General features: G+C 63.1%; 49 protein-coding genes, 1 tRNA gene, 1 pseudogene and 1 riboswitch (2 of these 52 only partly in view). Of the genes and pseudogenes, 21 read left to right on the top strand and 30 right to left on the bottom strand.

The window, feature by feature from the left end:
* The 3 genes from FJ426_RS00790 to FJ426_RS00780 form a co-directional block, all read left to right on the top strand.
* Positions 1-341, top strand: the final stretch of a protein-coding gene (locus tag FJ426_RS00790; RefSeq protein ID WP_140523959.1) for an aspartate aminotransferase family protein. Its footprint begins 859 nt before the window's first position; only the last 341 of its 1,200 coding nucleotides appear in the window; its start codon lies beyond the left edge, outside the window; the stop codon is at positions 339-341.
* Between the two features lie 15 nt (positions 342-356).
* A complete protein-coding gene (gene argF, locus FJ426_RS00785) occupies positions 357-1,268 on the top strand; it encodes an ornithine carbamoyltransferase (RefSeq protein ID WP_140496638.1) in 912 nt (303 codons plus the stop codon).
* A 123-nt stretch (positions 1,269-1,391) separates the two neighbouring features.
* Positions 1,392-2,423 carry an Hsp33 family molecular chaperone gene (locus FJ426_RS00780; RefSeq protein WP_140513251.1) on the top strand — a complete coding sequence of 344 codons (1,032 nt, stop codon included), beginning with the start codon at positions 1,392-1,394 and terminating at the stop codon, positions 2,421-2,423.
* 136 nt (positions 2,424-2,559) lie between these two features.
* Here FJ426_RS00780 and apaG read toward each other — a convergent pair whose 3' ends face one another.
* Complete coding sequence (apaG, locus tag FJ426_RS00775; protein WP_140496634.1) at positions 2,560-2,952, bottom strand: Co2+/Mg2+ efflux protein ApaG; 393 nt, start codon at positions 2,950-2,952, stop codon at positions 2,560-2,562.
* A gap of 231 nt (positions 2,953-3,183) precedes the next feature.
* Here apaG and FJ426_RS00770 point away from each other — a divergent pair.
* From FJ426_RS00770 to FJ426_RS00760, 3 genes and pseudogenes are all read left to right on the top strand, one after another.
* Positions 3,184-4,336, top strand: a pseudogene (locus FJ426_RS00770) (ceramide glucosyltransferase).
* Positions 4,337-4,496: 160 nt separating this feature from the next.
* The gene (locus FJ426_RS00765; RefSeq protein ID WP_140496630.1) at positions 4,497-4,712 is read left to right on the top strand and encodes a BrnT family toxin; all 216 of its coding nucleotides are present in this window, start codon (positions 4,497-4,499) and stop codon (positions 4,710-4,712) included.
* Complete coding sequence (locus FJ426_RS00760) at positions 4,696-5,022, top strand: BrnA antitoxin family protein (RefSeq protein ID WP_140496628.1); 327 nt, start codon at positions 4,696-4,698, stop codon at positions 5,020-5,022. Before FJ426_RS00765 ends, FJ426_RS00760 begins: the two co-directional genes overlap by 17 nt.
* Before the next feature lie 21 nt (positions 5,023-5,043).
* On the opposite strand, the gene FJ426_RS00755 is transcribed toward FJ426_RS00760, so the two are convergent.
* Positions 5,044-6,231 carry an O-succinylhomoserine sulfhydrylase gene (locus FJ426_RS00755; RefSeq protein WP_140824711.1) on the bottom strand — a complete coding sequence of 396 codons (1,188 nt, stop codon included), beginning with the start codon at positions 6,229-6,231 and terminating at the stop codon, positions 5,044-5,046.
* A 58-nt stretch (positions 6,232-6,289) separates the two neighbouring features.
* Positions 6,290-6,367, bottom strand: a riboswitch (SAM riboswitch).
* Between the two features lie 77 nt (positions 6,368-6,444).
* On the opposite strand from FJ426_RS00755, the gene FJ426_RS00750 reads away from it, so the two are divergent.
* The gene (locus FJ426_RS00750) at positions 6,445-7,539 is read left to right on the top strand and encodes a 2'-deoxycytidine 5'-triphosphate deaminase (RefSeq protein WP_140496624.1); all 1,095 of its coding nucleotides are present in this window, start codon (positions 6,445-6,447) and stop codon (positions 7,537-7,539) included.
* Between the two features lie 98 nt (positions 7,540-7,637).
* Positions 7,638-8,411: an ABC transporter substrate-binding protein gene (locus FJ426_RS00745; RefSeq protein WP_140523972.1), complete on the top strand. Its 774-nt coding sequence runs from the start codon at positions 7,638-7,640 to the stop codon at positions 8,409-8,411.
* A gap of 215 nt (positions 8,412-8,626) precedes the next feature.
* Here FJ426_RS00745 and araD1 read toward each other — a convergent pair whose 3' ends face one another.
* The 4 genes from araD1 to chvE all read right to left on the bottom strand — a co-directional run bounded on the left by araD1 (position 8,627) and on the right by chvE (position 13,809).
* Positions 8,627-9,619 carry an AraD1 family protein gene (gene araD1 / locus FJ426_RS00740; RefSeq protein ID WP_140496620.1) on the bottom strand — a complete coding sequence of 331 codons (993 nt, stop codon included), beginning with the start codon at positions 9,617-9,619 and terminating at the stop codon, positions 8,627-8,629.
* Between the two features lie 199 nt (positions 9,620-9,818).
* Positions 9,819-11,111: a multiple monosaccharide ABC transporter permease gene (gene mmsB, locus FJ426_RS00735; RefSeq protein WP_140496616.1), complete on the bottom strand. Its 1,293-nt coding sequence runs from the start codon at positions 11,109-11,111 to the stop codon at positions 9,819-9,821.
* Positions 11,108-12,640: a multiple monosaccharide ABC transporter ATP-binding protein gene (gene mmsA / locus FJ426_RS00730; RefSeq protein WP_140496613.1), complete on the bottom strand. Its 1,533-nt coding sequence runs from the start codon at positions 12,638-12,640 to the stop codon at positions 11,108-11,110. The genes mmsB and mmsA overlap by 4 nt, the downstream gene beginning before the upstream one ends.
* 98 nt (positions 12,641-12,738) lie before the next feature.
* A complete protein-coding gene (gene chvE, locus FJ426_RS00725; protein WP_140496611.1) occupies positions 12,739-13,809 on the bottom strand; it encodes a multiple monosaccharide ABC transporter substrate-binding protein in 1,071 nt (356 codons plus the stop codon).
* A 287-nt stretch (positions 13,810-14,096) separates the two neighbouring features.
* On the opposite strand from chvE, the gene FJ426_RS00720 reads away from it, so the two are divergent.
* Positions 14,097-15,086 (top strand): LysR family transcriptional regulator, encoded by a 990-nt coding sequence (locus tag FJ426_RS00720; protein WP_140513261.1) that lies wholly within the window; start codon positions 14,097-14,099, stop codon positions 15,084-15,086.
* Here FJ426_RS00720 and FJ426_RS31205 read toward each other — a convergent pair.
* The 5 genes from FJ426_RS31205 to FJ426_RS00695 form a co-directional block, all read right to left on the bottom strand.
* Positions 15,064-15,429 carry a hypothetical protein gene (locus tag FJ426_RS31205; RefSeq protein ID WP_140649375.1) on the bottom strand — a complete coding sequence of 122 codons (366 nt, stop codon included), beginning with the start codon at positions 15,427-15,429 and terminating at the stop codon, positions 15,064-15,066. The genes FJ426_RS00720 and FJ426_RS31205 overlap by 23 nt on opposite strands.
* Positions 15,430-15,632: 203 nt before the next feature.
* Positions 15,633-15,706 (bottom strand) — tRNA-Gly (locus FJ426_RS00710).
* A 108-nt stretch (positions 15,707-15,814) separates the two neighbouring features.
* A complete protein-coding gene (locus tag FJ426_RS00705; RefSeq protein ID WP_140560863.1) occupies positions 15,815-17,707 on the bottom strand; it encodes an acyltransferase family protein in 1,893 nt (630 codons plus the stop codon).
* A 202-nt stretch (positions 17,708-17,909) separates the two neighbouring features.
* Positions 17,910-19,400, bottom strand: a complete 1,491-nt coding sequence (locus tag FJ426_RS00700) for a hypothetical protein (RefSeq protein WP_140560862.1) — start codon at positions 19,398-19,400, stop codon at positions 17,910-17,912.
* Between the two features lie 69 nt (positions 19,401-19,469).
* Positions 19,470-20,498, bottom strand: coding sequence for a glycosyltransferase family 2 protein (locus FJ426_RS00695; RefSeq protein WP_140513269.1), 1,029 nt, complete (start codon positions 20,496-20,498; stop codon positions 19,470-19,472).
* A 440-nt stretch (positions 20,499-20,938) separates the two neighbouring features.
* Here FJ426_RS00695 and FJ426_RS00690 point away from each other — a divergent pair, with 440 nt between their 5' ends.
* A complete protein-coding gene (locus FJ426_RS00690) occupies positions 20,939-21,202 on the top strand; it encodes a DUF6460 domain-containing protein (protein WP_140496599.1) in 264 nt (87 codons plus the stop codon).
* 3 nt (positions 21,203-21,205) lie between these two features.
* Here FJ426_RS00690 and FJ426_RS00685 read toward each other — a convergent pair whose 3' ends face one another.
* Entirely contained in the window at positions 21,206-22,108 is a 903-nt protein-coding gene (locus FJ426_RS00685) for a histone deacetylase (RefSeq protein ID WP_140523989.1), read from the bottom strand.
* A gap of 228 nt (positions 22,109-22,336) precedes the next feature.
* On the opposite strand from FJ426_RS00685, the gene FJ426_RS00680 reads away from it, so the two are divergent.
* Positions 22,337-23,599: an MATE family efflux transporter gene (locus FJ426_RS00680; RefSeq protein WP_246675462.1), complete on the top strand. Its 1,263-nt coding sequence runs from the start codon at positions 22,337-22,339 to the stop codon at positions 23,597-23,599.
* Here the strand turns inward: FJ426_RS00680 and FJ426_RS00675 are convergent.
* Both FJ426_RS00675 and FJ426_RS00670 read right to left on the bottom strand, forming a co-directional pair.
* Positions 23,592-24,671: a quinone-dependent dihydroorotate dehydrogenase gene (locus FJ426_RS00675; protein WP_140560860.1), complete on the bottom strand. Its 1,080-nt coding sequence runs from the start codon at positions 24,669-24,671 to the stop codon at positions 23,592-23,594. The two genes, FJ426_RS00680 and FJ426_RS00675, sit on opposite strands and share 8 nt — an antisense overlap.
* On the bottom strand, positions 24,668-25,018 hold the full coding sequence (locus tag FJ426_RS00670) for a DUF952 domain-containing protein (RefSeq protein WP_140496591.1): 351 nt from the start codon (positions 25,016-25,018) through the stop codon (positions 24,668-24,670). The genes FJ426_RS00675 and FJ426_RS00670 overlap by 4 nt, the downstream gene beginning before the upstream one ends.
* Before the next feature lie 107 nt (positions 25,019-25,125).
* Between FJ426_RS00670 and FJ426_RS00665 the strand changes: the two genes are divergently transcribed.
* Positions 25,126-25,560 carry a hypothetical protein gene (locus FJ426_RS00665; protein WP_140496589.1) on the top strand — a complete coding sequence of 145 codons (435 nt, stop codon included), beginning with the start codon at positions 25,126-25,128 and terminating at the stop codon, positions 25,558-25,560.
* Between the two features lie 126 nt (positions 25,561-25,686).
* Entirely contained in the window at positions 25,687-26,346 is a 660-nt protein-coding gene (locus FJ426_RS00660) for a response regulator transcription factor (RefSeq protein ID WP_140513279.1), read from the top strand.
* A 173-nt stretch (positions 26,347-26,519) separates the two neighbouring features.
* On the opposite strand, the gene FJ426_RS00655 is transcribed toward FJ426_RS00660, so the two are convergent.
* Positions 26,520-30,026, bottom strand: coding sequence for a PAS domain-containing hybrid sensor histidine kinase/response regulator (locus tag FJ426_RS00655; protein ID WP_140560859.1), 3,507 nt, complete (start codon positions 30,024-30,026; stop codon positions 26,520-26,522).
* Positions 30,027-30,239: 213 nt separating this feature from the next.
* Between FJ426_RS00655 and mscL the strand changes: the two genes are divergently transcribed.
* Together mscL and FJ426_RS00645 are read left to right on the top strand one after the other, a co-directional pair.
* Positions 30,240-30,662 (top strand): large conductance mechanosensitive channel protein MscL, encoded by a 423-nt coding sequence (gene mscL / locus FJ426_RS00650; protein ID WP_140496583.1) that lies wholly within the window; start codon positions 30,240-30,242, stop codon positions 30,660-30,662.
* 110 nt (positions 30,663-30,772) lie between these two features.
* On the top strand, positions 30,773-31,939 hold the full coding sequence (locus tag FJ426_RS00645) for a pyridoxal phosphate-dependent aminotransferase (protein ID WP_140560858.1): 1,167 nt from the start codon (positions 30,773-30,775) through the stop codon (positions 31,937-31,939).
* Between the two features lie 73 nt (positions 31,940-32,012).
* Here FJ426_RS00645 and hemA read toward each other — a convergent pair whose 3' ends face one another.
* A complete protein-coding gene (hemA, locus tag FJ426_RS00640) occupies positions 32,013-33,290 on the bottom strand; it encodes a 5-aminolevulinate synthase (RefSeq protein ID WP_140560857.1) in 1,278 nt (425 codons plus the stop codon).
* Between the two features lie 276 nt (positions 33,291-33,566).
* Here hemA and galE point away from each other — a divergent pair, with 276 nt between their 5' ends.
* Together galE and FJ426_RS00630 are read left to right on the top strand one after the other, a co-directional pair.
* A complete protein-coding gene (gene galE, locus FJ426_RS00635) occupies positions 33,567-34,562 on the top strand; it encodes a UDP-glucose 4-epimerase GalE (RefSeq protein WP_140496575.1) in 996 nt (331 codons plus the stop codon).
* Between the two features lie 106 nt (positions 34,563-34,668).
* The gene (locus FJ426_RS00630) at positions 34,669-35,919 is read left to right on the top strand and encodes a D-amino acid dehydrogenase (protein ID WP_140496573.1); all 1,251 of its coding nucleotides are present in this window, start codon (positions 34,669-34,671) and stop codon (positions 35,917-35,919) included.
* A gap of 16 nt (positions 35,920-35,935) precedes the next feature.
* Here FJ426_RS00630 and FJ426_RS00625 read toward each other — a convergent pair whose 3' ends face one another.
* The 7 genes from FJ426_RS00625 to FJ426_RS00595 form a co-directional block, all read right to left on the bottom strand.
* The gene (locus FJ426_RS00625) at positions 35,936-37,312 is read right to left on the bottom strand and encodes an FGGY-family carbohydrate kinase (RefSeq protein WP_140560855.1); all 1,377 of its coding nucleotides are present in this window, start codon (positions 37,310-37,312) and stop codon (positions 35,936-35,938) included.
* The gene (gene rhaM / locus FJ426_RS00620) at positions 37,309-37,626 is read right to left on the bottom strand and encodes an L-rhamnose mutarotase (RefSeq protein WP_140560854.1); all 318 of its coding nucleotides are present in this window, start codon (positions 37,624-37,626) and stop codon (positions 37,309-37,311) included. The genes FJ426_RS00625 and rhaM overlap by 4 nt, the downstream gene beginning before the upstream one ends.
* Complete coding sequence (locus FJ426_RS00615) at positions 37,626-38,621, bottom strand: ABC transporter permease (RefSeq protein WP_140560853.1); 996 nt, start codon at positions 38,619-38,621, stop codon at positions 37,626-37,628. The genes rhaM and FJ426_RS00615 overlap by 1 nt, the downstream gene beginning before the upstream one ends.
* Positions 38,618-39,595 (bottom strand): ABC transporter permease, encoded by a 978-nt coding sequence (locus FJ426_RS00610; protein WP_140560852.1) that lies wholly within the window; start codon positions 39,593-39,595, stop codon positions 38,618-38,620. Before FJ426_RS00610 ends, FJ426_RS00615 begins: the two co-directional genes overlap by 4 nt.
* Entirely contained in the window at positions 39,592-41,133 is a 1,542-nt protein-coding gene (locus FJ426_RS00605) for a sugar ABC transporter ATP-binding protein (RefSeq protein ID WP_140560851.1), read from the bottom strand. Before FJ426_RS00605 ends, FJ426_RS00610 begins: the two co-directional genes overlap by 4 nt.
* Before the next feature lie 81 nt (positions 41,134-41,214).
* Positions 41,215-42,210: a rhamnose ABC transporter substrate-binding protein gene (gene rhaS, locus FJ426_RS00600; RefSeq protein WP_140496561.1), complete on the bottom strand. Its 996-nt coding sequence runs from the start codon at positions 42,208-42,210 to the stop codon at positions 41,215-41,217.
* Between the two features lie 56 nt (positions 42,211-42,266).
* Positions 42,267-43,070, bottom strand: a complete 804-nt coding sequence (locus FJ426_RS00595; protein ID WP_140496559.1) for a DeoR/GlpR family DNA-binding transcription regulator — start codon at positions 43,068-43,070, stop codon at positions 42,267-42,269.
* Between the two features lie 187 nt (positions 43,071-43,257).
* Here FJ426_RS00595 and FJ426_RS00590 point away from each other — a divergent pair, with 187 nt between their 5' ends.
* The 3 genes from FJ426_RS00590 (at position 43,258) to ggt (ending at position 48,694) form a co-directional block, all read left to right on the top strand.
* Positions 43,258-45,360: a bifunctional rhamnulose-1-phosphate aldolase/short-chain dehydrogenase gene (locus FJ426_RS00590; protein WP_140560850.1), complete on the top strand. Its 2,103-nt coding sequence runs from the start codon at positions 43,258-43,260 to the stop codon at positions 45,358-45,360.
* A gap of 87 nt (positions 45,361-45,447) precedes the next feature.
* Positions 45,448-46,740 (top strand): L-rhamnose catabolism isomerase, encoded by a 1,293-nt coding sequence (gene rhaI / locus FJ426_RS00585; protein WP_140560849.1) that lies wholly within the window; start codon positions 45,448-45,450, stop codon positions 46,738-46,740.
* 214 nt (positions 46,741-46,954) lie between these two features.
* Positions 46,955-48,694: a gamma-glutamyltransferase gene (ggt, locus tag FJ426_RS00580; protein ID WP_140560848.1), complete on the top strand. Its 1,740-nt coding sequence runs from the start codon at positions 46,955-46,957 to the stop codon at positions 48,692-48,694.
* Positions 48,695-48,809: 115 nt separating this feature from the next.
* Here the strand turns inward: ggt and FJ426_RS00575 are convergent, their stop codons facing one another.
* The 7 genes from FJ426_RS00575 to FJ426_RS00545 all read right to left on the bottom strand — a co-directional run bounded on the left by FJ426_RS00575 (position 48,810) and on the right by FJ426_RS00545 (position 56,775).
* Positions 48,810-49,154 (bottom strand): hypothetical protein, encoded by a 345-nt coding sequence (locus FJ426_RS00575; RefSeq protein ID WP_140496551.1) that lies wholly within the window; start codon positions 49,152-49,154, stop codon positions 48,810-48,812.
* A gap of 1,149 nt (positions 49,155-50,303) precedes the next feature.
* Entirely contained in the window at positions 50,304-51,044 is a 741-nt protein-coding gene (locus FJ426_RS00570) for a ribonuclease activity regulator RraA (RefSeq protein WP_140496549.1), read from the bottom strand.
* A 24-nt stretch (positions 51,045-51,068) separates the two neighbouring features.
* Complete coding sequence (locus FJ426_RS00565; RefSeq protein ID WP_140496547.1) at positions 51,069-52,232, bottom strand: mandelate racemase/muconate lactonizing enzyme family protein; 1,164 nt, start codon at positions 52,230-52,232, stop codon at positions 51,069-51,071.
* A gap of 31 nt (positions 52,233-52,263) precedes the next feature.
* Positions 52,264-53,361 (bottom strand): ABC transporter ATP-binding protein, encoded by a 1,098-nt coding sequence (locus FJ426_RS00560; RefSeq protein WP_140560847.1) that lies wholly within the window; start codon positions 53,359-53,361, stop codon positions 52,264-52,266.
* Between the two features lie 10 nt (positions 53,362-53,371).
* Positions 53,372-54,262, bottom strand: coding sequence for a carbohydrate ABC transporter permease (locus tag FJ426_RS00555; RefSeq protein ID WP_140560846.1), 891 nt, complete (start codon positions 54,260-54,262; stop codon positions 53,372-53,374).
* The gene (locus FJ426_RS00550; RefSeq protein WP_140496541.1) at positions 54,259-55,218 is read right to left on the bottom strand and encodes a sugar ABC transporter permease; all 960 of its coding nucleotides are present in this window, start codon (positions 55,216-55,218) and stop codon (positions 54,259-54,261) included. Before FJ426_RS00550 ends, FJ426_RS00555 begins: the two co-directional genes overlap by 4 nt.
* A 78-nt stretch (positions 55,219-55,296) precedes the next feature.
* Positions 55,297-56,775 carry a sugar ABC transporter substrate-binding protein gene (locus FJ426_RS00545; RefSeq protein WP_140496539.1) on the bottom strand — a complete coding sequence of 493 codons (1,479 nt, stop codon included), beginning with the start codon at positions 56,773-56,775 and terminating at the stop codon, positions 55,297-55,299.
* 214 nt (positions 56,776-56,989) lie between these two features.
* On the opposite strand from FJ426_RS00545, the gene FJ426_RS00540 reads away from it, so the two are divergent.
* Positions 56,990-57,324: the 5' end (the start) of a GntR family transcriptional regulator gene (locus tag FJ426_RS00540; RefSeq protein WP_140560845.1), read on the top strand. It continues 376 nt past the right edge of the window; 335 of the gene's 711 nt are visible here — the first part of the coding sequence; its start codon is at positions 56,990-56,992; the stop codon falls past the right edge of the window.

Raw genomic sequence — 57,324 nt, 5'->3', positions numbered from 1 at the left:
TGCTCGACGTGGTGCTGGAGGAGGGCTTCCTGGCGGATGTGCAGCGCAAGGCGCTGTTGTTGAAGCAAGGGCTGGCAGGGGTGGCCGACGAATTCCCCGAGGTCATCGAGGACATCAGGGGCACGGGGCTGATGCTGGGCCTCAAATGCGCCATGCCCAACGGCAAGGTGAACATGGCGCTGCGCGACCAGCATCTGCTCGCGGTTCCGGCCGGCGACAACGTCATTCGCCTGCTGCCGCCGCTCACCGTCACGGACAGCGAGATCCATGAAGCGCTGGAGCGCATTCGCGCCGGCGCCAAGGCCCTGTCCGAGGCCATCGCCGCTGAAGCCGCGAAGTAAATTCGAAAGCTCCTGATGTCACTTCGTCATTTCACCGACCTCTCCGCCGTTTCCGAAGGCGACCTGCGCTCCATGCTGACCGACGCAGTGGAGCGCAAGGCGCGCCTCAAGGCGGGCGAGCGCTCGAAACCGCTCGAAGGCAAGGTGCTGGCGATGATCTTCGACAAGCCGTCGACGCGCACGCGCGTCTCCTTCGATGTCGGCATGCGTCAGCTTGGCGGCGAGACCATCATGCTGACCGGCACCGAGATGCAGCTCGGCCGCTCCGAGACCATCGCCGACACCGCCAAGGTTCTGTCGCGCTATGTCGATGCCATCATGATCCGCACCACGTCGCATGAGCGGCTGCTGGAGCTGACCGAGAATGCGACCATCCCGGTGATCAACGGGCTCACCGACGATACCCATCCTTGCCAGCTGATGGCCGACATCATGACCTTCGAGGAGCATCGCGGTCCGGTCGCCGGCAAGACCATCGCCTGGACCGGCGACGGCAACAACGTGCTGCATTCGCTGCTGGAAGCCTCGGCGCGGTTCCGCTTCAACCTCAACGTCGCCGTGCCTGAAGGCAGCGAGCCGGCGCAGAAGCATGTCGACTGGTCAAAGGCGCATGGCGGCAAGCTCTCCTTTACCCGCTCGCCAGAGGAAGCCGTCGACCAGGCCGACTGCATCGTCACCGACTGCTGGGTGTCGATGGGCCAGGAGCACCGCGCCCGCGGCCACAACGTGTTTTCGCCCTACCAGGTCAACGCCAAGCTGATGGCCAAGGCAAAGCCCGACGCGCTGTTCATGCATTGCCTGCCGGCGCATCGCGGCGAGGAAGTGACGGACGAGGTCATCGACGGTCCGCATTCGGTGGTCTTCGACGAGGCCGAGAACCGGCTCCACGCCCAGAAGGCCGTGCTTGCCTGGTGTCTTGGGGCCTGAAGTGGACTTGAAGTGTCTTGGCGCTTGACGTGCCGGGGAACTTGATCTCCGGAGGCGCGATGCCTATCTGCGCGGCATCACGCAAATCAAGCGCGTTTAGACGCATGCTCCCCAAAGGGCGGCATGGCCGCGCCCTGGAGCTTTGTCATGCTGGAAACCCATCAAGTGGCTGAACATCACCCCAAACTCGGCGAATTCGGTTACGCCGGCGATGATCACGTCGTGCCTTTCGAGGTCGGCCCGCTCGATGTGCGCGGCCGCACCGTGCAGCTCGGGCCGATGCTCGATGCGATCCTTGGCCGCCATGATTATCCCGAGCCGGTCGCCCGGTTGCTGGCGGAAGCCTGTGTGCTGACGGTGCTGCTAGGCACCTCGCTCAAGTTCGAGGGCAAGTTCATCCTGCAGACCCGCACCGACGGCCCTGTCGACATGCTGGTCGCGGATTTTTCCACGCCCTCGGCGCTGCGCGCCTATGCGCGCTTCGATGCCGACCGGCTGGAGGCGCTGATTGCGGCCGGCGAGACCTCGCAGCAAACGCTGCTCGGCAATGGTGTGCTGGCGCTGACCATCGACCAAGGTGCTCACACGCAGCGCTACCAAGGCATCGTCCAGCTCGACGGCGAGACCCTGGAAGAGGCCGCGCGCACCTATTTCCGCCAGTCGGAGCAGATCCCGACCGATCTCCGGCTTTCGGTCGCCAAGCTTTTGACGCCCGGCCCCGGCGGCGCGCGCGAGCAGTGGCGGGCGGGCGGCATCCTGGCGCAGTTCCTGCCGCAGGCCTCCGAGCGCATGCGCGTTCCTGACCTGCCCGGCGGGGATGGCGATCCGCGCGAGGAGATCCACGATCCCACAGACAATTCCTGGCAGGAATTGCTGGCGCTGCTCGGCACCATCGAGCCGACCGAACTGATCGATCCGACCATCGGCGCCGAGCGGCTGCTCTATCGTCTGTTCCACGAGCATGGCGTGCGCGTCTTCGGCGGCGTTCCCGTCGCCGATCAGTGCTCATGCTCCCGCGACAAGATCCGCGGCATCCTCGAGGGCTTCTCCGCGCAGGAGATCAAGGACAGCACCGAGGACGGTGGGATCCACGTCGCCTGCGAGTTCTGCTCGACGCAATATGACTTCGACCCGGCGGAATTTACGACGCAGTAGGGTTCCACCTTCTCCCCGTTCTACGGGGAGAAGGTGCCCGAAGGGCGGATGAGGGACGGCGCTGCCCCTCATTCCTGCCGGACATTTCTCGCCGCATAGTGACGGGGGAACGACGCTGTCGCCGATTTCGCCTGGCCTAGTTCACCGTCCGCCTTGTCCCCGGCAGGTCGAGTGAGAAGGCGGGGATGGCGATGTCGAATGTCTCGCCCCGCTCGTTGCGCATGGTGTAGTGGCCGACCATGATCCCCGACGGCGTCGAGAGCGGACAGCCCGACGTGTATTGGTAGCTGTCGCCGGGATTGAGTTCGGGCTGATCGCCGACCACGCCGGCGCCTCGCACTTCCTCGACCCGGCCGGCGCCGTCGGTTATGTGCCAATAGCGCGACAACAGCTGCACGAATTCGTCGGACTGGTTGTCGATCGTTATCTGGTAGCCCCAGACATAGCGGTTTTCCGAAGGATCCGAGCGGTCCTCGAGATAGAACGGCCTGACCTGCACTTCGATGTTGCGCGTGACGGCGCGGTACATGAGCGGCTCCAAAACAAATCCGGTGTGGAACATTCGGCGCTCTTTGCGGTTCGATCAACCGTGCGCGTCCGAGTTGCTGTCCCTGAAGGGCAGGTGCCGACAAACAATGTCATTTGAGTGACACATGACAATGATGGTGTGCACCAGCAATGCCGGGCGACTCGGGCGCTCTGTCGAACTGTCGAAAACGGCCGCCAAGCGGGCCGGGTTTTCTGGAGTGACCGGATATCGATGGAACTCGCTCTCATAACCGGCTCGCTTTCGATCGCTCTCATCGCCTCAAATCTCGCCAGCATCCTGCTCGCCTGCTCGCGCCTGAAACGGCGCGCCGCCATCGCGCCGCCGGCCGGCAAGCCGCTGCCTGTCTCGATCGTCATCCCGGCGCGCGGCGTCGAGCTGTTTACCCATGAGACGCTTGAGCGCGCTTTCTCGCTCGACTGGCCGCGCTACGAACTGATCTTCTGTGTCGCCCATGCCGACGACCCCCGCGGTCAAGCCGATCCGCGCCGCGATTGCCCGCTTTCCAGCCGTGCCGGCCCGCCTGCTCACCGGCGACGACCGCGTCAGCGCCAACCCGAAACTGAACAACTGCGTCAAGGGCTGGGAGGCAGCGCGCCACGACTGGGTCATTCTCGCCGATTCCAACGTGCTGATGCCGAAAGACTACGTCCAGCACCTGATGGCGGCATGGCGGCGGGACACCGGCCTGGTTTGCTCGACGCCGATCGGTTCGCGGCCCGACGGCTTCTGGGCAGAAGTCGAATGCGCTTTCCTCAACACGCTGCAGGCGCGCTGGCAATATGCCGGCGAGGCGCTTGGCCTCGGCTTTGCCCAGGGCAAGAGCATGTTGTGGAACAAGCAGATGCTCGACGCCAATGGCGGCATCCGTGCGCTCGCCGCCGAGATCGCGGAGGATGCCGCGTCGACCAAACTGGTCAACAGGCTCGGCCTGCGCGTCAATCTCGTCGCTTCGCCCTTCGAGCAGCCGCTCGGGCAGCGCATGCCGGGCGAGATCTGGTCGCGCCAGGCCCGCTGGGCGCGCCTGCGCCGCGTCACCTTTCCGCTGTTCTTCGCACCCGAGATCCTGACCGGCGTGGCGGCTCCGCTCGTGCTGGCATTGATCGCCGCGGCCAGCGCCGGCGTCAGCCTGCCCATGACAGCGCTTTGCGTGCTGGCGCTCGCCTACCTGCCGGAATGCATGCTCGCCTCGGCAAAGGGCTGGTATCTGTCGCCGCGCATCGTCACCGCGATGATCGCACGCGACCTGATTTTGCCCGCGATCTGGATGCGCGGTTGGCTGGGCGGGGCCGTCGACTGGCGCGGCAACGCCATGACCATCGGCACCCAGGCGGCCGAGCTCGAAGAGACGCCCTCCCGCGCTTGATGTCGGCGGTTCAGCTTGATGTCGAGGAAGGTTATCGTATATACAAAAATTGTTGAACTAGGCTCTATTTTTGTGTATACAATAACCTATGGAGCGCCCCGACGGCGATGCTGTTCGAGTGGGATGAAACAAGGCAAAGACAAACAGGGCCAAGCATGGCGTGGATTTCGCGATCGCTCCGTCCTTCGATTTCGCCAATGCCGTTATCCGGCTCGATGACAGCGAGGATTTTGGCGAGGATCGTCTTGTTGCCATCGGTCTGATCGAGGCTGGCGTTTATGTGATGGTCTATGTCGAGCGAAGCCATGCGATCCGCGTAATTTCGCTACGCAAGGCAACGAGACAGGAGATTACGGACTATGTCGAAAACCTCTAAGACGATCGTGCGCCGCGAGGCTACTCCCCCAAAGCAGTCGCGCGCTGATGCTTTGGGGCTCGCCAGAAAGGCGCTTGGCGCGAGGACCGACGAGGAAGATGCTGCGATCACTGCCGCCGCCGAGGCCGATCCGGATGCGCAGCCGACCGATGCCGCTTCGCGCCGCAAAGTTGGCCGACCGCCGCTTGCGCGACCCAAACGTGCGGTACAGTTGCGCCTCGACGCCGATGTTGTCGACCGTTTCAGGGCCGGTGGTGATGGCTGGCAGACGCGCATGAACGAAGCATTGCGCAAAGCGGCAGGCCTGTAATCCTCGGTCTGCCACCAGTCCTCATCGGGCCTTCAACGCCTGCGCGATGTCGTCCAGCAAATCGTCGGTATCTTCCAGCCCGACCGACAGCCTGAGCGTGCCGGGTCCGATGCCGAGCTCGGCGCGCGCTTCATCGCTGAGGTTCTTGTGCGTCGTCGTCGCCGGATGGGTGATCAGGCTTTTGGCGTCGCCGAGATTGTTCGAGATCAGCACGATGTCGAGCGCGTTCTGCAAGGCGAAGGCACCCTGCTTGCCGCCCTTGACGTCAAAGCAGATCAGGGTGGAGCCGCCCGACATCTGCTTCTTCACGATATCGGCCTGCGGATGGTCGGCGCGGCCGGGATAGATGACGCGGGCGATCTCCGGCTGCTCGGCCAGGAAATCGGCGATCTTGCCGGCGCTCTCCGTCTGCTGGTGCACGCGCAGCGGCAGCGTTTCCAGGCCCTTCAGCAGCGTCCAGGCATTGAACGGCGACAGGCTGGGGCCCGTATGGCGGAAATAATCGTGCAGGTTCTCGTCGATCCACTTCTTGTCCGACAGGATGACGCCGCCGAGACAGCGGCCCTGGCCATCGATGTGCTTGGTCGCAGAGTAGACCACGATATGCGCACCGAGCTGCAACGGCTTCTGCTGGAGCGGCGTGGCGAAGACATTGTCCACAACCAGCCGCGCGCCGATCGAATTGGCAAGCGAAGCGACGGCGGCGATGTCCACCACCTCAAGCGTCGGGTTGGTCGGGCTTTCCAGGAAAAACAGCTTGGTGTTGGGCCGAACCGCCTTTTCCCAATTGGCGATGTCGGTGCCGTCGACCAGCGTCGCCTCGATGCCGTAACGCGGCGCCAGCGTCTCGACCACCCAGCGGCAGGAGCCGAACAGGGCGCGCGCCGCAACGATATGATCGCCGGCCTTGACGCTGCACAGGAGTGCTGCCGTCACCGCCGCCATGCCGGACGCGGTGGCGCGCGCGTCCTCGGCGCCTTCGAGCGCGCACATGCGCTTCTCGAACATGTCGACGGTCGGATTGGCGTAGCGCGAATAGATGAAGCCCGGTTCCTCGCCCTTGAAGCGGGCTTCGGCGGCTTGGGCCGTTTCATAGACATAGCCCTGGGTCAGGTACATCGCCTCGGAAGTTTCACCGAAGCCGGAACGCAGGGTCCCGCCATGCACGAGTGCGGTCTGAGGCTTCCAGTTGCGCGTCTTGCTCGTCATCGTCCTATCCAAACACAAAAAAAACCGGCCGCGAAAAAGTCGCAACCGGTCCATGCGGCCTTGCGGCCCGACGGTCCTTTAGCGACTTGTTTAACGTGGCTGCAAGCCGACCGGCCAAATCACCACGGGATAACGACCCTTTAGACCCGCGCCACGCTTGCGTCAATTGCCGGCTTCATTAAGAGACTTGTACCAGCAGAGCGGAGCCAGACTTTGCGGCAGACAGGAATTCTTCCCGATCAGGACATTGCGGCGCTGTTCCAGTCCGGCGCGCTGAAGTCGTCGCGTGCGCTCGACGCCGACCAGATCCAGCCGGCCAGCCTTGATCTGAGGCTCGGCGACAAGGCGTGGCGGGTGCGCGCGTCCTTCCTGCCGGGTCCCAACCATAAGGTCAGTGAAAAACTCGACCGGTTGAAGCTGCACGAGATCAGCCTGGCCGACGGCGCTGTTCTGGAAACCGGCTGCGTCTACATCGTGCCCCTGCTCGAAAGCCTGGCGCTGCCGGCGGAAATTTCGGCGTCCGCCAATCCCAAGAGCTCGACCGGGCGGCTCGATATCTTCACCCGCGTGATGACCGATCGCGGCCACGAGTTCGACAAGATCGCCGCCGGCTATCATGGTCCGCTCTATCTCGAAGTCAGCCCACGGACCTTCCCGATCGTCGTGCGCGCCGGCTCGCGCCTTTCGCAGATACGCTTCCGCACCGGCAATGCGCTGCTCTCGGAAGCAGAGTTGCATCAATTGCACCGGGCCGAAATGCTGGTCGCCACCGAACCGCCAAACATCTCCGGCGGCGGCATCGCATTGTCGATCGATCTCAACGGCGACAGTGACGGGCTGGTCGGCTATCGCGGCAAGCACCATACCGGCCTGGTCGATGTCGACAAACGCGCGGCGCAGGAGATCGTCGACTTCTGGGAGCCGATCCACAAGAGCGGCGCCGGCGAGCTGGTGCTCGATCCGGACGAGTTCTACATCCTCGTCAGCCAGGAAGCGGTGCATGTGCCGCCGCTCTACGCGGCCGAAATGACGCCCTTCGATCCGCTGGTGGGCGAGTTCCGTGTCCACTATGCCGGCTTCTTCGATCCGGGTTTCGGCCATTCGGCGGCCGGCGGCACCGGCAGCCGCGCCGTGCTCGAAGTGCGCAGCCATGAGGTGCCGTTCATCCTCGATCATGGCCAGATCGTCGGCCGGCTGGTCTACGAGCATATGCTGAAGCGGCCGCAGGCGCTTTACGGCACCGAGCTCGGCTCGAACTACCAGGCGCAGGGCCTGAAGCTGTCCAAGCACTTTCGCGCCGCGCCCTGAACGCTCATCACCGTCAGGCAAGATACTTGCCTGCGCCGGCTCGCCATGCTTGGCTGCCTCGCCGGCCGCCGACGTGGCGGCGCTCAAGGGGAATGAAAATGCAGATTTCGAAATGGATCATATCGGCGGCGGCCGCCGCCATGCTGACGCTTGGTGCCGGCGCCCTGTCGGCGCATGCGGCGGAGAAAATCAAGATCGGCACCGAGGGAGCCTATCCGCCGTTCAACACCATCACGCCCGACGGCAAGGTCGAGGGCTTCGACATCGACATCGCCAACGCCTTGTGCGCGCAGATGAAGGTCGAATGCGAGATCGTCACCCAGGACTGGGACGGCATCATCCCGGCGCTGCAGGCCAAGAAATTCGACGCCATCATCGCTTCGATGAGCATCACCGAGGAGCGCAAGAAGCAGGTCGCGTTCACCCACAAATACTATACGACGCCGCTGTCGCTCGTCGCCCTGAAGGACAGCGACATCGCCTCGACCGAACCGGCGGCACTCGCCGGCAAGACGGTCGGCGCCCAGGCGGCGACCACGCAGGCCAACTACGCCCAGGACGTCTATGGCAAGGCCGGCGCCGAAGCGAAGCTCTATCCGACCCAGGAAGAGGCAATCACCGATCTCCAGAACGGCCGCCTCGATGCCGTCCTTTCCGACAAGTTCGTGCTGATGGACTGGATGAAGAAGGCGAGCGACGGTTGCTGCAAGATGGTCGGCGACGTCAAGGGCACCGAGACCGAAGCCGGCATTGCCGTGCGCCTCGAGGATACGGCGCTGCGCGACAAGCTCAACGCAGCCATTGACGCCATCGTCGCCGACGGCACCTACAAGAAGATCCAGGACAAGTATTTCGATTTCGATATTTATTGAGATCTGAGACGCTTCTTACCTTCTCCCCTTGTGGGAGAAGGTGGCCTCGCGAAGCGAGGTCGGATGAGGGGTGTTCCAGGGAACGCCAACGCCTCACTCCGGCCAGCACCCCTCAACCGTCTCGGCGCTGCGCGCTGATCCACTGCCCTGGGGCGAGCCACGGGTCTCGCCCCGTCCTTCGGATCCCACAGGGGAGAAGGAAATGATGGCCACCCTCAGAGCGCCTTCACCGCCACCTTCACCGGCTGTTCGATTTCGAGCGGATTGCGCAGCGGCAGGCCGAAATCGCCGGCCTCGATCTCGAACACGTCGCCGGCCTCGGTCTTGATGCCGTCGGCGAAGGACAGGGTCGCGGTGCCGAACATGTGCACATGCACGTCGCCCGGCTGGCGGAAAGCCGAATATTTGAAATGGTGGTGTTCGAGATTGGCGATGGTGTGCGACATGTTCGCTTCGCCCGACAGGAACGGCTTTTCCCACATCAACTTGCTGTCGCGCCAGATGCGTGAGGAGCCCCTGATGTCGGCGGGCAGGTCGCCGACCAGGATCTCCGGTCCGAAGGAAGCGTTGCGCAGCTTGGAATGGGCGAGAAAGAGGTAGTTCACGCGTTCGGTCACATGGTCGGAAAATTCGTTGGACAGCGTGAAGCCGACCCGGAACGGCGCGCCGTCGTCGCCGATGACATAGATGCCGGCAACCTCGGGCTCCTCGCCGGCATCCTTGGCGAAGGCCGGCGACAGGAGCGCGGCACCCGGCGCCACGGCCATCGTGCCATTGCCCTTGTAGAACCATTCCGGCTGCACCCCGATCTGGCCTTTCGCGGGTTTGCCGCCTTCCAGCCCCATGCGGAACATCTTCATGGAATCGGTGAGCTGCTCCTCGCCATCGGTGCTGAGCTTCTTGTGCATGGAATCGCGCGTCGCCGCCGAGCCGAGATGCGTTAGCCCCGTGCCGGTCAGATGCAGATGCGCCGGATCGGGATGATTGATCGGCGACAGCAGCCGCCCCTTCTTGTAGGCGGCGTCGAGATCGACGGTCTCGCCGAGCCCCTTGCGTTCGATCAACGCGGCAAGGCCGACGCCGGTACGAGCGGCTTCCATCGCCAGCGAATAGACGCTGCGTGCGCCGTTGATGATCCGGGTCTTGCCGCCCGTGCGTGCAACGACACGGATGGTCTCGGCGTCGTCGAGAATCTGCGAGATCAGCATGATCAGTCCTCTCTCATATCTTGGCATGGCTGCCTTCTGGCAAACCCTGACCTGCGCGGCTCGGACTGGCCGTGCCACGGGTTGAACTCGTCGTCCGGATTGCGCTCGCGAGCCCGGTCCCTGAAGGACTTCTTCAAGCCGGCGAATTGCCGGCAGCGCCGCGACCGTATGCCTCCTGCTTGCCTCGCCTGAAACCTGTTCAGGCCTTGTTCTTGTTGTAGACGTCGAAGATCACGGCGCCGAGCAGCACCAGGCCCTTGACCACTTGCTGCCAGTCGACATTGACGCCCATGATCGACATGCCGTTGTTCATCACGCCCATGATGAAGCCGCCGACCACCGCGCCGATGACCTGACCGACGCCGCCCATCGCCGAGGCGCCGCCGATGAACACCGCGGCGATGACGTCGAGCTCGCTGCCGAGGCCTGCCGCCGGCACGGCCTGGCCAAGGCGCGCCGCGATGATCAGGCCGCCAAGCGCCGACAGCACGCCCATATTGACGAACACGTAAAGCGTCAGCCGCTCGGTCTTGATGCCCGACAGCTGCGCGGCCTTGGCGTTGCCGCCCATCGCATAGATGCGGCGGCCGATCGTCATGCGCTTGGTGACGAAGACGAACAGCGAGATCAGCAGGCCCATGACGAGCAGCACCACCGGCAGGCCCCGATAGCTGGCGAACTGGTAGACCAGGAACAGCGCCAGCGCGCTGCCGACCAGCGTCTTGATGACGAACAGGGTAAAGGGCTCGGCCTCATAGCCGTGGCGTTCGCGTTTGCGTCGCGTCCGTAGCCCGAAATAGGCATAGGCCAGCACGGCGATCAGGCCCAGCACGATCGTCGTCATGTGCAGCGTCAGACCGCTGCCCATAATCGTCTTGCCGGCTGCATTCACCGTTGGCGGGATCAGCGTCAGCGGTCCGATGACATCTGGAATGAAGCCGGAGCTGAGCGCCTTGAACTCGGGCGGCAGCGGTCCGACCGAAGATCCGCCGCCGAGCAGCGCCTGGCATATGCCGCGGAAGATCAGCATGCCGGCCAGCGTCACGATGAAGCTCGGTATTCGATGGTAGGCGATCCAGTAGCCTTGCGCCGCGCCGATCAGGCCGCCAACGATCAGGCAGACGATGGAAACCACCAGCGGGTTGCTGAATATGCCGAGAGGCCAGATCACCATCATCATCGCCGCCAGCGCGCCGATGAAGCCGGCCACGGACCCCACGCTGAGGTCGATATGGCCCGATACGATGACCAGCAGCATGCCGAGCGCCATCACGATGATGAAGGAGTTCTGCTGCACCAGATTGCTCAGGTTCACCGGCTTGAACAGCGTTCCCGAGGTGGTGAACTGGAAGAACACCATGATGGCGATCAGCGCCAGGATCAGGCCGTATTCGCGCAGGTTCGTCGCCAGCGCCGATACGGCGATGCGTGGACGCTGCCCTACATCTTCGGCGACGTTGCTTTGCGGGGCGGGGGCGCTTTCCGTGCTCATGCTGCTTTTCCTTCTCCCCGAACGATGGCGCGCATTATTCTTTCTTGGCTTGCGTCCGCCGCGGGCATTTCGCCGACGATGCGGCCTTCGTTCATGACATAGATGCGGTCGGTGATGCCGAGCAGTTCTGGCATTTCCGACGAGATGACCACGATCGCCTTACCTTCGGCCGCAAGGCGCGCGATGATCGTATAGATTTCATATTTGGCGCCGACATCGATGCCGCGCGTCGGCTCGTCCAGGATCAGCACTTCCGGGTCGGCGAACAGCCATTTCGACAGCACCACCTTCTGCTGGTTGCCGCCGGAAAGATTGCCGGTCATCTGATAGACGCTGGAGGCGCGGATGTTGGTCTGCTTGCGATAGTCGTTGGCGACGGCAAGCTCGCGCAAATCGTCGATCACGCTGTGGCGCGACACGCCGCCGAGATTGGCCAGCGTAATGTTGTGCTTGATATGGTCGATGAGATTGAGGCCGTAGGTCTTGCGATCCTCGGTCACATAGGCAATGCCGTGTTCGACCGCCCTGCTCACAGAGGAGACGTCGATCGGCTTGCCCTTGAGCAGCACCTCGCCGGTGATGCGGCGCCCATAGGAGCGGCCGAACAGGCTCATGGCGAATTCGGTTCGCCCGGCGCCCATCAGCCCGGCAATGCCGACCACCTCGCCCTTGCGCACATTGATGTCGATGCCCTTGATCACCTGCCGCTCGGCATGGAGCGGGTGATAGACCGACCAGTTCTTCACCTCGAACACGACCTCGCCGATATCGGGCTCGCGCGGCGGATAGCGATCGTCGAGCGAACGGCCGACCATCGAGGTGATGATGCGGTCTTCCGAGATGTCCTTCCTGGACAGCGTCTCGATGGTTCGCCCGTCGCGGATGACGGTCACCTTGTCGGCGACCCGGTTCACCTCGTTGAGCTTGTGCGAGATCAGGATCGAGGTCATGCCTTGCCGCTTGAATTCGAGCAGAAGGTCGAGCAGCGCCTGGCTGTCCTTTTCGCTGAGCGACGCCGTCGGCTCGTCGAGGATCAGGAGCTTGACCTCCTTGCTCAGCGCCTTGGCGATCTCGACCAGCTGCTGCTTGCCGACACCGATATTGGTGATCAGCGTCTTGGGGTCCTCCTTGAGGCCCACCTTCTTCAGCAGGGCGCTGGTGCGCGCCTCGTTGGCATTCCAGTCGATGACGCCGTATCGGGCGTGTTCGTTGCCGAGGAAGATGTTTTCGGCGATCGACAGCATCGGCACCAGCGCAAGCTCCTGGTGGATGATGACGATGCCCTTGCGTTCGCTGTCATGAATGCCTTTGAACTGGCATTCCTGGCCCTGAAAGATGATCTGGCCGTCATAGGTGCCGGAGGGATAGACGCCCGACAGCACCTTCATGAGCGTCGATTTGCCGGCGCCGTTCTCGCCGACCACGGCGTGGATCTCGCCTTCCTCGACCCGAAGGTTGACGTTCGACAGCGCCTTGACGCCGGGAAACGTCTTGGTGATGTCCTGCATCTCCAAAATCGTCGAGGCCATGGGTAAAGTGCTCCTGCGAGACCCGCAACAATACCGGGGTCGCTGGTGAACGAAAAGGGGCCCTGCGTTGCGCAGGACCCCTGGCTATGCAACCGAATTTACTTCAGTTCGTCGGCCTTGATGTAGCCGGAGTCGACGACCAGGGCCTGGTAGTTCGACTTGTCGACCTCATGCGGCGTCAGCAGGATCGAGGGAACGACCTTGACGTCGTTGTTGTAGGTCTTGGTGTCGAGGCCTTCCGGCTTGCCGCCCGAGAGCACCTTGTCGACGAGCTCGACGGTGGCCTTGGCCAGTTCGCGGGTGTCCTTGAACACGGTCGAGTACTGCTCGCCCGAGATGATCAGCTTGACCGAGGCGGTCTCGGCGTCCTGGCCGGTCACGATCGGCCACGGCTGGGCCTCCGTGCCGTAACCGACAGCGCGCAGCGAGGCGGTGATGCCGCGCGACAGGCCATCATAGGGCGACAGAACGCCATCGACGCGGCTGCCGTCCGAATAGTTGGCCGACAGCAGATTGTCCATGCGCGCCTGGGCGGTGGCGGCGAGCCAGCGCAGCGTGCCGACCTTGTCCATGCCGGTCTGGCCGGACTTGATCTTGATCGAACCGTCGTCGATCAGCGGCTGCAGGACGGAAATCGCACCATTGTAGAAGAAGAAGGCGTTGTTGTCGTCGGGTGAGCCGCCGAACAATTCGACGTTCCACGGCTTGGTATTCGGGAAGCGCTCCTTGAGGCCCTTGACCAGCGAATTCGCCTGGATCACGCCGACGCCGAAATTGTCGAACGTGGTGTAGTAGTCGACATTGGGCGTCTTCTTGATCAGGCGGTCATAGGCGACGACGACGACGCCGGCATCAGCGGCCTTCTGCAGCGCATCCGACAGGGTGGTGCCGTCGATCGAGGCGATGATCAGCGCCTTCGGACCCTTGGTGATTTCGTTTTCCAGCTGGCTGAGCTGGTTGGGGATGTCGTCCTGCGCATATTGCAGGTCGACCGTATAGCCCAAAGCCTCGAGCTGGGACTTGACGGCGTCGCCGTCGTTGATCCAGCGCTGCGAGGTCTTGGTGGGCATCAGCACGCCGACGAGACCCTTGTCGGCGGCGTGCGCCGAATAGGTCATGGCAGCGATGCCAAGGGCCGCGACGGCGGCCAGCGTCTTGATGATCTTCACAATTACTCTCCCTGGTTGATGGACGCGACACCTCGGGGCTTCGCGGGCCGCGCAGGCGAGCAGAAGCGCAAGCGCCGCTGTCGTCTATCGATCTCCGGTATCCTCCCAATCGGCCCTGGGACTGATTCAATCGACACGATTTTCCTCGTCATCGACTGGCACGCCCCAGGACGCGCGAAGGGTGTGTCCCTTTGCCATAACTGTCAAATGCGATCTTTGATGATTGCTATACCGAAACTGGTATACGTTGACGCTGAACTCAGGGCATTGGGAGCGAAGGGAAATCCATGGCAACGTTGCGCAATCCTGGCGGGATTTCAGAAGGTTACGAGGTGCTCCCCGGTGACGGCGAGACCCTGCTGCGCAGCGGCCTCAGCCTGCGCCATATGCGCATGATCGTTGCACTGGACGATCACGGCCGGGTCAGTTCCGCCGCCCAGGTCATGAATATCTCACAGCCGGCGGCCTCGCGCATGATCGCCGAGATGGAAGCCGTGCTGGACGTCACGCTCTGCGAAAGGCTGCCGCGCGGCGTCACCTTGACCCCCTATGGCAAGGCGTTGGCCAGGCGCGCGCGCTCCATCCTTTTGGAGATGCGCGAGGTCGATCGCGAGATCTCCGAACTCAAGGCGGGCAAGGGCGGCTCGGTGTTCCTCGGTGCGGTGACGGCGCCCGCGATCGAGCTCGCGGTCCCGGCGATCCGCGAAATCCGCCGCATCTACCCGCGCATCGAGATCACCATGCAGGTCGAGACCTCCAACGTGCTGGCGCGCGAGTTGATCGCGTCGCGCCATGACTTCATCATCGCGCGCATCCCCGACGATCTCAACCCGCGGCTGTTCGAGTCCCGTGTCATCGGCGTCGAGAAGGCCTGCCTGATCGTGCGCCGGGGCCATCCGCTGACCGAGGGCAAGGCGGTGCGGTTGGAGGAGACCGCGGCCTATGACTGGGTTTTCCAGTCCGGCGGCTCGCCGCTGCGCCAGGCCATGGAGAGCAATTTCCTGAACCGCAACATCGCGCTGCCGGACCGCATCCTCAACACCAGTTCGCTGCTCCTGACCCTGGTCATGGTCGCGCACTCCGACGCCATCGCGCCGGTCTCGGTCCAGGTGGCGAAATTCATCCAGAATCCCGAAGGGCTGGCCGGCGCCATCGACGTCGTGCAGACCGAATTCGACATCGAGGTTCGGCCTTACAGCCTGATCACAGTGAAGAACCGTGCGCTGTCGCCGGCGGCGAAGATGCTGCATGATTTCATCCTGCGCGAAGTGGGGTGACCGGAACAAAAACCAGGTAAGTGCGTTCAAAGGCCAATCGGCGTTCGCGCCGGAGCTCGTTTTGAGCCGGGGAACGATGCGCCGATGATAAACAACTCGGGAGATTTTGATGGAACGTCGGTTGTTTCTTACTGGAATGCTTGGCGTCGCGGGGGCAGTTGCTTTTGCAGGCCTGGCCAGGCCTGGCAGAGCAGTTGCCGGGGTCCCGAACGGCAACGGAATCCTTGACGAACTCGATAAGGACGACCTCGACAGGGCTGATGCGGCCGTCTTCGAAGGAGACGATCAAGCCGAGGTGGAGCAGATCTCGCATCGCCGGTGGCATCGCCGGCACCGTCGTCATGGGCGCCGCCGCGCCTGGCGCAGGGTCTGCCGCAGCTATTGGCGCCGCGGTCGCCGCCATGTCCGCTGCTGGCGCAGGCGCGTCTGGGTTAGTGTTTGGCTCTAAAACGATACCGGGAAAACGGCTGGAGCGGTTTTCCCGGAATTGCGCGAGAAACCGGTAGTTGGAGCGGCTTGGTAAGGGCTCAAACCCTTGGCGCAGACTGGAGCGGGTAGCGGGAATCGAACCCGCGCGTTCAGCTTGGGAAGCTGACAGGCTACCATTACATCATACCCGCGCAGCAGCCTCGTTACCATGAGGGCTGGCCATCGGGCAATCGCAAAGCGGCTCACTTTTCACACGGTACCGTCCCAGCGACCGGCGCGCCGCATGCCGGTCACGCCTGCTATCTCACTTTCGCGATCTCGGTGCCGGCTGCAAAGCTCGGCCAGTATCTCGAGATGGCGAGTGCTGCGCCCGCGGAAGAGAAGTGACCATAGTCGAAATAGAGAAATTGCTTGTTGCCGGCATCGGCATACGAGCAGCCTGCGGCGTCGCACAGATAGGTCAGCGGGTCTATGAAGTCAGCGCCTTTGACGAAGGGCAGAACCCGCTTGTTGATGTCCGGATCCATGGCCATCGGCCAGGACATGTTCGCGGTATCTCCTCGTCTTGCGAAGAAGGCGATTTTCTGGACGTCGGCGATGAATTCGGGAGACTGGCCGATGACGTAGACCTTGACGCCCATCTGGCGAAGCCGGTCGATCGTCTTCTGGAGACCGCCGAAGCCCCTGACCTCGTAGTCGGTCCATCGGCCACTCAGGATCACGGCCTGAATGTTGGCTTCGCGGATGATCGACAGGGCCCGCTCGTTGAAGCTGGTACAGGCAGGTCGGGCATAGGAAAAATAGGTCAGGTCCGGGGGGCAGCCGGCATAGGTGTATTGGATGACGTTAGCCTGGATTTTCTGGGCGTTGGCTTCAAGTCCCGAGACATAGTGGGCGGCGAAGGAATCGCCCCACAACAGCACATTGGTGGCAAAGCCGCTCGTTCGGGTGCAGGCGGCAAGGTTCCAGTCCTCGATCCGGTTCGAGCCTTCGTTGAAGCAGATGCCGTTGCGCCAGTCGCCAACCTGGATCCGTTCCGTTGAAAAGTCCGGGAAGCGTTGCGGGAAACCGTTGCCGAGCGCCCCGGCCACGCCGCCGACGCAGAGCAGGACGATTGCCGTCGCGGAAAAGGCGAAGATAGGCAGCGGTGCGGTGTAGGCCCGTTTCCGCCGAAACGGCTGCTCGACATATTTCCACGAGAACGCCGCCAGGGCGAAGCTTGCCACGGTCATGGCGATGATCGTCGGCACGCCGATGGCTTTCAGCGAAACGTAATGGACGAAGGAATTGATCGGCCAATGAACGAGGTAGAGCGAATAGGAAATGAGGCCGATCCAGACCAGCGGCGGAAACTGCAACACCCGCGTGGCGATGGTTGCCGGCCCCCGTTCGCCCGCCCTGTCATGGCCGGCATAGATGAGCAAGGCGGTGCCGATGCAGGGGAACAAGGCATTGTAGCCCGGAAACGGGTCGCTCTCCGAAATCGTGACGAAGCCGAAGGCGACCATGGCAAAGCCGGCGAGGCCGATCAGTTCCATTGCCGGCCGGCTGGCAAGTGCCGGCGGCTTTCTCAGCATCAGCATGGCCCCCAGCGCCAGTTCCCAGATGCGCGTCGGCAACAGGTAGAAACCCGCCGTGGGCGCCATCGAGGTCGCCATGACCGCCAGGGCGAAACTGCCGATCGCGATCGGCAGCAATATCGTCAGCCAGCGTTTCGAGGCATAGCGATAGATCAGGTACACCAGTATGGGCGCGAAGATGTAATATTGCTCTTCGACCGAGAGCGACCATGTGTGCAGCAGCGGCCGCAGCTCGGCGTCGATCGAGAAATAGTTCGTCGTCTTCCAGAAATAGATGTTCGACCAGAAGGTCGAGGCCGCGATGACGCTGAGGCTGAATTCGTGCAGGTCCGATGGCAAAAGGATGAACCAGGCGGCAGTGCCTGCGAGCACGATGACGAAGGTCAGCGCCGGCAGGATGCGCCGAGCGCGGCGCCAATAGAAGCGGCCGATCGAAAACTGGCCGCGTTCGAGATCGTCGAGCAGGCTGCCGCTGATCAGATAGCCCGATATGACGAAGAAGATGTCGACGCCGGTGAAGCCGCCTGGGATGACGGACAAGCCGAAATGAAAGAGGACGACAGGCAGCACCGCTATGGCCCGCAGGCCGTCGATGTCGCGTCTGTAGTTCATGCGGCCGGTTCGCGCGCCATGGCCGGCGGCAGTCGTGGCGCACCCGGTTCACCGGCCCATGCGGCGGCATTGCCGCGATGCGAGAAAGCCTTGATTCTCGATCCCACTTTGCTCGTCCTCTCCGGTGCAATTTGCTGCACCGCAACATCGGTGTCAAGGCGAATGCTGGAGGGCCGAAGCCGGTTTGGGCTGGCGCCGCGGATCAGGCGCCGGGCAGGTAGATCACGGCGTATTCGTCCGCGTAGGCCCGCTTCCAGCCCAATTCCTCGAAGAAGGGAATGCGGGTGTCGCCGGCCGCCAGCAGCGCCCAGCCTATGGCGTATTTCTTCAGCCGGGCCTCGAGCAGTGGTTTGCCGTCACTGTGTCCGGTCGCGTCGTCGGCTTTCGTGAACCCGTCCAGGAACAGCTGGTCCGTCCTGCCGTCGATGTAGGTCTTGATCCCGTGGAAGATCAGCGTGCCGCCGAAATTGTAGGAATTCAGCACGTTGCCGGACAGGTGCTGATCCCTTGCGAAGGCGAGTGCTCCGATGGCGGACGTCTTCGGGCTCGGCGCGATCTGTTGGACGCTGCCGAGGACCGAGACCGCGCCGATCAGCAGGACGGCCACTGCGCCTGAGATGGCGTAGTAATGCCTGGCGAAGAAATTTTCCAATCCGTCGCGCTTTTGCGCCAGCCAGGTCGCGGCTGAAAGTGCGGGATATTGCTGTGCGACCTCAGCCATGATCACCAGCGGAACCAGCAGGAAGAACAGATACATGAACCGCTGGTGACTGAGATAGGCATGCAGGGTGAAGAGGATGAACAGTGCCTTGGCCCAGCCGATCTGCAGCCGTGACACCAACAGCCCGAAAAGCGCCAGCAGCATCACGGCTTCCTTGACGAGCTCTTCCTGGGCGTTGAAGGGCCGCCACTCCAGGATAAGCGGCACCGCTTCATTGCCATAGGCGACGGTAAGCGTCGCCAGGATGGCCTTGACGCCATAGGGATGGACCAGGCTGACCACTGGGCAGAGCAGGCCGAACGCGACCCATTTCGCCAGGAGAACCGGTTTCGACAGGCCTATGCGCGACAGGAGATACAGACCGGCAAAGCCGGCGATGACGAAGCTCAAGGTGAACGTGGCATGCAGGTTCGCCCACAACACGACGAGCGCGAGCAGCCACGGGGATGGCGCTCTTTCCTCCTGCGCCGCGCGAAACAGCATTGCCGTCCAAATGACGATGATCGGCAAAGTGAAAACGTGGGGGCGCGCGGTATAGATCGGGGCGACAAGGAAAGCCGCGACGAAAGCCAGCACCACCGCTAACACCGGCTTCAGCCATGCGCTGAGGAACCATCCCATCAGGAAGACTGTCAGGCCGATCGTGGCGATGATCAGCGTGACGACGCCATTCCAGCCACCGGCGCCATAGGCGAGCGCCAGAAGCACCTGCCCCAGCCATTCCTTGGCGATCCAGGGCTGGCCGGCGAAGGTATAGGAATAGGGGTCGACGGTCGGAAATGTCAGGTTCGCCAGGAAATCCAGCCCGACCTTCACCTGCCACCAGCTGTCAGGATCCAGAAGGAGGGAGTTGGCATGCCTCATCAGCACGTAGGCAACGGTGCAGGCGCAGAAAAGACAGAACAACAGCCTGCTGCGCTGTGCATCCTCGAGCGACGGCGTAGCCATCGCGATTGCCGTGGCTTGGTTCATGTCGCGGCTCCCGGCCATTTCGCGTTCGTTCCGGTCGAGAGGTCCCGTTGCGGCCGGTCGATCGTCGCCTTAGCCACGCGCGGCTCTCTTCACCATTTCCTGGAGGCGGTGGACAGGCAGGTCCTGGTTTTCGACGGCCACATCGCTTCGCGAAACGATCTCGTTGACGAAATAGAGCGGCCGCCGCTTCGTCTCCATGTACATCCGGCCGAGATATTCGCCGAATATGCCGAGCACCAGAAGCTGAACACTGCCCAGGATCAGCATGATCGCGGCAAGGCTGGTCCAACCCGGCAGCACGTTTCCCAGCGACCACTCGAGCAGCGTATAGCCGAGCACGACCATCCCCAGCACGCCGGAAAGCATTCCCAGAAGCGAGGCAAACCGCAACGGCGCGATGGAAAAGCTGGTCATCGCATCGACAGCCAGGAGGACCATCTTCTTGAGCGGATAGTGGGTGGCGCCGGCGAAACGCCGTTGCCGCTCATAGGAGAAGGCGGCCTGTCTCAGCCCAATCCAGCTCACCATGCCGCGAATGAACCTGTAGCGCTCCGGCATGGCGTTCAGATGGTCGAGGGCGCGGCGGCTCATCAGCCTGAAATCACCGGTGTCCGGCGCGATCTCGACGTCGACCATCCGGCGCAGCAGCCGGTAGAACATCGACGCGGAAGCCAGCTTGAACCAGCCTTCGCCATCACGCTTGGCCCTTTGACCGTAAACGACATCGAAGCCTTCATCCATCTTCGCCATCATCGCGCCGAGCAGTTCAGGCGGATCCTGGAGATCGGCATCGAGAATGAGGATGCGCTGGCCCCGGCAGAACTCCAGCCCCGCGCTCAGCGCGATCTGGTGGCCATAGTTGCGGGCAAGGTCGATGGCGACGACATGGTCGTCCTTTTGCGCCAGTTCGAAAACGGCCTCGCGGGTGCCGTCGGTCGCTCCGTCGATGACAAGCACGATCTCGTAGGAAGGGTTTTGCGCCAGGCAAGCGGCGGTGACGCGTCGGTGAAGCTCAGCCACGCCGTCCCGCTCGTTATAGCACGGCACGACAACCGAAAGCATGACCGCGCGGCGCGCGCCGATTTTTTCCGCTTCCATCAAAGCCTGGCTCCCGCTCCAGGAATGGCAATAGCGGCAATTGGTTAGAAAACAGATAAGCCGGCCGCGATCAGCCGCCACCGGCCGCTCGCCTGCCATGCGCCTATGGTCGCCGGCTTGGTACCAGGGCACGATCCGCGTTAACGAGTTCCTTCGGAGCCTTCGACTGCGCGCTGTTGACGGAGCCTTGAACGGATAAACCCGCCTGTGCGGCGGGTCCCTGGCGCAGCTCAGCACCATAGCCAAATATCTACCATAGTTGCCTTCACCCCGTCAAGGAAAAAATTCCTAGTAAGGAACCGCTGGCACAGCCGGATTGGCCGTCATAGGCTTTGTCGGCCAAGGTTCGGCGGCTTGGCCCGCCCGGCTTGAAGCGGGGCGGCCAAGTGCGTATTTCTGATCCTGTCGCCGAATCGGGCGATCAGAGCCGGAGACAGGTCTTGTCCGCATTGACGCGCTTTCTCGGCGACACCCCGCTCAGGGTACTCCTGAAGTTGCTGGTGGTGTCGTTCCTCGTCGGCCTCGTCATGACCGCCTTCGGCTGGTCGCCGATGGACGTGCTCTACGGCATCCGCAAATTCTTCCTGGATCTCTGGAATCTGGGCTTTCATGCCATCGACCGCTTCCTGGGTTATATTCTGCTGGGTGCGGCGATCGTGGTTCCGGCGTTCATCCTGCTCAGAATCGCCAACTACAGGAAATAGCGGTCAGGCGTAGTCCGCCGCCGCCTCGAACAGAATGGCATGGCGCGCCGCGAGCGCGGCTACGTCGGTCGAATAGCCGCCGCCGATGACGCCGCATAGCGCGATGCCGCGCGAGCGGAAGTGACCGATCACCATGGCGTCGCGGGCACGAAGCCCGTCGTTTGAAAGCGCCAGCCTGCCGAGCCGGTCCTCGGCATGGACGTCGACGCCGGCATTGTAGAAAACGATGTCCCAGCGCGCATGGGCGGACAGCTCCGGCAAGATGGCGGCCAACCTTTCGAGATAGGCGGCATCGCCCGTGCCGTCGGGCAGTGCGACATCGAGGTCGGAGGCGATCTTGCGCGCGGGGTAGTTGCGCTCGCCATGCATGGAGAAGGTGAACACGCGCTGATCGCCAGCCAGGATATCCGCCGTGCCGTCGCCCTGATGCACATCCAGATCGACCACGAGTATGTTCCGCGCCGCGCCTTCGGCAAGCAGCACCAGCGAAGCGACGGCGACGTCGTTGAAGGTGCAGAAGCCCGCGCCCTGCGCGCGGCGCGCATGATGGCTGCCGCCGGCGGTGTTGCAGGCAATGCCGTGGCGCAAGGCCAGCCGGGCCGCCAGTACTGTGCCGCCGGTGGCGAGTTGGGCGCGCAGCGAGACGCGCGGGCCGACCGGAAAGCCGATCTCGCGTTCGATCTTTTCCGGCACCGAACAGCTGATGACCTGGTCGACATAGTCAGCCGCATGGGCACGCTTCAGCCATGGTGCGGGTGCCGCTTCCGGCATGCTGAGCGCCCCCTGCACGGCCAGTCCGCGTGCGCGCAAGGCTTCCATCAGCAGCGGATATTTGCTCATCGGAAAGCGATGGTTGACGGCGAAGCCGGCGTCGTAGTCGGGGTGATGGACGATCTGGAGGGACATGGACCGGATCCGGCGGCTCGCGCCAGACCGGAATTTCGGTTGGCCGCCATGGCAAGGATGGATTGCGCGGTGGCCGGAAAATGGGGCACACCGGCTGTTCGATCAAGCCGCAATCAGCAAGGCAGCAATTCTTTGGAGAAGGGTGCAATCCCAGCCGACGCCGGATCCCCAATCGTTCCCGGATCCTTTGTCGTCACCAACCGCACGGTGCTCGTCATCGCCGTGCCGATGACGCTCGCCTACCTGACGACGCCGCTGCTCGGCATGGTCGATACGGCTGTTGTCGGACAGCTCGGCGACGCCGCCTTGCTTGGCGGCCTGGCGGCAGGCGCGCTGGTCTTCGACGTCGTGTTTACCACCTTCAATTTCCTGCGCTCCGGCACCACCGGTCTGGTCGCCCAGGCTTTCGGGCGCGACGACGCGCTGGAGGAACAGGCGGTGTTCTGGCGCGCCGTGCTGATCGCTGTTGTCGCCGGCATCGTGCTGGCTGCGCTTTCGCCGCTGATCGCGGCCGGCGGGCGGTGGTTCATGGATGCCGGGCCGCGCGTCAGCGGGGCGATGGGCGTCTATATCGGCATCAGATTGCTCGCGGCACCTTTCTCGCTGATCAACTACGCCATTCTCGGCTATGTCCTCGGCCGAGGCGAGGGCGGGCTCGGGTTGGTGCTGCAGCTGGTGCTGAACGGCATCAACATCGCGCTCTGCATCCTGCTTGGCCTGGAGCTTGGCTGGGGCGTCGCCGGCGTCGCATGGGCAACCGTCACCGGCGAATTCCTGGCCATGTTGCTTGGCCTCGCCATCGTCATCAGGCGGTTCAGGGCAAGCCCGCCCGTGCCACGCCAACGCCTGCTCGACATGAGCGCGTTCCTGCGCATGCTGTCGCTCAACCGCGATATCATGATCCGCTCGTTCTCGCTGCTTGCCGCCTTTGCGCTGTTCACCCGCCAGGGTGCGCAATTCGGTACGGTCACGCTGGCCGCCAACGCCGTGCTGATGAATTTTTTCCTCGTCGCAGGCTATTTCCTCGACGGTTTCGCCACCGCCGCGGAACAGCTCGCCGGCCGCGCCGTCGGTGCGCGGGCTGAGCACCCGTTCCGGCGCGCGGTGCGGTTGACCCTGTTCTGGGGGTTCGGATTGGCGGGCGCCGCAACCCTGGTGCTTCTGCTGGCCGGTGCCAATCTGGTTGCCGTCGTTACAACGTCGCAGGAAGTCCGCTCGGTGGCCGACACCTACCTGCCCTGGGCGGCCTTCACCGCACTGAGCGGCGTGCTGGCTTTCCAGATGGACGGCGTCTTCATCGGCGCGACCTGGTCGCGCGACATGCGCAACATGATGCTTTTGTCTTTCCTGGCCTTCGCCGCCGCGCTGATTACGCTGGCGCCCGCTTTCGGCAATCATGGCCTGTGGGCGGCATTGCATGTCTTCCTGCTGGTGCGTGGCCTCAGCCTGCTGGCTATCCTGCGGTTGCGGCTGCGGACGGCATTCAGTTGAGCGGCCTTGAAGCCCATTGGTCGAGATGGCGGTCGCGCAAATCGCTGATGGAGTTGAGCCGTTCCGTGTCGGCGAAACGCGCCATGCCGGCGACGATGCGTCCCGGCAGCGCCGGCCCGGCATAGATCATGCCGGTGTAAAGCTGGACGAGATCCGCGCCTGCGCGGATCTTCTCGAGCGCCGTCTCGGCGGAGTTGACCCCACCCACGCCGATGATGGCCATGTCCGGCCCCAGCAGCCTGCGCATACGGGCCAGCACGATGGTCGAGCGCTCGAATAGCGGCCGGCCGGAAAGCCCGCCGGTCTCGCTTGCCGCACCGCTGGAGTGTAGCGCCGGGCGAGAAATGGTGGTGTTGGAGACGATGATGCCGTCTATGGCGTTGTGGGTGACCTCGGCGGCGATGTCTTCCAGCTCGGCTTCGACCAGGTCCGGCGCAATCTTGAGAAACACCGGCGGCTGCCTTGCCGCCGCCGCGCGCGCGGCCATGACGCGCGACAGGAGCTCGCCAAGCTGTTCGCGCGCCTGCATGGTGCGCAGGCCGGGCGTATTGGGCGAGGAAATATTGACGGTGAGATAGCTGGCGTAGGGCGCGAAGCGGATGACGCCGCGCTCATAGTCACCGACGCGGTCGGCGCTGTCCTTATTGGCGCCGATGTTGACGCCGACGATGCCGGGGCGCTCCTCGCGGCCGACCAGGCGTTTCTCGGCGGCCGCATGGCCTTCATTGTTGAAGCCGAGCCGGTTGATCACCGCTTCATCCGCCGGCAACCGGAAGATGCGCGGCTTCGGATTGCCAGGCTGCGGCAGCGGCGTCACCGTGCCGACCTCGGCAAAGCCGAAGCCGAGGCCGAGAAGCGCATCGGGCACCTCGGCATTCTTGTCATAACCGGCAGCCATGCCGAGCGGATTGGGGAAATCGAGGCCGCAGAGGCTGACCTTCAGCCGCGCATCTCGCGCCGTCCGTGCGCCGACCGGCAGGCCACAGCGCAGCGCCGCGATCGACAGGCCATGCGCGGTTTCCGGGTCGAACGTGAAGAGCAGCTTCTGGCCAATCCGGTCGAGCACGCTCATTCGGCCTCCAGCGCGGGGAACTGGTGGGTGCCGTCGGCGCCGAGCGGCAGCGGCCGGACCCACAGCACGGCTTTCAGGTCGAGCACGCCGTAGAGGTGCGGAAACAGCGCGCCGCCGCGCGAGGCTTCGTATTTTAGCGCATCGCCCAGGCTGGTCCCGTCGATGGCGACCAGCAGAAGCCCCGCCTGGCCGGCAAAATGCTTCGCCGCCGTCTCCTTGACCTGTGCCGCCGTGGAGAAATGGATGAAGCCGTCGGCGACATCGATCGGCGCACCGGTGAAGCGGCCGTTCGCTTCGGCCTCGCGCCAGGGCCCTTCCGGGGTTATCTTGTAGATAATCTGAGACATGGTTGCGCTATAGTCCGAACCAGCCGTGCGGGGAAGGCCGTGCCAAGCGTCTTCCCCATTTCCGGCGCAAACATGCGATATCTCAGGCTTTGGCCATGGAGGACAACATGCGTCTGCAGCACATCTTGATCCCCGCCGCGCTCGTTTCGCTGGTCGCGGCGTCCGCCTTTTCCGAGGAGACCGACCGCTATCGTCTGGAGAAATCCGCCAACGGCTATGTCCGCATGGACACGCAGACAGGCGCGATGTCGATCTGCGAGGAGCGCTCCGGCCAACTCGTCTGCAAGATGGCGGCCGATGAACGCGCTGCCTTCCAGGACGAGGTCGATCGCCTGCAAACTTCGATGAAAGCCATGGACGAGCGCGTCACCAGGCTCGAGAATTCGCTCTCGGCCCGCCTCGAATCGACATTGCCGAGCGAGGAGGATTTCAACAAGACGATGAGCTACATGGAGCGTTTCCTGAAGGGCTTCATGGGCATCGTCAAGGATATGGACAAGGACAGCGGCGACGGCGCCAAACCCAACTCGCAGAAGACCTGAAGACAGGCCGTCTGGGGAAATCCGGTGCGCCGGCTTTGCTGCTTGAAAACAGCGCGAAGCGCCTCATAATCGTTGCATCAGGTCCCGAGAAAACAGAAGACCATCAAGGGATCCGGGGAGGGATATTTGCCATCAGGCTATTCTTTCGTCATCGCCGACGATCACCCGCTGTTTCGCGGTGCGTTGCGCGAAGCGCTTGCCGGCATCGGCAATGTCACCGCTATTCACGAAGCCGGCGATTTCGAAAGCGCCAAGGCGCTGGTCGTGGCCAACGAGGAGGTCGATCTGGTGCTGCTCGACCTGTCGATGCCGGGCGCGAGCGGCCTTTCCGGCCTGATCTCGTTGCGCGGCATCCATCCGGCGGCGCCGCTGGTGGTGGTCTCCGCCCATGACGACCCGGCGACCATCCGGCGCGCGCTCGACCTCGGCGCGTCCGGTTTCATCTCCAAATCGGCCAGCATGGAGGAAATCCGCGACGCCGTGCGATCGGTCCTTGCGGGCGATATCGCGGCACCGGCCGGCATCGATCTCGGTGTCGAGCGCGATCCCGAAATATCGGACCTGATCAAGCGCTTGCAGGCGCTCACGCCGCAGCAAACCCGCGTGCTCGGCATGCTGGCGGAAGGCCTTCTCAACAAGCAGATCGCCTATGAGCTCGGCGTCTCAGAGGCGACGATCAAGGCGCATGTCTCGGCGATATTGCAGAAGCTCGGCGTCGACAGCCGCACCCAGGCGGTGATCCTGCTGTCCAAGATCGGCAGCGATCCGCTGCAGCCGGTGAGCTGAGCGCCCGAACCTGGCGGATGGTTATGCGGATGTCGGCCCGGCGACCAGTTTTTCGGAAACGCCTCGCCCGTCGGCAGAGATAGAAGCCATGCCGATGCGATGGCCGACATGTTTTGCGCCTATCTCGAAGCCTGGGCGCCGTCGGCGGGGCCGAAATGAAGCAGATCTGACAGTTACTCCGCCGCCGGCGCCAGCGGCCTGACCCTGGCCATCATCGAGCGCAGCACGGCCGGTTTGAGCGGCTTGTTGATCACCGGGACGTCGAGCCCGGCCGCCGCCGTGCGTACCTCGTTGGAACGGTCGGCGGTGACCAGCACGGCGGGCAGGTCGTCGCCGTGGATCGCTCGCAGCCCGACGATGGCGTCGAGGCCGGTTTCGCCATCGAGATGATAGTCGGCAAGGACAATGTCCGGGCGGCGGATCGCGATATCCCGGTTCGTTGTGCCGGACACGGTCTCGACGGCGCAGCCCCAGCCTTCGAGCAGCAGCCGCATGCCTTCCAGGATGCGGGCGTCGTTGTCGATACACAGCACGCTCAGTCCGGCCAGCGAAGCCGCCGCGCGGGCCGGCGCCCTGGTTTCGACCTCGCGTTTCGGTTCCTGCACGGCCGCCACCGGCAGGATGACGGAAAAGCGCGTGCCCTTGCCCGGATTGGAGAAAATACGGATTTCAAGCCTCAGCACCCGCGCGATGCGATCGACGATCGAAAGGCCGAGGCCGAGGCCTTCGGCCTCGCGCGCGCCTTCGTCCAGCCGGGTGAATTCGCGAAACACCGTGTTCAGCTTGTCGCCGGCAATGCCGATGCCAGTGTCGATCACCTGGATTTCCGCCAGTTCGCCGCGCCGCCGCACGCCAACCAGGATGCGGCCGTGACGTGTGTATTTGATGGCGTTGGAAACGAGGTTCTGGATCAGGCGGCGCAACAGGTTGCGATCCGTCATCACTGTCAGCGACGAGGGCATGATCGTCAGCTTGAGTTGCTTTTCCGCGGCAAGCGGCCGGAAATCATTGCCGATCTGGCGCAGCAATGCGTCTAGGTTGAAGGCCGTGTCGTCCGGTTTCATGGCACCGGCATCGAGGCGGGAAATGTCGAGCACGGCGCCCAGAATGGTCTCGACCGATTCCAGCGAGGAGTCGATGTTGACCGCGGCCTTGCCGGCCGGGCCCCTGCCGGCCTTTTCGATCAACGACGAGCAGTAGAGCCTGGCGGCGTTGAGCGGTTGAAGGATGTCGTGGCCGGCCGCGGCGAGGAAGCGCGTCTTGCCCAGATTGGCCTCCTCGGCAAGCATCTGCGCCTGCGCCAGTTCCTCGTTGACCCGGGTCAACTCCTCGTTGACCCTGGTCAGTTCGATGGTGCGGGTCTTCACCCGCTGTTCCAGCGACTCGTTCGCCCGCTTCAGCGCCAGGTCCTGCTCGACGCGGCCGGAAATGTCGGCATAGGTGGCGACGATGCCGCCGTCCGGCATCGGGTTGGAGCGCAGCTCCAGGATCCGGCCGCTGGTCTTCAGTTCCATCTGCCAGGGGCTGACGAAGCTGGTCAGCCGGTTGAGCATCGTCACCCGCTGGTCGGTCGGGATATCGCCGCGCTCCGCCAGATGGCGCAGGATCTGGTCGAGCGAGACGCCGACCTGGCCCATGTCGTCGGGCAGGTCGAACAGCTCGCGGTACTGGCGGTTCCAGCAGATCAGCCGGAAATCCCGGTCGAAGACGGTGATGCCCTGTTCCATCTGGTCGAGCGCGATCTGCAACAGGTCGCGATTGTGTTGCAACGCTTCCGTGGCGTCGTCGAGCAGCCGGAAGGCATCCCTGGATTCGCGGTCGTGGCGGCGAAACAGCAGCGACAGGATCAGCCGCGCCGACGAAGAGCCGACGGCGCTGGCCAAAAGCTGCTCGGAAAAGCGGATGACGTCCATGCTGGCTTGCTCATTGCCATGCAGGATGACGTTGGTGGTCTTTTCGAAGGACTGGAACGACCGCTCGGTGCGCTGCACGCCGAGATAGCGCGCGATGGTGTCCTTCAGGTCGTTGACGGTGACGGCGGTACGGAAACGGCGCAGGCTGGGCATCGGCCCGGCTTCGCGCGGCACGAAGATCGACGCCTGGATGCGCTCCAGCGGCACCGCGGCGCGCGACAGCGAGCCCAGCACGAAAAACAGTGCGTTGATCGACAGGCTCCACAGCACGCCGTGGTTCAACGGCTCCGCAACGGTGCCGAACAGCGCCTGCGGCCGCAGCGCTTCGAAGCCGAACAGACCATGCACCAATATGCCGGTTTCGGGCGCGACGAGCGATGGCAACAGCAGCGTGTAGCCCCAGATCAGGATGCCGGCGACCATGCCGAGGGCCGCGCCCCTGCCATTGGCGCCGCGCCAGATCAGCCCGCCGATCAGCGCCGGCGCGAATTGCGCGATCGCCGCGAACGACATCAGGCCGATCGACGACAGCCGCGCGCTGTCGGTGCTCTCGCGGTAGTAGAGGAAGGCGATGAAAAGCATGATGAAGATCGATGCCCGCCGCACGTTGAGGATGAGCGTAGACCAGTCCTCGTTTTCGGAAGACGTCGTCCTCAGCAGCCGCCGCACGAACAGCGGGATGATGAGGTCGTTGGAGATCATGATCGACAGCGCCACGCTCTCGACGATGACCATGGCGGTAGCCGCCGACAGGCCGCCGATGAAGGCAGCCATGGCCAGGAAATCGTGACCGCCGAACAAGGGCAGCGACAGCACATATAGGTCGCTGCTCGTCTTCGTGCCGACCAGCGACAGTCCGGCGAAGGCGATCGGCAGCACGAACAGGTTGATCGCCACCAGATAGAGCGGAAACACCCATGTCGCGGTGCGCAGTTCCGCCTCGCTGCGGTTCTCGACGATGGTGACGTAGAACTGCCGGGGCAGAAGGATGATAGCGAAGCCACTCAGGCAGGTCAGCACCAGCCAGGTGGCGAGTGACGTCGAATAGCCCATCGCCTGCCGCACCTGGCCGTTTTCGGCCAGCTTGCCGAACATGTCGCCGGGCCCGCCGAAGATCAGGAAAGTGACCATCAGGCCGATCGCCAGGAAGGCGGCAAGCTTGACCACGGTTTCGACCGCCACCGCCAGCACCAGCCCGTCCTGGTGCTCGGTGGCGTCGGCGTGGCGCGTGCCGAACAGCACCGCGAACAGCGCCAGCAGCATGGCGACCACCAGCGAGATGTCGCTGACGAAAGGATCGAACGAGGGCGGCGAGCCGGTGTAATGCTCGACCATCAGGCTGACGGAACCGGAGATCGCCTTCAGCTGCAGCGCGATGTAGGGCACCGCGCCGATGGTCGCGATCAGCGTGGCGATGGCGGCCACGGTGAAGCTCTTGCCATAGCGCGCGCCGAGGAAGTCGGCGATCGAGGTGATCTTCTCGGTCTTGGCCAGCCGCACGAGACGGTTGAGCAAGGGAAAACCGAACACGAACACCAGCACCGGGCCGGTGTAGATGCCGAGGAACTCCAGGCCGCGCTCGGAAGACAGGCCGACAGAACCGAAAAACGTCCAGGAGGTGCAATAGATGGCCAGGCTGAGCGCGTAGATGAACGGACGTGCGCGACCGGGCCCGGAGCTGGCCGAGCGGCGGTCGCCAAGGCTGGCGATGGCGAATAGAAGCGTCACATAAGCGATCGCGATGACAACGATGAACAAGCCCTGCACGGCTCGCGCTTCCTCCCTGGCCGGCTCGACGCCCGCTCACCGCACGCAACCACAGCTTGGAAGCTGAGTCCATCGGCGCATGGACGTCTGATGATGCGGGTAAAAACAAACCGGTGCCTTGGCCCTTTTTCCGGTTTTGCAACCGGAGGTTTTTGCTATTGTGGGCTTGGCCGGCGCTGGAGAATGCGGCCGATCATGGCAAGGAGGGTCGAAATGCTGAAAGAATTCCAGGAATTCATTTCCAAGGGCAATGTGATGGACCTGGCCGTCGGCGTCATCATCGGCGCTGCTTTCGGCAGGATCGTCGATTCCCTTGTCAACGACATCATCATGCCGATCGTGGGCGCGATTTTCGGTGGGTTGGACTTCAACAACTACTTCTTCGGACTGTCCTCGAACGTCCACTCGGGCACGCTGGCGGAGGCAAAGAAAGAGGGCGCCGTCTTCGCCTATGGCAGCTTCATCACCGTCGTGCTGAACTTTCTCATCCTCGCATTCATCATCTTCTTGATGGTCAAGGCGGTGAACAACCTGCGCAGGCGCCTGGAGGCCGAAAAGCCCGCGCCTGCCGCCGCGCCGCCGCCTGCCGATGTGCAGCTTCTGACCGAAATCCGCGATCTGCTCGCCAGGAGATAAAGACATCAGGTTTTTCTGGACCAAAACCCCGGTCGTTCACGGCCGGGGTTTTTTGCTTTCGCCCGTAGTAGAACAGCCGGCATGCTATCCCTGTTCGAACGGACCTGCCCATGACCCTGATCCAGAACCTGCGCCCCGAGGCCCTGGCTGCGCCTGAAAGCGGTATCGTCGCCGTCGTCAACTATGGCAGGCTGCGCGACGGCTTGATCCCGCTCTGGGCCGGCGAGGGCGATCTGCCGACGCCGTCCTTCATCACCGATGCCGCGTCGAAGGCGCTGGCCGGTGGCGAGACGTTCTACACCTGGCAGAGGGGCATCCCCGATCTCAGGCAGGCGCTTGCCCGCTATTACCAGAGGCATTTCGGCAAACACTTCGCCGAGGACGAATTCATCGTCACCGGCTCGGGCATGCATGCGATCCAGCTTGCGCTCGACGCGCTCGCCGGTGCCGGCGACGAGGTGATCTATCTGTCGCCCGCCTGGCCGAATTTCGACGCCGCCGCCGCCATCGCCGGTGCAGTGCCGGTGCCGGTCACGCTCGATCAATCCGGCAATGGCTGGTCGTGCGACGTCGAGAAGATCGCGGCCGCCATCACGCCCAGGACCAGGGCGCTGTTCGTCAACACGCCGTCCAATCCGACCGGCTGGACCGCCGACCATGAGACTTTGCGCGCCATTCTCGATCTCGCCCGGGCAAATGGCCTTTGGATCATCGCCGACGAGATCTATTCGCTGTTCCACTATGGCCAAGGCCGCGCGCCGTCCTTCCTCGACATCGCGACCGCAGAGGACCGCATCCTGTTCGTGAACAGCTTCTCCAAGAACTGGGCGATGACCGGCTGGCGCGTCGGCTGGATCAAGACCCATCCGAGCTTGCAGCAGGTGTTCGAGAACCTGATCCAGTATTCGAATTCAGGTGTCGCCCAGTTCATGCAGCGCGGCGCGGTCGCGGCGCTCGATGAAGGCGATGTCTTCGTCGCCGGACAGGTGGAGAGGGCAAGAAAGGCGCGCGATCTGGTCTGCGGCATTCTCGGCGCCACCGACCGCGCCCGGTTCACTGTGCCGCAAGGTGCTTTCTATCTGTTCTTCAGGGTGGACGGCATCACCGATTCGCGCAGCGCCGCCTTCGAGATCGTCGACAAGGCCAATGTCGGCCTGGCGCCGGGCACGGCCTTCGGCCCGGGCGGCGAAGCCTTCCTCAGGCTGTGCTTCCACCGCCGCCTCGACCAGCTCGAGGAGGCGGCGCACCGGCTGGCGAAGTGGATGACGGCTGTTTGAGAGGTTGACGAAGCCCGAATTGAAAGTCGCTCCGGCGCGCCAGACGGCCGCCGGAGTGGAGTTTCAAACGGCTTCAGCCGCCTGACTTGGGCACCAGCAGGGGAATGATCCGGTCGGTCTTGGCCACGGAAGGTCGTCCTGCTGAACCATAGGAAATGCCGAGCGCGTCCCAGGTCTCGACCAGGGCGTCCTGCAGCTCGGCGATCAGCGCATCCGAATGGAACGGCGTCGGCGTGATGCGCAGCCGCTCCGTGCCGCGCGGCACGGTCGGATAGTTGATCGGCTGGATGTAGATGCCGTGCACGCCGAGCAGCCGGTCGCTTGCCATCTTGCAAAGCTCGGGGTCGCCAACCAGCACTGGCACGATGTGGGTCGCCGATTCCATCACCGGGAGGCCGGCGGCGGAGAGGATCTGCTTGGTCCGCGTCGCCTGCTGCTGCTGGGCGTCACGCTCGGCCTGCGAGCGCTTGAGATGACGGATCGAGGTAGTGGCAGCGGCGGCGATGGCCGGCGGCAGCGCGGTGGTGAAGATGAAGCCCGGCGCATAGGAGCGCACGGCGTCGATGACAGCGCTCCTGCCGGTGATGTAGCCGCCCAGCGTGCCGAAAGCCTTGGCGAGCGTGCCCTCGATGATGTCGATGCGGTCGGCGAGGCCTTCCCGCTCGGTGATGCCGCCGCCGCGCGGACCATACATGCCCACGGCGTGGACCTCGTCGATATAGGTCATGGCGTTATAGCGCTCGGCGAGGTCGACGATCTCTCTGATCGGCGCGATATCGCCATCCATCGAATAGACGCTCTCGAACACGATCAGCTTGGCGCGTTCGCGGCCCGCCGCCTGCAGCAGGCTTTCCAGGTGCGCGACATCGTTGTGGCGAAAAATCTTCTTTTCCGCGCCCGAGCGCCGCACGCCTTCGATCATCGAGGCATGGTTCAACTCGTCCGAGATGATCAGGCAGTTGGGCAAAAGCCGCGCGATGGTCGAGATCGAGGCCTCGTTGGAGACAAAACCGGAGGTGAAGACCAGCGCGGCTTCCTTGTCGTGCAGGTCGGCGAGCTCATGCTCGAGTTCGACCAGCGGATTGCTGGTGCCGGAGATGTTGCGGGTGCCGCCGGCGCCCGAACCCATCCGGCCCGCCGCGTTCTGAAACGCTGCGATGACATCCGGGTGCTGGCCCATGCCGAGATAGTCGTTGGAGCACCAGACGGTGATTTCCTCTGCGCGGCCGTTGGCGCGCCAGATGGCACGCGGAAATTTGCCCGCTATGCGCTCGAGGTCGGCAAAGACGCGGTAGCGTCGTTCCGCATGGAGCTGGTCGATCGCGTCCTCGAAGAACCGCTGATAATTCATGTCGGCTTCCCAGTTTTGCGCTGGATCATAATCATTGCCCGATTGGCCGTCCACCGGCCCGTTTTGGTCAAAATGCCACGCCCCGCACCTGTTCCTAACGAGGGGCGGATCATGGCCTATTTCCTGGCGATAACGGCCTGTAGGGCGCTTTTGTTTCGACATGATGCCATATGCCGGCCAAGTCGGTTACGCAGGGTTTTATTGGTCATGGGGCGGGCTTTCCAGTAGAGCGGTATTGAGACAGTTTCCGATAGATCTTGAATGCGAGGACGCGGAATGACGGTTTTGGTGACGGGCGGCGCCGGTTATATCGGCAGCCATATGGTCTGGGAATTGCTGGATGCGGGCGAAAGCGTGGTCGTTCTCGACCGGCTTTCGACCGGTTTCGAATGGGCGGTGGCACCGGAGGCAAAGCTGGTCGTCGGCGATGTCGCCGACAAGGAATTGGTCGGCTCCATCATCCGCGACAACAATGTCGATGCGATCATCCATTTTGCCGGCTCGATCGTCGTTCCCGAATCCGTCGCCGATCCGCTCGGCTACTACGAGAACAACACCTGCAAGACGCGCACGCTGATCGAAACGGCGGTGCGCGAGGGCGTGCCGAACTTCATCTTCTCCTCGACAGCCGCCGTCTATGGCGGCGCTGGGCTGGAACCGGTGCGCGAGGATGCCCGCCTGGCGCCGGAATCGCCCTACGGCCTCTCCAAGCTGATGAGCGAATGGATGCTGCGCGATGCGGCGATCGCGCATGGCCTGCGCTATACGGCGCTGCGCTATTTCAACGTCGCGGGCGCCGATCCCAGGGGGCGCACCGGCCAGTCGACGCCGGGCGCCACGCATCTGATCAAGGTCGCTTGCGAGACGGCGCTCGGCAAGCGGCCGTTCATGCAGGTGTACGGCACCGATTATCCGACGCCCGACGGCACCTGCATGCGCGATTATATCCATGTCAGCGACCTGGCCGCGGCGCATCGCCTGGCCCTTGAGCGGCTGCGCGCCGGGGGCGCGAGCCTCGTCGCCAATTGCGGCTACAGCCACGGCTACTCGGTGCTGGAGGTGATCGAGAGCGTGCGCCGCGCCTTCGGCCATGATTTCGAGGTCAGGACGGGCGAGCGCCGCCCCGGTGACGCCGCCGCGGTGGTTGCCAATTCCGATCTCGCCCGGACGGAACTCGGCTGGACGCCGCAACGCGACGATCTCGACCAGATCGTTGCAGATGCGCTCGCCTGGGAGCGTATCCTGACGGGGAAGAATTCCGCACGCGGTTGAGCGGGTTTTCCCAAGGGCTCGCAAGCCGCTCCGCGAAGCGCTATGGAAGCGTTCGCGGAGGGTGCGGAAGCGCGCTGCCCGGTTCGACCTTTTTTGGGGGGACGACATGAAGATAACGGTGCTCGGGGCCGGCGTCGTCGGCACGGCGGCCGCCTACTATCTGGCGAGCGACGGCCATGAGGTCACCGTCATCGAGCGTCATCCGGCGCCGGCGCGGGGCACCAGCCAGTCGAATGCCGGACTGGTGTCGCCGGGCGATGCCACCGCCTGGGCTTCCCCGGCGGCGCTGAAGACCTTCCTGCGCGGGCTCTACAACCACGATCTCGGCATCAAGGTGCGACTGCGCTTCGATCCCTATTTTCTCGCCTGGAGCCTGCGCTTCCTGCGCCAGTGCACGGTGGCGCGCCTGCGCGCCAACACCGACATCAAGCTGCGGCTCGCGCTCTATTCGCGCGACTGCATCAATGCGCTGTCGGAGGCGACCGGCATCCACTATGACGAGCGCAAGAAGGGCATCCTCTACTTCTTCCGCTCGCAGAAGAGTCTCGACACCGGGACCGACAATTATCGCTATCTTGCCGAGCATGGCTTGCCGATCGAGATCGTCGGGCGCGACCGGCTGGTCGAACTGGAGCCGGGGCTTGCCGGGGTGAAGGACAAGATAGCCGGCGGGGTTTATTCGCCCACTGACCAGACTGGCGATTCCAAACTGTTTGTCGACAGGCTCGCCGCCTATGCGACCGAGAGGCTTGGCGCCGAGTTCCGGTTCGGCACCACGGTCGAAGGTTTCGATATCGAAGGCGACAGGGTGCGGGCCGTCATCACCTCGTCAGGCCCGGTGGCCGGCGATGCGGTTGTCATCGCAATGGGCCCGGAAAGCGGCCTACTCGGCCGCCGCTACGGCATCGACCTGCCGGTTTATCCGGTGAAAGGCTATACCGCGACGATCCCCCTGGAGGACGAAAGCAAGGGGCCGACTATGGGTGGCGCCGACGAGGACCGGCTGATCGGCTATTCCAGGCTGGGCAACCGCTTGCGGATGTCCTCGACGGCCGAGTTCACCGGCTTTGACCGAAGCTTCAAGCCCGCTGACTTCAACACCATCATCAGCACCGGCAAGGATCTTTTCCCTGGCGCCTTCGACGAGAAGAAGGCCATGTTCTGGGCGGGCCTGCGGCCGATGATGCCCAATTCCGTGCCGGTCATCGGCCGGGCCCGCTACAAAAATCTCTATCTCGACACCGGCCACGGCCATGTCGGATGGACCATGGCCTGCGGCTCGGGCAAATTCCTCGCCGATCTCGTCGCCGGCCGAAAGCCCGAAATCGATCCACAGGGGCTGGTCTATGAAGATTAGGCAAGCGGATCCGTAGTTAGCCCCGCCCTTCGACCGCCGCACGCCAGGTGCTTGCATAATCCGTCAAGGCGGGGTCGACCGGCGGTTCTTGTCTCAAGCCCTTGCCATGCGCCTCAGCCTTGTCCGATGCCAGCAACGCGGCACCGATGCTGGTGCCGGTCGCGGCTTCGGAGGCGACGACGCTTCTGGCGGTCGCCGCCGCCAGCATGCCGACAAAGAGCCGGTTGCGGGCGAAAGGGCCTTCGACAATGGTCGGGCCGTCGGCGCCGATCAGATCGAGGCAGGTCGCCGTCATCAGCGCCAGATAGAAAGAGATGGCGGCAAAGCGCTGGCCGCTGTTCATGCCGTCAGCGTTGAGCCACGCCGCCGCATGATGCGGGAACGGTCCCGACCCCTGTTGTGTCGATGGCAGCAGCAGCGTCCTTTTTGCCAGCACGGCCCCGACATCGTCTTCGGTCCAGTTCTCCGGCTGATCATCCGTCAGCACGGAAAATTCGCGGCCGCCCATGAAGCGCGCCGATGGCACGGGATCGCCCAGCGCGTTGACGTTGACCAGCGTATCACGCGCCGGGTCGAGCGCCACCGATCTGCCGCTGACCGACATCGACACCACCCAGGTGCCGGTCGAGACGACGCTGAAAGGCGGCGCGTCGGCGAGAAGATGCGGCAACAGCGAGGCGTTGGAATCGTGCAGGCCGCAGAACACAGGCGTCCGCGGATCGAGCCCCGTTCGCTCGGCAAGCGCCGGCAGGAGCGGGCCGAGCCGGTCCCTTGCCGGCCGCACCGGCGCCATCAACGCGCGCCAACCGAGGCGGTCGATCATCGCCGAGAAATCCGCTTTCCACGGGTTCCACAGATCGGTGTGGCAGCCGAGCGAGGTCACCTCGTTGGCGGCGATGCCGGTCAGCCGCAGCGCCCAATATTGCGGATACATCAACATCGCCGTTGTCCTGGCGAATTCCGCCGGAAAGCGCTTCTGCTGCCAGAAGAATTGCGCGCCGAGATTGAGGCCGAGCGGCAGCCGCGGCGTGCCGGTTTCAGCGAAGGGCGGACGGATCGCGTCATACTCGGCCGCGAGTTCCTCGGGGCCGTCGAATTCGTAGTCGAGCACGGGCAACACCAGCTCGCCGGAGGCCTCAACCAGAGCGCCCGTCGCGCCATGGGTAGTGATCGAAACGGCGTCGATGGTCTGTTCGCGGTTGAGATCGGCAAGACTGTCGAGGATGAAGGCCCACAGCGCCTCGACGTCGTGATGCGGGTAGCGGGCTTGCCGCACCGGCGCGTTAGCCACTCGGCGCAGCGCGACCTCGCGCAGCGTGGCGAGGTCGACCAGCGCCACCTTGGCGTTGGTCTTGCCGATGTCGATGACGGCGATGTGGCGCGGGGCACTCATGCCATGTGGAACATGGTTTCCAGGGGCACGGCCACCGGCTCATTGTCAGGCTTGGTCGCCATGAGGTCGGCCATGTCTGCCCACCAGCGCTGCATCACCGGATGCTTCGGCAGGTCGGCCATGCCATGGTCGTCCCGCCGCCACAGCACGCCGAACAGGATGTTGGTCTCCTCGTCGAGATGGATGGAATAGTCGGAAACCCCGGCCTGCTTCAACAGCGCGACCAGCGATGGCCATATCTCGTCGTGACGCTTCTTGTATTCCGCCTTCATGCCGGGCTTGAGCATCATCTTGAACGCGTATTTTTCGGCCATCAGCGTCCCCCGCGCAGCCGCCGCCAGACGATCGGCAGCGCGATGACGATGATCAGGAGCAGGCCGATGAAGATCGACATGACGATGCCGGGCACGTTGAGCAGGCCGAGCCCGAAGGTCACCAGCCCCATGATGAAGGCGGCGAGCACGACGCCGACAATGCTGCCTGCGCCGCCAAGGATGCTGACGCCGCCAAGCACCACCATGGTGATGACTTCCAGCTCATAGCCCTGCGCGATCGAGGGACGGGTCGAACCGAGCCGGGAGGTGATCAGCACAGAGGCGATGCCGGACATCAGCCCGGTCAGGCAGAACAGGATGAACTTGATGCGGCCCACTCGCACGCCGGAAAACTGTGCCGCGACCGGATTGTTGCCGATGGCGAAGACGCGGCGGCCGAAACTCGTGCGGTGCAGCGCGAACCAGTAGATGACGGCGGCGATGAGGAAGAGCACCAGCTCGAACGACAGCACCCACCAGACATAACCCTGGCCGAAGAAGGCGAAGCTCTCGGGATAACCCTTGTAGGCCTGGTCGCCGAGGATGATGAAGGCGATGCCGCGAAACAGGCTCATCGTGCCGATGGTGACGACGATGGACGGCAAGCCAAGGCATGTCACCAGCAGGCCGTTGAACGCGCCGCAGCCGAGCCCGACGACGATGCCGATCGCCACCAGCACTGGCGTGCCGGCGCCGGCCTGCACCGCCATGCCCATCATGGTCGAGGCCAGCGCGATGATGGCGGCGACCGACAGGTCGATCTCGCCCGAAATGATCAGCAGCGCCATGGCGAAGGCGATCAGGCCCTTCTCGGTGAAGTTGAAGGTCAGGTCCGACAGCGAATAGGGGTCGAGGAAATAGGGCGAGGCGAAGCTGTTTATGGCGAAGATGGCGAGCGCCACCACAACCAGCAGCGCTTCCCAGGAAAAGATCGCCGAACGAAACGGCTTGTCGAGCCGGTCCGGAATATGGCGCGGGGCAGGGACGTCGGTCATGCCGCCTCCATTTTTCTCAGGATGATGCGGCCCTGCTGGCGTTCGCCGCGCGCGTTGAGCACGACGGCGAGGATGATGGCGCTGCCCGAAATAGCCATCTGCCAGAAGGGCGAGATGTTGATGACCGGCAGCGCGTTGGAGATGATGCCCAGGAACAGCGCCCCCAACACCGCGCCCCCGACCGAACCGATGCCGCCGGCAATCGAGATGCCGCCGATGACGCAGGCGGCGATGATGTTGAGCTCATAGCCGTTGGCGACCTCGACCGAGGCGATCACGTAACGTGAGATCCAGAGATAGCCGGCGAGCCCGCCGATCATGCCGGAGATGCAGAAGACGATGAATTTCGTCCGCCCGACATCGATGCCGGCATAGACCGACGCCGTCGGATTGACGCCGATGGCATAGATCGAGCGGCCGAGCGCGGTGCGCGTCATCAGGATGAAGAACAGCGCGATGACCAGAATGGCGATCCAGGACAGCACCGGAATGCCGAGGAAGGCCGCGCGTTGGAAGCCGATGAACTCGGGGCTCATCTTGTCGGCATTGACCCAGGCGCCGCCGGACAGGACGAAGGTGGCACCGCGATAGATGGTCAGCGTGCCCAATGTCACCACGATCGAGGGGATGTTCAGCCGCCACACCAGAAGGCCGTTGATGGCGCCGAGCACCAGGCCGACGACCAGGGCAATGACGATCAGCAGCGGGATCGGGATCGCCGGGTGAGCGGCGTTCAGCATCGCCACCACCATGCCGGTGAAACAGAGGTTCGACGCCATCGACAGGTCGATCGAACGGGTCAGGATGACCACCATCTGCCCGAGCGCCAGGATCATCAGGATCGAGGTGTCGTTGAACACCTGGCGCAAATTGCCGGGGTCGGCGAAGGCGGGAAAACGCGTCGAGATCAGCCCGATCAGCACGAGAATGGCCGCCAGCAACCAGATTTCGCGATATTTCAGCAAAGCCTTCATGCCGCAATCCCCGCCGCCGTCCGGACCAGCGTCTCGGCGTCCAGTCCGTTGTTGTCGTAGACGGCCGCGACAAGGCCCTCGCGCATGACGACGACGCGGTCGGACATGCCGAGGATTTCGGGCAGCTCCGACGACACCATGATAACCGACAGGCCTTGCGCCACCAGCTCGGCCATGAAGCCGTGCACGGCGGCCTTGGAGCCGATGTCGATGCCCTTGGTCGGCTCGTCCAGGATGATGACCTTGGGCGTGGTCGCCAGCCATTTGGCAATGACGATCTTCTGCTGGTTGCCGCCCGACAGCGTGCCGACATCCTGGCTGAGCGAGGAGGCCCTGAGGTCGAGCCGCTCGGTGTAGGAGCGGGCGAGCGAAAATTCCTCCGCCAGCCGCAGCACGCCGGATTTGGAGGTGCGTGCCAGCGACGGGAGAGAAACATTCTGGAAGATGGGCAGGCCGATCACCACGCCTTGCTTGCCGCGTTCCTCCGGCACGTAGACGATGCCGGCCTCGATCGAATCCGCCGCCGATTTCGGCACGATCGACTTGCCGTCCAGCGTGATCGTGCCGCCGGAGGTGCGAGTGATCCCTGAAATCGCCTGCATCACCTCGCTGCGGCCGGCGCCCACAAGACCGTAGAAGCCGAGAATCTCGCCCTTGTGCAGTTCGAAACCGATGTCGTTGAATTCGGTGGGGTGCGACAGGCCGGAGACCGACAGCACCTGCGCGCCGATCTCGGCCTTGCGCTGTGGAAAGATGTGATCGACCGCACGGCCCACCATCATGCGCACGATCTGGCTCTGGGCGGCATCCTTGATCAGCCCTTCGCCGACCATCTCGCCGTCGCGGAACACGGTGTAGCGGTCGGCGATGCGGTAGATCTCGTCGAACTTGTGGCTGATGAACAGGATCGCCTTGCCTTCGCTCTTGAGGAACTCGATCAGCAAAAAGAGCTCTTCGATCTCCTTCATCGAAAGGGCGGCCGTCGGTTCGTCCATGATGACGATCCGCGCGTCGATCGACATGGCCCGCGCCACGGCAACGAGATGCTTGTTGGCAATGCCGAGGTCCTTCAGCCTTGCATCGGCGTCGATATGGCGGGCATGCATGGTGTCGAGCACTTCGCGCGCATTTCTGCGCATGGTGCGCCAGTCGATGGTGCCAAAGCGGGTGCGCGGCGCATGGCCGAGAAAGATGTTTTCGGCGACAGTCAGATCGTCGAACAGCACGGTTTCCTGATGGATGGCGGTAACGCCGTGGCCGAAGGCGGCGTGCGCGCTGGGCAGGGTGACGTCCTGCCCGTCTATGCTGATCGTGCCCGCGTCGGGCTGGTAGATGCCGGTCATGATCTTGACCAGCGTCGACTTGCCGGCGCCGTTCTCGCCGATCAGCGCCGTCACTTGGCCCGGATAGAGCGAGAGGCTGACATTGTGCAGCGCGCGCACGCCGGGAAAGCTCTTCGAGATGCCGGACAGCGTCAGGCGCGGCGTGGAGGCCAGGGGCCCGTCCTTCACCGTGCCGTGTTGGGCTGTCGTGTCCATGGTCGTATCAAGCCCTGAAACAAGGTGCGTTTGAAGTTGCGGCGGGGCGTGAACCCCGCCGCGTCAGCTTGAAGCTCCGGATCAGTAGATCTTGGAGAACTTCTCGATGTTGGTCTTGTCGAACTGGAAGGGCGGAGCCATCGCAGCCGAATTGGTGTCGTCGAGCGTGACCTTGCCGACGCGGCCGATCGACAGCGTCGCACCGGGCTTGGCCTCTTCCTTCTTCACCGCCAGATCGTGGGCGAGGTAGACGGCGGAGTAACCGAGATCGATCGGGTTCCAAAGAGCCACGGCCTGTGAAGCGCCGTTGTCGATGAACTTCTTGAACTCCGACGGCAGCGCGAGGCCGGTGACGTTGACCTTGCCGATCAGCTTCTCATCGGTGACGACCTGGGCAGCGGCGACGACGCCGACGGTGGTCGGCGCGATGATCGCCTTCAGGTTCGGATAGGACTTCAAGAGGCCCTTGGCTTCGTCGGTGCTCTTGGCCGAATCGTCGTCGCCATAGACGGTGGCGACGAGCTTGATCTTCGGGAATTTCTCCGGCAGCACCTTCTTGGCCGCGTCGATCCAGGCATTCTGGTTGGTCGCGGTCGAGGAGGCCGACAGGATGGCGACGTCGCCGCCCTCCGGCAAATAGTCGGCGGCGAGCTTGATGATGGTCTCGCCGATCAGGCCGGTGTCGGACGGGTTCAGGTGAAGCTGGCGGCCTTCCTTGGCGACGCCCGAATCCCAGGAGATGACGGTGATGCCGCGCTCCATGGCCTTCTTCAGCACCGGCACCAGCGCGTCGGCGTCATTGGCCGAGATGGCGATAGCGTTGACCTTTTGCGCGATCAGTGAATTGACCACCTCGATTTGCGCTTCGGCGGTCGCCTTGGTCGGGCCGGTGTAGATGATGTCGACATCGCCCAGTTCCTTGGCCGCCTCTTCGGCGCCCTTGTTGGCGGCGTCGAAGAAGCCGTTGCCGAGCGATTTCACCACCAGCGCGATCTTGACGTTCTCGGCATAGGCGGCATTCACGACCATGGCGGCGGAAAAGGCCGCCGTAACCATCAGTTTCTTCAGAAAGCTCATCGAATATTCCTCCCTTGAGCGTTGCATTCCATCGCCGCTGCGGGCGTGAGGGTGTCTCAGGCTTGCAGCGAAGATTCTTCCTTTGCCGACTTGCGGGCGACGATCAGCGTTACCCCCGCTGTTTCGAGCATCTTTGCCTCGCGGTCCTCGATGCCGTCGTCGGTGATGACGGTGGCGATGCGCGACAGGCCGCACAGGATCAGGCTGGAGCGTTTGCGGAATTTCGAGGAATCGACCAGCACCACCAGCTCGTCGGCCTGGTCGATCAACTTCTGCTCCGCCTGGATCAACAGCGGATCGCCTTCCATCAGGCCGAGCGGCCCGAGCCCCTGGGCGCCCATGAACATGCGGCGCGCGTAGAAATTGCGCGTCACGTCATTGTCGAAGGGCGACAGGATGATGTTCTGCTCGCGGTAGATGGTGCCGCCGGACAGCATCACCGTGTTCTTGGAGTGCTTGAGCAGGCTTTCGGCGATCGGGAAGGAATTGGTGAAGATCGGCATGCGGCGGCCGGTCAGGAAATGCACCATCTGGAAGGTGGTGGTGCCGCCGTTGATGATGATCGGCTCGCCGTCCTTGCAGAGCTCCACCGCTTCCCGCGCTATCGCCCGCTTCTGCGCGGCGTTGAGCGTCTCGTTGACGGAAAAAGGCCGGCCGGCAAGGCCGATGAACTGTGGCGGCGTGATCGCCTCGGCGCCGCCGCGCACCCGGCGCAGTCGCTTTTGCACGTGCAGGGCCGCGATATCGCGCCGGATCGTCGCCTCGGACGACTCCGTCAGGTCGACCATTTCCTGCACCGTCACCACAGGCTTTTCCTGGACGGCGGACAGAATGATCCTGTGGCGCTCTTTTTCGTGCATGGTTCCTCCCTGCATGGCCATCTGGCATTAGAAATCGCGCAGTGTCAATCATTTCCGATCATATAATTTCATTGTGCAGTGCAATATGATTGATGTTGATCGTTTGTGATTGACAAAGCCCCGCCTTGCGTAGACATTCCCGACGAAAAGAGGAGCGCACCGTCCGCGCTTCAAGGGAGGATTACCCATGCTCGACAAGCGCTCCGGCTCGCGCCTCGCCAATCTTTGGGATGATGCGAAGGCAAGGGGGATGAGCGATCCCGAGCTTCTGGTCTATCGTTCGAACACGCTCGGCTCCGACAAGCGTGTCACCAATTACGGCGGCGGCAACACCTCTTCCAAAATATGGGAAAAGGATCCGCTCACCGGACAGGACGTGGAAGTGCTGTGGGTGAAGGGCTCTGGCGGCGACAGCGCTTCGATCAAGCTTGATGGTTTTGCCACGCTCTACATGGACAAATTGCGGGCCCTCAAAGGCCTTTATCGCGGCGTCGAGCATGAAGACGAGATGGTGGGTTATCTGCCTCATTGCACCTTCAATCTCAATCCGCGCGCCGCCTCGATCGACACGCCGCTGCATGCCTACGTGCCGAAGCCCTATGTCGATCACATGCATCCCGACGCCATCATCGCCATCGCGGCCGCCAAAGATTCCAAGGCCTTGACGAAAGAAATCTTCGGCGATGCCATAGGCTGGCTGCCGTGGAAGCGGCCGGGCTTCGAACTCGGCCTGTGGCTGGAGAAATTCTGCTTTGACCATCCAGCCGCCAAGGGCGTCATCCTGGAAAGCCACGGCCTGTTCACCTGGGGCGAAAGCCCGAAGGAATGCTACGAAACGACGATCTCGGTGATCAACCAGGCGATCGAGTGGTTCGAGCGCCGTTCCGAGGGCGTCGCCATTTTCGGTGGCGAAGCGGTAAAGTCGCTCGACGCCGCCGAACGCCGCGCCATCGCCGCGAAGCTGATGCCGAGAATCCGCGGCCTGATCTCGGAAAAGAGCCACAAGCTCGGCCATTTCGACGATTCCGCCGCCGTGCTCGAATTCGTCAATTCCAGGGATCTGCGCCCGCTGGCGGCACTCGGCACCTCATGTCCGGACCATTTCCTGCGCACCAAGATCCGGCCGCTGGTCATCGAGTTCGATCCGGCCAAGCCCGATGTCGATGCGGTCATCGCGCGGCTGGCCGACGACATTGCCGAATACCGCGTCGGCTACCAGGCCTATTATGACAGCTGCAAGCATGCGGACTCGCCCGCCATCCGCGATCCCAATGCCGTGGTCTATCTGATGCCCGGCGTCGGCATGTTCACCTTCGCCGGCGACAAGGCGACTGCTCGCATTTCAGGGGAGTTCTACGTCAACGCCATCAACGTCATGCGCGGCGCCTCGACCGTCTCCTCCTATGTCGGCCTGCCTGCGCAGGAAGCCTTCGACATCGAATACTGGCTGCTTGAGGATCTGAAGCTGCAGCGCATGCCGAAGCCCAAGGCTCTTGCCGGCCAGATCGCGCTCGTCACTGGCGGCGCGGGCGGCATCGGCCGCGCCACGGCGAGCCGGCTGCTGCGCGAAGGCGCCTGCGTCGTGCTTGCCGACATCGACGAGACAGCACTTGCCAGCGCCAACGACGAACTGGCCAAGGCCTATGGCAAGGATTTTGTCCGCCCCGTGGTCATCAACGTCACGTCGGAGGATCAGGTCGTCGCCGGCTTTGCCGAAACGGCGGTCGAGTTCGGCGGCATCGATATTCTGGTCTCCAACGCCGGCCTCGCCTCCTCGGCGCCGATCGAGGACACGACGCTGGCGCTGTGGAACAAGAACATGGACATCCTGTCGACGGGATATTTCCTGGTCTCGCGGGAAGCGTTCCGGCTGTTCAGGGTGCAGAAGATCGGCGGCAACGTCGTTTTCGTCGCCTCCAAGAACGGCCTTGCCGCCTCGCCGAACGCTGCCGCCTATTGCACCGCCAAGGCCGCCGAGATTCATCTCGCCCGCTGCTTGGCGCTTGAGGGCGCGGAGGCGCAGATCAGGGTCAACGTCGTCAATCCGGACGCCGTACTGCGCGGCTCCAAGATCTGGTCCGGCGAGTGGAAGGAACAGCGCGCCGCCGCCTACAAGATGTCGACCGACGACCTTGAGGAACATTACCGCTCGCGCTCGATGCTGAAGCGCTCGGTGTTTCCCGAGGACATTGCCGAAGCGATCTATTTCTTCGCCTCCGACATGTCGGCCAAGTCGACCGGCAACATCGTCAATGTCGACGCCGGCAACGCGCAGAGCTTTACGCGCTAGGCCTTCCTTCTCCCCATTCACAGGGAGAAGGTGCCGGCAGGCGGATGAGGGGCAGCGCCAGCCGAACGAAATCTGGGAGGAACAGCAGTGTCCGAAACCATCATCTCGGCCGACGTCGTCGAAAAAAACAACGCCGCGCGCAAGGCCGATCTCGAGCGTGACTACGCCTCGCTCGGCGAACGGCTCGACCGTCGCGGCATCGCCATCGACGCGATCCGAGACAAGGTCGAGAAATTCGCGGTGGCGATCCCCTCCTGGGGCGTCGGTACCGGCGGCACGCGCTTTGCTCGTTTCCCCGGCGCCGGCGAACCGCGCGACATCTTCGACAAGATCGAGGATTGCGCCGTCATCAAGCAATTGACGCAGGCGACACCGACGGTGTCGCTGCACATTCCCTGGGACAAGGCCGACCCGAACCGGCTGAAGCAGGCGGCCTCGCGTTTCGGCCTCGGCTTCGACGCCATGAACTCCAATACGTTCTCCGACGCCAGGGACCAAAAGCTGTCCTACAAATTCGGCTCGCTCTCGCATGCCGACGCCGGAACGCGCCGGCAAGCGGTCGAGCACAATCTTGAATGCATCGAGATCGGCAAGACGCTTGGGTCCAAGGCGCTGACGGTGTGGATCGGCGACGGCTCGAACTTCCCCGGCCAGGTCAACTTCGCCAAGGCGTTCGAGCGCTATCTCGATGCCATGAAAGAGGTTTATGTCGGGCTGCCCGCTGACTGGAAGCTGTTCACCGAACACAAGATATACGAGCCTGCCTTCTATTCCACCGTCGTGCAGGATTGGGGCACCAATTGCATTATTGCCAAGGAACTCGGCGACAAGGCCTTCTGCCTGGTCGATCTCGGCCACCACGCGCCCAACGTCAACATCGAGATGATCGTGTCGCGGCTGATCCAGTTCAGGAAACTCGGCGGCTTCCACTTCAACGATTCGAAATATGGCGACGACGACCTCGATGCCGGTTCGATCGACCCCTACCGGCTGTTCCTGGTCTTCAACGAACTGGTCGACGCCGAACTGTCCGGCGCCGACGGCTTCGATCCGGCCCATATGCTCGACCAGAGCCACAACGTCACCGATCCGATCGAGAGCCTGATGCTGTCCGCGGTCGAGGTGCAGCGCGCCTACGCGCAGGCGCTGCTGGTCGACCGCAAGGCGCTTGAAGGTTTTCAGGACGGCAATGACGCGCTGATGGCAACGCAGACGCTAAAATCAGCCTACCGCACCGATGTCGAGCCGATCTTGGCCATGGCGCGGCTGAACACCGGCGGCGCCATCGATCCGGTCGCCGCTTACCGGGCGGCAGGCTACCGCGCCAAGGTCGCGGCGGAACGCCCGGCCGTTGCCGGCGGCAGCGGTGGCATTGTCTGAGGCCGAGCCCGCCCCTCATCCGGTCGCTTCGCGGCCACCTTCTCCCCGCTGGGGAGAAGAGACTGGCGCGAGCGCTGACAGCCTCCTCTCCACTAGACTAGGGAAGAGGTCGGATGGCAATCCGGGTGGGGCTCTTTCTCGTGCTCCCTCAATTGTTAGTGGACTCGATCACCCCAACACGGTTTCCTAGGCGTCCCCCGCCAGGAGCCTCGCCATGCATATCACTCGCCGCACGCTGATCGCCGTCAGCCTCTCCTTCACAATCGCTTTCGCGCCATGGGCGGCCGCCTTCGCCGCCTCGCCAGCGCCTGCCAAAGGCGAGAACGGCATGGTTGTCACCGCGCAGCATCTGGCGTCGGAGGTGGGCGTCGAAGTCCTGAAGAAGGGCGGCAACGCCGTCGATGCGGCGGTCGCCGTTGGTTATGCGCTCGCCGTCGTCTATCCCAATGCCGGCAATATCGGCGGCGGCGGCTTCATGACTGTCCGCTTCAAGGACGGCAAGTCGACCTTCCTCGATTTCCGCGAACGTGCGCCGCTGGCCGCGACCAAGACCATGTATCTCGACAAGGACGGCAAACCAGTGAAAGGCGCCAGCCTCGACGGCTACCTCGCCGTCGGCGTGCCGGGCTCCGTCGCCGGTTTCGAGATGGCGCGCGAAAAATACGGCACCTTGTCCCGGCAGGACCTCATGGCGCCGGCCATTCGCTATGCCAAGGACGGGTTCATCCTCAATCAGGGTGACGCCGCCTCGTTTGCCGGAGGTGCCGACAGGCTGGCGAAGGATCCCGCCGCGGCGGCCATATTCCTGAAGCCGGATGGCAAGCCCTATGGCATCGGCGAGCGGCTGGTCCAACCCGACCTAGCCGCGTCGCTCTCGGCGATTTCCGAAAAAGGCCCCGACGCCTTCTACAAGGGCGCCATCGCCGATGCCATCGTCAAGGCAAGCGGCGCCAAGGGCGGTATCCTGGCCAAGGGCGATTTCGAACAATATGCGGTGCGCGAGCTCAAGCCGGTGACCTGTTCCTATCGCGGCTACGAGATCATTTCCTCGCCGCCGCCCAGCTCCGGCGGCGTCATCATCTGTGAAATCCTCAACGTGCTGGAAGGCTATCCGCTGTCCTATCTTGGCGCCGGTTCGGCCGAGACCGTGCATGTCATGATCGAAGCCATGCGCCACGCCTATGTCGACCGCAATTCGGCGCTCGGAGATCCCGATTTCGTCGACAATCCGGTCTCGAAACTGCTGGACAAGGCCTACGCCAAGGACATCCGCGACAAGATCGATCCGTTCCGGGCCGGCGTGTCTCAGGACCTGATGCCGAAGGGGTTCGGCGAGAGCAAGGAGACGACGCATTATTCGATCATCGACAAGGACGGCAACGCGGTCGCGGTCACCTACACGCTCAACGGCTCGTTTGGCGCCGGCGTCGTCGCCGACGGAACCGGTATCCTGCTCAACAACGAGATGGACGATTTCACCCAGAAGCCCGGCGTGCCCAACCTCTACGGCCTGGTCCAGGGCGAGGCCAACGCCATCCAGCCGAAGAAGACGCCGCTGTCGTCGATGAGCCCGACCGTGGTGGCCAAGGACGGCAAGCCGTTCATGGTCATCGGCAGCCCCGGCGGTTCGCGCATCATCACCATTACGCTGGAAGCCATCGTCAACGTCATCGACCACGGCATGAACATCCAGGAGGCGATCGACGCGCCGCGCATCCATCATCAATGGCTGCCCGACACGGTCTATATCGAGCCGTTCGGACTGTCGCCGGACACCGAAAGGTTGCTGGCCGGCATGGGTTATCATCTCGATCTCAGCGACAAGACCTGGGGTCAGGCAGCGGGCATACTGGTCGGCGGCAAGAGCCTGGCGGAAATTGGGAAGGGTGGCGGCGCCCGCTACAATGGCGCCATCGACAGCCGCGCCGCTTCCGGCGAGGCGCTCGGCTATTGATGGGACTGGCGCACTCCGCAAGCGCGTGAACCCGCGTCCGCAATCGCATCGAAAACGAAAAGACAGGGCGGTCTGGGTTTCCGTGAAACGACCGCTTTAATTGACGATCAAGCCGTCACGAAATCAGCGTGACGGTGGATGCGATCAGCATCAGGGCCGCGATGCCGACGAACAGTGCGTAGATGCGCGGCCGGTCGAGCAGAAGCGCGTTTCCCGATATCCAGGCCGATGTGGCGCCGCCGAGCGCGAACAGGAAACCGTTGCGGTGGCCGAAGGTCATCGACGCGGCCATCAGCCCGCCTATGATCAGGGCGCCGAACACGATTATGACGGCGACCGCGTATCTCTCGAAGTCATTGCCGCTGCCCATCGCCGGACCGATCGCATTCAAATTCGGCAGGTCATCCGGATCGAAGGGGCTGGTCGACCCGTATTCGTCTTGACCGATGGATTCTCGCATCACTCGTTCTCCGCTGACCGGCAACAAACCATCAACACATGCCGAGCGCAACCCGATCGCGTGTTTCTCCCTACGTGTTGACCGCGATATCAAACCGTCCGGCAGGGCGCGCCATCCGTTTTGGCGGGTTCGGATCACCGCCGCAACGCCAGCGGTGTCTGCCCGAATGGCAACGGCCCGCCAACCTGCTTTTATATGGGCGTTTCTTCTGGAGAAAACATGATGGCGGAGTTGATTCGAGCTTCGACAGAAGCATTTTTACGCGACCGGAGCCGCGGCGCCAGGCGCGGCCGCGTAAAATTTTCAGCTCCGGGCGTCCGCTTGATGTTGAGCCAGGTGCGTTCCGCACTTGGGGCGAGCGTCATGCTGGCGCTCGCGGGCTCATGATGAACCAGCTCGACCAAAGCGGCCGGGCTGATCGCATGGACAAAGCTTGGCCGGGGATCGATTTTCGGCGACGGCCTGCGATATCCTAAGCTGGTATCAGGGCGGCGATACGATGGATGCTGATCTCCTTGCGTGCCTTGGACGCCTCGTTGGTCAGCCTCATGTAGAACCTCTGTACTGGACAGCCTCAATCCATAGTGCGAGCGCGGTGGCAGGCGACCGTCCCTTTACTTTCAAATCGCGGCCTCGATAGCCGCCGGCCGCGATCCATACCGTTTTTGAACGCTGATAGATTGTTACGCCTCGTGCATTCGCCCAAGCGCATGATTCCGCGAACTTTGGAGCCATTGCCGAGCCCGCTCCCGAGAATGCTGTCTCTATGTGACAAAGCTGCGTGGCCATATCAGGTCCCCTAATCTTGACGGTCCCGGCCGACGATCCCGGCCCCCGCCCAAAATCACCGAATGAATGATAGGACCGCTTCCGTTACGGTAATGTGTCGCCACCAGCGCGGTCAGGTATCTCCCGATGCAAAAGCCGCCAGCTTTCGGCAGGGACAGGTCTGGAGTGGCCAGGGATTAAACCCAGCTTAGGTCAACGAGCGGGCGGAGAGCCGGGATCGGCCGCCATTCAAACCTGATCAGGAGATCGGGCTGGAGACGATGGTGCGCAAGGCGCACCTGTTCGACGCACAGCGCGGCGCCAGGATAAATTAGGGGGAATGGCTGACGCGCGCTGGCGACTGTCAGTTCATCCTGTCTATCAAGGTTTGGCGTTGGCTTTCCGCCAAGCCTCGTACTCGTCGTTCGCGCTTGGGTGCAGTGGATAGTAGCGTTGCAACGGCGCGCCCCCCATGAGTTTCATTCGTGAGAATTCCTCCCAATCGTGATGCTTCTGGGATTCTTCGATGACCTTCGGGGCCATTGCGACGGGAAGCACCACCACCCCGTCGTCATCGGCGACGATGATGTCGCCGGGGATCACCGTGACACCGCCGCAGGCAATCGGAACGTTGACCGCATTGGGATAGATGCTGGTCTGCACATGATAATTTGGCGTCCAGCCGCGCAGCCAAAGAGGCAGGTCGAGCTTTTCGACATTGGGCCGGTCGCGCATGCACCCATCGATGACAATGCCCGCACCGCCTCTGCCCTTGAAATAGGTCGACATCATATCGCCGAAGACACCGGAGCTCATGTCGCCGCGCGCATCGACGACGACCACGTCGCCCTCCTGCGCATGGTAGAGCACATGTCTGTGAAGTTGCGTCTCCGGATCGGCATATTCTCCCTCGGTGAAGAGGTCCGGTCTCTGCGGCATGAACTGCAATGTCAGTGCCGGCCCGACGATCGACTTCCCATGGTTCTGCGGCACCGGGCCGACCATGTGCGGATTGCGAAAGCCCATATGGCCAAGTGTGCCCGCGACCGTGGCGGCGCCGATCTCCCTTAGCGCGTCGATCAGGTCCTTGGGCGGCCGCGTGATATCGGGAGTATGCGTCATTTTCGGACTCCGGTTGAAATTGAATTACCAGTTGGTGACAGAGCCGTCGCGGCGCTTGAGATGTGGCGCTTCCCAGAAACGGAAACTCTGCGCCTGGACCGCCGCTTCATTGACCTCGACGCCGAGCCCCGGCAGGTCGCTGACCGGATAATCGGGCCCGTCGAGCCTTGGCTGTACGGGGAAAAAGTCGGAATTGTCGAAACCCAGCTTCCTTTCGGGGATCCTGGTTTCTAGCCACGCAAAGTTGGGCACCGCGGCGGCGAGATGCACGGTTGCGGCCGTGCACACCGGGCCAAGGGGATTGTGTGGCATCAGGTCCACATAGTGCGCCTCGCTCCAGCCAGCGACTTTCATCGCCTCGGTGAGCCCGCCGACATTGCAGACATCGAGCCGGTTGAACTGGTGGATGCCGCGCTCGATGTAAGGCAGGAACTGCCACTTGCTGGCAAATTCCTCGCCGATGGCAAAGGGGATGTCGGTCATCGTACGAAGGGACTCGTACGCCTCTGGTGTCTCGGCCCGTATCGGCTCCTCGAGGAAATCAAGCACGCCGCGGCCGAGCTTGCTGCAGAAGCTCGCCGCCTCGGCCACCGACAGCCGGTGATGATAATCGACGCCGAGCACCACCTCATCGCCCAGCGCCTCGCGCGCTTTGTTCAGCATGCTCGCCGTAGGGCCGATCGATTCACGCGGCTCGAAGACGTCCTTGCTGCTTTGTCCGATGGGGAAGAAGCGGATTGCCTGCCAGCCCTGCGCGCGCAGTTCGCGGGCGCGTTCGATCGCAACATCGCCCTCGGCTTCGTCTCCGGTCGAGGCGAAGGTGGGCACGCGGTCGCGCTGCTTGCCGCCAAGCAGCTCGTAGACGGGCACCCCCAGCGCCTTGCCTTTGATGTCATGAAGGGCGATGTCGATGGCGGAAATCGCCGCCTGCAGGACCCGGCCTCCTTCGAAGTACTGACTGCGGTAAACCTCCTGCCAGATCAGGCCGATCTGCATCGGGTCGCGGCCGATGAGAAACTCGCGATAGTGCTCGACCGCGCCCGCCACGGCTTTCTCGCGACCGCTCAAGCCGCTCTCGCCCCAGCCGAAGATACCCTGGTCGGTCTCGACCTTGACGAGCATCTGGTTGCGCGTTCCCACCCATACCGGGTAGGGCTTGATCGCGGTGATCTTCAGGTTCTTGGTCATACACGCCCGCGTTCCACGCGCATCCCCTGTCTCAATCGGCCTTGAGGGCCATTTCAGTTTCGCCGTCGAACAGATGCATCCGCTCCTGGTCGAACTCGAGCCAGATCCGCTCATCAGGTTTGACGGCGACGTTGGGCGACACGCTGATGTTGACGATGGCGCCCGACAGGAATGCTTGCACGAAGGTGACGTCTCCGGTCGGCTCCACCGTATAGGCCTTGGCCGGAATGGCGCCCGGGACCGCGCTTTTGTGCAGCTTGATCGTCGAGTGCCGCGCGCCGAGCACGACCTTCTTGGTGGTCGCTCCCTGGACCTTGCGCGCGTTGAGTTGCGACAGCTCAAGCGTCCAGCCTTCCGCGCTGGTCAGCGCGGTGCTGCCGTTTGCCGTCGAAGCCTCCAGCGGAATGAGACTCATCGCCGGGCTGCCGATAAAGCTGGCGACGAACATGTTGACCGGATGGGCAAAGACCTGCGCCGGTGAATCGTATTGCTGCAGATAGCCGCCATTCATCACCGCCATCTTGTCGGCCATGGTCACGGCTTCGAGCTGGTCGTGCGTCACGTAGATGATCGTTGCCTTGAGGTCCTGGTGGAAGCGCTTGATCTCGGATCGCATCTGCACGCGCAGTTTGGCGTCGAGGTTGGAGAGCGGCTCGTCCATGAGGAACACAGCGGGGTCGCGGACGAGGGCACGGCCAAGGGCGACGCGCTGCTGCTGCCCGCCCGAAAGTTCCCGCGGTTTGCGCTCGAGCAGGTGCGTCATGTCGAGAACGCGCGCCGCTTCCCTGACCTTCTTGTCGATCTCGTCCCTGGAGAGTTTGCGCATCTGCAGCGGGAACGCCAGGTTCTTGTAGACCGATTTCTGCGGGTACAGCGCGTAGTTCTGGAACACCATTGCGATGTCCCGGTCCTTGGGGTCGAGATCATTGACCACCCGGTCTCCGATGGCGATGTCGCCCGATGTGATCGAGGTCAGCCCCGCGACGAGATTGAGCGTGGTTGTCTTGCCGCAGCCTGAAGGGCCGACCAGCGCAACGAATTCGCCGTCATTGACCGTCAGCGAAACATCGTTGACAGCTTTGAAGCCGCCATAGGTCTTGACGAGATCTTTGAGGACCACGTGGGCCATCGGCAACTCCCTAATGCTTGACCGCGCCTTCTGTAAGGGCGCGTACGAAGTATCGTTGCAGGACGAGGAACAGCACCACGACGGGCACGCTCATCATGAAGCTGGCCGCCATCAGGCCCGGAAAGTCCGTCGTGTTTTCCGAGAAGAAGCGCTGGATGCCGACCGGCAGCGTCAATTGCTCGTTCTTGGAAAGGAAGGTGTAGGCGTAGATGTATTCGTTCCACGCGCCGATGAAGGAATAGATCGCGGTGGCGATGATCCCAGGCGTCGAGAGCGGCATCACGATCAGGATGAAGGCCTGGAACCGCGTTGCGCCGTCGATGCGCGCCGCCTGCTCGAGTTGCACCGGGATGTTGTCGTAGAAGCCCTTGAGCAGCCAGATCGCCAGCGGCAGCCCGAAGGTCAGATAGGTGAGAATGAGCGAGCCGTGCGTGTTCACCAGGCCGATCGCGCGCATCAGGATGAAGAGCGGCACGAGAAAGATCACTGCCGGAAACATGTTGCGCAGCAAAACGGCGAAGAACAGGAAGTTCCGTCCGGGGAAACTGAAGCGCGAAAAAGCGTAGGCCGCGGGGACAGCCACGATTACGGAAAGGATTGTCGTGACGGTCGACACGAACAGGCTATTCCAGAAGAAGCGGAGGAAGTCCTGGCCGACGCTGTTCTGCGGATCGAGCAGTTTCTGATAGCTGGCGAGGGTCGGCTCGTCCGGCCACCATTGCGGCGGGAATTGCGTCGCCGCGAACCCGGATTTGATCGAGGTGATCAGCATCCAGATCATCGGCAATGCCGTATAAAGCAGCATGAACGCGAGAAAGATGCGCCCGGCCCACCGCCATCCGTCGACGCGCATACGGCGACGGGTCTGGCCTCGGGAGACCGTCTCGGCAATCGCGCTCATGCACCGCCCTCCTTCCGCTCGTTGCCGCTCAGCGCACGGACATAGAAGTAGCCCAGCGTCATCAGGATGATGAACAGGAGCACCGAATAGGCCGATGCCACGCCCCAGCGCTGCCGGCCGAAGGCGAGTTCGTAAATATGGGTGATCCAGATATGCGACGCGTTCGACGGCCCGCCGCCGGTCATGATCCAGGGGATGATGAAGGAATTGAAGTTGGCCACTGCCAGCAGCAGGATCGTCACCACCGAGACGTTTCGAAGGTGCGGGAAGGTGACGTGCCAGAAGCGCTGCCAGGCATTGGCTCCGTCAACTTTCGCGGCGAGCAGCAATTGCTCGGGGACTGTCTGCAGGCCCGCCATCATCATGATCATGGCGAACGGAAACTCGCGCCAGATGTTGACGACGATCAGGGAGGGGAGAACGGTGCTGACATTGTCGATGAAATTCGGCGGTCGGTCGGCCAATCCGAGGCCGACCAGCACTGCGCCGATGATGCCGAAATCCGAATGGTAGATCCACTTCCAGATATAGGAGGCGGCGACCGCGCTGATGACCCAGGGAATGATCAGGATAGCGCGCAGCACACCGCGGCCGATAAAGTCGCGGTGGAGCGCCAGCGCTGTAGCAAACCCCAGGACAAAGGAGATGAAAGTGGACCCGAATGTCCAGATCAGCGTGTTCCAGGTGACTTTCCAGAACACCTCGCTGGTGAGGATGGCCGTGTAGTTGTCGAAGCCGATGAAGGTCTTGTCACGAAGCTGCAAGCCGGGCGGCGTCTTATAGAACGACAGCTCGATCGTGTAGTAGATCGGATAGGCGATGACGATGAGCATCACGGCGATCGCGGGCAGCACGTACGCGTAGTCGGCGCGATGCTCCCAGATATCCCGCAGCGCACCGGACCTGCCGGGTTGCAATTTTCGGCGCGCCTCGGCCTTGCCGGTCACGATCGTCACGATGGTATGCCCTTGTTTCTTCGGAACGAACCGGCTGCGCTGTCAGCGCAGCCGGTCAGGTCGTGGGTCAGGCGCAGGCTAGAGCCCGCCCATCAGGTCTTTCACCTTCTGGGCCGCGTCGTCCGCCGCCTGGTCGACGGTCATCGCTCCGGTCAGGGCATTCTGCAGCATGTCCGGGACGATGATGTTCATGATCTCCGGGGCCTGCGGCAGCGCCGGGAACGGGATGCCGTATGGCAGCATCGAGGTCGTGACATCGAGGAATTTGATGTTGTCCAGACGTTCCTTCATCCATTTGGTCTTGAAGCCGTTCAGGTTGCCGGGATTCGATCCGGCATAGGCCATCTTCAGCGACCATTCAGGGCTCGTCCACATGCAGATGATAGCCTTCGCCGCCGGCTCGTCTACCTTGCCGCCTTCGACATATTCGGGCTTCAGGATGTGGATGTTCGAGCCGCCGAACACGACCGCGCGCTTGCCGTCGGGCCCGGCCGGGATCAGGCCGTAGCGCATGTTGTCGATGACGGTCTGCGCCTTGTCCTTGTCGGTGCCCGTCGCCTTCTTCTGCAGGTCGAGCATGACATTGTAGTCGGACGGGTGCGAGATCATCATGCCGAGTTGGCCGGCGACGAACAGGGGCTGGTTATCGGCCTGCTGGTTGGTGAGTGCCGAAACCGGAACCGACTTGTCGCGAACATACATGTCGTAGGAAGCCTGCAGCGCCGCCTTGCTCTGCGGGCTGTCGAGTTCGACCTGCTCATAGGTCGGGTTTGCCGCCGCTTCGTCGAAGACGCCGCCACCATAGGCCCATAGCTGCGGCATGAAGCGATACGGCGTATTGCCGGCATTCTTGCGAGCCACGAGGCCATACCCGGCAATGCCGAGCTTGTCGTGGATCTGCTTGGAATACTTGATGACGTCGTCCCAGGTTGCCGGTGGCTTGTCCGGATCGAGGCCGGCGCGTTTGAAGATGTCGGCGTTCCAGATGAACGCCATCGTTTCGTTGTTGGTTGGAATGCCGTAGGTCACCCCGTCCCAGGTCACGGCCTTCATGGCGCCGGGCCAGAAGTCCTCGGTCGAATAGCCCACATCCTCGGGCTTCAGCGGCTGCAGATAGCCTTTTGAAGCGAATTCGGTACCACCCAGGATTTGCAAGCGGACCGCCATCGGCGCGGCATTGCCGAGGAGCGCGGTGCGGAACTTGTCGAGAAGATCGTTATAGGTGAGGGCTTGTTCCTCGAGCTGGATGTTTGGATAGGTCTTGCGGAAGGTTTCGAAGAATTCCTTGTAGTATTGGCGCAGGAGGTCGGGGTCGCCCTCGAAAACGCCCTGATACCAGAAGGTCAGTCGCCCCTTGTAGTCCAGCGGGGTGACCTTGGCACAATCGGCCGCCGTGTCGAAATCCTGTGTGCCCGCAATGGCGCGGACATATTCCGGCGACCACTTGCTGAGGTCGACCGGCGGCGCGCCCAGCGCCGATGTGGACATCAGTGATGCCGCCAAAACGCTGGCGACAGTGCCGCGCAGGACCGCACTGCCGAGTATAATCCTCGTCATAGGTATCCTCCCTGGTTCTCCCATGCCGCTTTGCGGCGAGGCAAAGCGGTCTTGCTCGTTTGATCGCAGGACGTCTTTGTATCTGTGTACCCGTTCGGGAGCCTTGTACGTTTTCAGATCATGAATTGCCTGTCAACGCGTTAGATCGTACATTGTTTATCGAAACTTTGCGTGTTAATCGGAAAGGGTGTGTATTAATCCAGGGGAGCCGGCCTTGGCCGAACCAAACGATTTCAAAGCCAAGCCACCGGTGGGGATTGACCCCATAGGGGCGTCCAGCGAGGGCGCCTCGCTTTATGAGCTGATCAGGGAAGACATCATCGAGGGACGGCTTGCCGCCAACGAACGGCTCGTGGTCACTGATCTCGCCCGGCGCCACGGCACCTCGACCAACCCCGTGCGCGAAGCCTTGCAGCTGTTGCGCGGCGAAGGCTTTGTCACCTTTCTCCCCAACCGCGGGGCGCGCGTCCGGCCTATCGATCAGGAGTTTGTCCGCGACATTTATGAGATCGGCGTTCTGATCGAGCCGGCCCTGACGCGATGGTTTGT

The organism is Mesorhizobium sp. B2-6-4, assembly GCF_006441495.1.
In the GTDB taxonomy this organism is placed as follows: Bacteria; Pseudomonadota; Alphaproteobacteria; order Rhizobiales; family Rhizobiaceae; genus Mesorhizobium.
This window is presented reverse-complemented; position numbering and strand designations above follow the sequence as displayed.

Excerpts from the sequence above, each read along its gene's own strand:
- FJ426_RS00625 (WP_140560855.1), bottom strand. The coding sequence starts at position 37,312 with ATGAGTGCCCCGCGCCACATCGCCGTCATCGACATCGGCAAGACCAAC.
- FJ426_RS00610 (WP_140560852.1), bottom strand. The coding sequence starts at position 39,595 with ATGAAGGCTTTGCTGAAATATCGCGAAATCTGGTTGCTGGCGGCCATT.
- mmsA (WP_140496613.1), bottom strand. The coding sequence starts at position 12,640 with ATGGCCTCGACGATTTTGGAGATGCAGGACATCACCAAGACGTTTCCC.
- FJ426_RS00570 (WP_140496549.1), bottom strand. The coding sequence starts at position 51,044 with ATGACGCATACTCCCGATATCACGCGGCCGCCCAAGGACCTGATCGAC.
- FJ426_RS00720 (WP_140513261.1), top strand. The coding sequence starts at position 14,097 with ATGGCAACGTTGCGCAATCCTGGCGGGATTTCAGAAGGTTACGAGGTG.
- FJ426_RS00665 (WP_140496589.1), top strand. The coding sequence starts at position 25,126 with ATGCGTCTGCAGCACATCTTGATCCCCGCCGCGCTCGTTTCGCTGGTC.
- mscL (WP_140496583.1), top strand. The coding sequence starts at position 30,240 with ATGCTGAAAGAATTCCAGGAATTCATTTCCAAGGGCAATGTGATGGAC.
- FJ426_RS00555 (WP_140560846.1), bottom strand. The coding sequence starts at position 54,262 with ATGAGCGCGATTGCCGAGACGGTCTCCCGAGGCCAGACCCGTCGCCGT.
- FJ426_RS00700 (WP_140560862.1), bottom strand. The coding sequence starts at position 19,400 with ATGAACCAAGCCACGGCAATCGCGATGGCTACGCCGTCGCTCGAGGAT.
- galE (WP_140496575.1), top strand. The coding sequence starts at position 33,567 with ATGACGGTTTTGGTGACGGGCGGCGCCGGTTATATCGGCAGCCATATG.
- FJ426_RS00565 (WP_140496547.1), bottom strand. The coding sequence starts at position 52,232 with ATGACCAAGAACCTGAAGATCACCGCGATCAAGCCCTACCCGGTATGG.
- FJ426_RS00760 (WP_140496628.1), top strand. The coding sequence starts at position 4,696 with ATGTCGAAAACCTCTAAGACGATCGTGCGCCGCGAGGCTACTCCCCCA.
- argF (WP_140496638.1), top strand. The coding sequence starts at position 357 with ATGTCACTTCGTCATTTCACCGACCTCTCCGCCGTTTCCGAAGGCGAC.
- FJ426_RS00630 (WP_140496573.1), top strand. The coding sequence starts at position 34,669 with ATGAAGATAACGGTGCTCGGGGCCGGCGTCGTCGGCACGGCGGCCGCC.
- apaG (WP_140496634.1), bottom strand. The coding sequence starts at position 2,952 with ATGTACCGCGCCGTCACGCGCAACATCGAAGTGCAGGTCAGGCCGTTC.
- FJ426_RS00560 (WP_140560847.1), bottom strand. The coding sequence starts at position 53,361 with ATGGCCCACGTGGTCCTCAAAGATCTCGTCAAGACCTATGGCGGCTTC.
- araD1 (WP_140496620.1), bottom strand. The coding sequence starts at position 9,619 with ATGCTGATCTCGCAGATTCTCGACGACGCCGAGACCATCCGTGTCGTT.
- FJ426_RS31205 (WP_140649375.1), bottom strand. The coding sequence starts at position 15,429 with ATGACGACGGTGCCGGCGATGCCACCGGCGATGCGAGATCTGCTCCAC.
- rhaS (WP_140496561.1), bottom strand. The coding sequence starts at position 42,210 with ATGAGCTTTCTGAAGAAACTGATGGTTACGGCGGCCTTTTCCGCCGCC.
- FJ426_RS00605 (WP_140560851.1), bottom strand. The coding sequence starts at position 41,133 with ATGGACACGACAGCCCAACACGGCACGGTGAAGGACGGGCCCCTGGCC.
- FJ426_RS00595 (WP_140496559.1), bottom strand. The coding sequence starts at position 43,070 with ATGCACGAAAAAGAGCGCCACAGGATCATTCTGTCCGCCGTCCAGGAA.
- ggt (WP_140560848.1), top strand. The coding sequence starts at position 46,955 with ATGCATATCACTCGCCGCACGCTGATCGCCGTCAGCCTCTCCTTCACA.
- FJ426_RS00670 (WP_140496591.1), bottom strand. The coding sequence starts at position 25,018 with ATGTCTCAGATTATCTACAAGATAACCCCGGAAGGGCCCTGGCGCGAG.
- mmsB (WP_140496616.1), bottom strand. The coding sequence starts at position 11,111 with ATGAGCACGGAAAGCGCCCCCGCCCCGCAAAGCAACGTCGCCGAAGAT.
- FJ426_RS00590 (WP_140560850.1), top strand. The coding sequence starts at position 43,258 with ATGCTCGACAAGCGCTCCGGCTCGCGCCTCGCCAATCTTTGGGATGAT.
- FJ426_RS00675 (WP_140560860.1), bottom strand. The coding sequence starts at position 24,671 with ATGAGCGTGCTCGACCGGATTGGCCAGAAGCTGCTCTTCACGTTCGAC.
- FJ426_RS00705 (WP_140560863.1), bottom strand. The coding sequence starts at position 17,707 with ATGAACTACAGACGCGACATCGACGGCCTGCGGGCCATAGCGGTGCTG.
- FJ426_RS00780 (WP_140513251.1), top strand. The coding sequence starts at position 1,392 with ATGGCCGCGCCCTGGAGCTTTGTCATGCTGGAAACCCATCAAGTGGCT.
- rhaM (WP_140560854.1), bottom strand. The coding sequence starts at position 37,626 with ATGGCCGAAAAATACGCGTTCAAGATGATGCTCAAGCCCGGCATGAAG.
- FJ426_RS00680 (WP_246675462.1), top strand. The coding sequence starts at position 22,337 with ATGACGCTCGCCTACCTGACGACGCCGCTGCTCGGCATGGTCGATACG.
- FJ426_RS00615 (WP_140560853.1), bottom strand. The coding sequence starts at position 38,621 with ATGACCGACGTCCCTGCCCCGCGCCATATTCCGGACCGGCTCGACAAG.
- FJ426_RS00645 (WP_140560858.1), top strand. The coding sequence starts at position 30,773 with ATGACCCTGATCCAGAACCTGCGCCCCGAGGCCCTGGCTGCGCCTGAA.
- hemA (WP_140560857.1), bottom strand. The coding sequence starts at position 33,290 with ATGAATTATCAGCGGTTCTTCGAGGACGCGATCGACCAGCTCCATGCG.
- FJ426_RS00575 (WP_140496551.1), bottom strand. The coding sequence starts at position 49,154 with ATGCGAGAATCCATCGGTCAAGACGAATACGGGTCGACCAGCCCCTTC.
- FJ426_RS00685 (WP_140523989.1), bottom strand. The coding sequence starts at position 22,108 with ATGTCCCTCCAGATCGTCCATCACCCCGACTACGACGCCGGCTTCGCC.
- FJ426_RS00695 (WP_140513269.1), bottom strand. The coding sequence starts at position 20,498 with ATGGAAGCGGAAAAAATCGGCGCGCGCCGCGCGGTCATGCTTTCGGTT.
- FJ426_RS00545 (WP_140496539.1), bottom strand. The coding sequence starts at position 56,775 with ATGACGAGGATTATACTCGGCAGTGCGGTCCTGCGCGGCACTGTCGCC.
- FJ426_RS00755 (WP_140824711.1), bottom strand. The coding sequence starts at position 6,231 with ATGACGAGCAAGACGCGCAACTGGAAGCCTCAGACCGCACTCGTGCAT.
- FJ426_RS00745 (WP_140523972.1), top strand. The coding sequence starts at position 7,638 with ATGCAGATTTCGAAATGGATCATATCGGCGGCGGCCGCCGCCATGCTG.